We start from the raw sequence: 57,671 nt of genomic DNA, 5'->3' as shown, positions 1-57,671 counted from the left end.
GTGGGGCGCTGGGCGATCCGACAGACTCTCGTTCAACGCTGTCAGTTGACCAGTAACGACGGGGCGAACAGAGGCTTTGGAGCGAGCGAGTTGGTACACCTGCCAGAGGTGTTCATTCATCCGTGAATAGCCGGCGGCATCGTCGCGCGCGGCATCATCCGCGAGGGCGTCAGACCCCTCGGCAGACAACGCAGCAACCGCCCCCGCCACAGCAAGGACGCGCAGGAACTCGCGTCGAATCATGTCGTCTTCCCCCGGGCCGTAGGCGTCGTGCGACAGCGACCCCACGTTCGTTTCCAGGGGCGCGGATGATTCCTTGATCAAGGCGTCGAGCGTCACGAGGTCAAGGTCTAACAGCGCTGCCAACTTGGGCCGGTACTCCGGCTGGGGCGCAGTTTCTCCCCGGTCCCATCGGCTGACCGTTGTGCGGTCGACGCCCAGCGCGCTGCCCAATTTCTCTTGACTGTAGCCCCTAGCCTTTCGCCGATCTCTGAGGGTCACGTCGACTTCCTTCCCCCGCCGGGCCCCGCCGGCACCTCATCCCGCGCCCGTGCATCAGATGTGCGTCAAGAGTGCCGCATTGCTGCCGTGGCCACGGCCAATACGCCGCGGTTCCCTTGAAGGCGTCAGGACGGAACCAGGACTCCGCAGGGGACGGCCGATGAACCTCGACAGATGGATCACTCGTTCCACCTCGCGAGCCCGCGCCCAAGTGTCCTGTCCACACATCCTGTTACTGCGGAGCCGCCCCCAATCCGTCAGTGACGCCCGGCACTTCATCCGGGGGTACCTCGCAACCAACGTTCCCGATGCGAGCGATGACCACCTCGACCAGGTGTCATTGGTCGCGAGCGAACTCGTCACCAACGCTGTGAAGCACGGCAGCGCCCCGGGCGACCCCCTGCGCCTGGTCATCGACGCCGACGACCGATGCACGCGCATCGAGGTTCACGACTCCATCCGCCGGCACCCCCGCATAAAGGCCGCCACCGACAACGACACGTCCGGCCGCGGCCTATCGATCGTCAACACCGTGTGCGCCGGACTCTGGGGGGCGAACGACACGAGCACCGGAAAGTCCGTATGGGCCGAAGTGCACGCGCTCTGACGCGCCGACTGTGAACCGCTACTCGCACACCCCGACCAGAGTTACCCCTCAGACAAGGGAAGTGAGTCCATGGAACAGTTCGAGCGTGCCCGGCTTGACGCCTACTTCGCGCGCATCGCGGACGACCTCACACCAACGGAACGTCCGTCGTCCTTCCTGATCACGCACCTGCTCCCCGAGCGCCCTTCCTTCGTCCGAGCGGTGGGCACGAACAGCGCCCTGCGGGCCGTCCTCCCCAAGCCGAAGTCCATCGACCCCGCCGCACTCCGCGCGGTCGAGAAGGTAACGCCCTGCGACACCCTGACGCGCGAACTGTTCGAGGACCCAGACACCGCGGTCGAGTACATCGAGTCACGCGCCGCCGGACAGTCCGTCGTGCTACTCGACGTGGGCGGGTACTTCGCCCCTTCCATCGACGCCCTGCACGACCGCTTCACGGGTCGCATTCTCGGCGTCGTCGAGGACACCGAGAACGGACACCGCCGCTACGCCGACCGCGACAAGCTGCCCTGCCCCGTCGTCTCCGTCGCCCGCTCCCCGCTCAAAGACCCCGAGGACTTTCTCGTGGGCCAGAGCGTCGTGTTCTCGGCCGAAGCGCTCATGCGTAGCCGCGGCGACATCCCCCACGGCCGCCCTGCCCTCGTAATCGGGTTCGGCAAACTCGGCTCCTCCATCGCCCGCCTGCTCCACGCAAAGGGCGTACAGGTCACCGTGTACGACGTCGACCCCGTGCGGCAGACACAGGCCCTCTCGCAGGGCTTCACTGTCGCGCGCGACCGCGACACGGCCTTGCACGGCGCCGGCCTTGTGCTCTGCGCCACCGGCGCGGTGTCCCTGCGAGGCGAGGACTTCGCCACGCTGCGGAACGGCGCCTACGTGGCGACCGTGACCTCATCCGAGGACGAACTCGACCTCGCCGCACTCCCCCGCGTCTACCAGCGCGCGCCCCAGGGCGAGCACGTCACCCGCTACTCGACGACCGGCCACTACTTCTACCTGCTCAACGGAGGGAACGCCGTCAACTTCCTGCACGGCGCCCACGTTGGGCCGTTCATCTTCCTTGTGCAGTCCGAAATTCTCGCCGGAATGCGGATGCTCTCCCGTGGCGATCTCGGACCCGGTATGCACGAGGTTGGCGCCGATGATCGGGCAACCATCGCGGCAACGTGGCTCAGCTACTTCAACCGATAGAGGAACGGAGCACCCATGCCGATTCCGGCACAGCACGTACGCGAAACGGTCGACGCGTACCTCGCCGAGCACCCCGACGAGAAAGACGCACTGTCCGCTCTTGTCGCGACCCTCGGCGAGGCAGGCGACTCGATCACGTCCCGTAAGGAGTTCCGCGGGCACGTCACGGCCGGCGCCGCCCTGCTCCGCCCCGACGGACGCGTACTCACGATCGAACATCGCGCACTGCAAAAGTGGCTGCTGCCCGGGGGCCACGTCGAGGACAGCGACACCACGCTCGTGGACGCGGCCCTGCGCGAGCTGGCCGAAGAGACGGGGATCAGCCCCGACCGCGTCGAGCCTGACAGCGGCCTGCCGCTGCACGTCGATGTGCACTCGATCCCGGCGAATCCGGCCAAGGATGAGCCGGAGCACCTTCACTTCGACTTCCGATACCTGTTCCGCACCACGGCGGATCTGGTCAACCTGCAAGAGGAAGAGGTCACGGCCTACAGCTGGCAGTTCGCCGACATGCTGACGGCCGAGCCCCTGCGCACCCGCGTGATGAACGCCACACGCCAGAGCCTCTCAGGTCACAGCTAGGCCCCGGTACCCACCAGAGGTACCGGGGCCGCTGCGCTTCAGGACATCACCGCAGGTCAGTCGCTCTTTTCACCCGGGTGGGCCTCTTCTGCCAATTTGAAGGCAATGCCGTCCAGAATGTCGTGCTCGCTGACGACGACCTCGCGAGCGCCGGTCCGCTCCATGATCAGACGCAGCACGAGCGCGCCGGAGGCGATGACGTCGACGCGGCCGGGGTGGATCACCGGGCTCAGCGCACGCTGGTCGTGCGTGGACGTCAGGAGCCAGTCGGTGAGCTCGGCGACCTTCTCGTAGGAGATCCGGGAGTGATGGATCGCGGTCGAGTCGTACGCGCTCAGGCCGAGCGACAGGGCCGCCAGCGTCGTCACCGAACCGGCCAGGCCGACCAGCGTCCGGGCCTGCGTCAGCGGAACCCGCTGCTCGACCAGGTCCAGAGCCGCGACGATGTCCGCGCGGATCTTCTCGACCTGCGCCGCGGACGGCGGGTCGGTGACCGTACCGTCCTCCGCGACGAGGTGCCGCTCCGTCATCCGCACGCAGCCGATGTCGACCGAGTGGGCGGCCCGCACCTCGTCGTCACCGACCACGAACTCGGTCGACCCGCCGCCGATGTCCACGACCAGATAGGGCTGGTCCAGATCGGCCCGGCCCGTCAGCTCCTTCGTCGCCCCCGTGAAGGAGAAGGCCGCCTCCTGCTCACCGGTGATCACCTCCGGCTCGACGCCGAGGATGTCGAGGACGCCGCGGACGAAGTCGTCCCGGTTCGACGCGTCACGGGACGCGGACGTGGCCACGAAACGGACGCGCTCCGCGCCGTGCTTCTTGATCACTTCGGCGTACTCGCGGCAGGCAGCGAACGTGCGCTCCAGCGCCTCGGGCGCGAGCCGCCCCGTCTTGTCGACACCCTGACCGAGCCGGACGATCGTCATACGGCGGTCCAGGTCGACCAGTTCACCCGTCGTGGGGTCCGCGTCCGCGACCAGCAGGCGGATCGAGTTCGTACCGCAGTCGACGGCCGCGACCCGGGTCACTCAGCCACCTCCGCGGACACGCACGCGCCCTTCTTCCACCACTGCGGCAGCATCGCGATCGCCTCGTCGCCCAGCGGGTTCACACCCGGGCCCGCCGCCAGCGAGTGCGCCACGAGCACATGCAGGCACTTCACACGGTCGGGCATGCCGCCCGCGCTCGGGAAGTTCTCCAGGACCTCGATGGCGTCACGGCGCGCGATGTAGTCCTCGTGCGCCGCCCGGTACTGCCGCGCCAGCTCGGGGTCCGTGCCGAGCCGCTCGGTCATCTCCTTCATGACGCCGTTGGCCTCGAGCGTCCCGATGGCCGAGGCCGCACGCGGGCACGTCAGGTAGTACGTCGTCGGGAACGGCGTGCCGTCCTCCAGACGCGGAGCCGTCTCGACGACGTCCGGATTGCCGCAGGGGCAGCGGTGCGCGATGGCCCGCAGGCCGCGCGGCGGGCGGCCGAGCTGCTCCTTGAACGCGTGGATGTCGGCGTCCGTGGGCGCGATGGACTCGGTCTGGGGCGGGGGCGTTTCCATGCCTGTCTTTCACTTCGGTGTGGGGCGGGGTAAGAGATGGGTCAGTCTGCGCGGTCGGCCTTGTCGACGCCGTCCCACACGTTCGAGTACCAGGGGCGGTCGGCCTCGCCCTGCTCGGCGCGACCGTCCTCGGTGGACCGCGGATCGGGCACCACGTACCCGGTCTCCCCCGGCATCACCATGTGCAGGCGCTCGCGGATCCGCTGCTCGGCGTACGCGTCGTCCTGCCAGCGCGCCTTCTCGTCCCGGAGCCGGTCGACCCGGTCCTCGGCCTCCTGCTGCTGGCGCTGCAGGTCCGCGATCTCGCCGCGCTGGGACACGTACTGCCGTATCGGGTACGCGAGGGCGACCACGAGCGTGCAGACGACGAGGGCGAGCAGTGCCGCACGGCCGGTGAGGCGGGAGCGGCGGGCCTGCCGCTTGTTCTGCGAGCGGTAGACGCGCTCGGCGGTCTGCTCGCCGAGCACGCGCAGTCGGGTGGCCGTGGAGAAGCGGGCCGAGTCGTCGCGGCCCCTGCTTCGGAGCTTTCCCGGCATCGCCTGTCCGCCTCCCCGTCCGGCTGCCTACGTGCGTACGTCCTCGCACACGGTACGGGACCGAGTGCGAGGACGTACGGAACTACAGCGCCGGGGGCGGTCAGCCCTTGAAGCGCGGGGACGCCGAGCGCAGGGCGTCAGCCCTTGAAGCGGGGAAACGCGCTGCGGCCGGCGTAGACCGCCGCGTCGTCCAGGATCTCCTCGATGCGAAGGAGCTGGTTGTACTTGGCGACGCGCTCGGAGCGGGCCGGGGCGCCGGTCTTGATCTGGCCGCAGTTGGTGGCGACGGCGAGGTCGGCGATGGTGACGTCCTCGGTCTCGCCGGAGCGGTGGGACATCATGCACTTGAAGCCGTTGCGCTGGGCCAGCTCGACGGCGTCCAGGGTCTCGGTCAGCGAACCGATCTGGTTGACCTTGACGAGCAGCGCGTTGGCCGAGTTCTCCTCGATGCCACGGGCCAGGCGCTCCGGGTTGGTGACGAACAGGTCGTCGCCGACGAGCTGCACCTTGTCGCCGAGGCGCTCGGTGATGGTGTTCCAGCCGGCCCAGTCGTCCTCGTACAGCGGGTCCTCGATGGAGACGAGCGGGTACGCGGAGACGAGCTCCTCGTAGTACTCCGTCATCTCGGCGGCGGAGCGCTCCTTGCCCTCGAACTGGTACTTGCCGTCCTTGTAGAACTCGGAGGCGGCGACGTCCAGCGCGAGCGCGACCTGCTGGCCGGGGATGTAACCGGCCTCCTTGATCGCCTCGAGGATGAGGTCGAGCGCGGCGCGGTTCGACTCCAGGTTCGGGGCGAAGCCGCCCTCGTCGCCCAGGCCGGTGGACAGACCCTTGGTCTTCAGCACCTTCTTGAGGGTGTGGTAGACCTCGGTGCCCCAGCGCAGCGCCTCGGAGAACGACTCGGCGCCGATCGGCGCGATCATGAACTCCTGGATGTCGACGTTGGAGTCGGCGTGCGACCCACCGTTCAGGATGTTCATCATCGGGACGGGCAGCAGGTGCGCGTTCGGACCGCCGAGGTAGCGGAACAGCGGCAGGTCGCTGGCCTCGGACGCGGCGTGCGCGACGGCGAGGGAGACACCCAGGATCGCGTTGGCGCCGAGGGAGCCCTTGTTGTCGGTGGCGTCCAGGTCGAACATCGCCTGGTCGATCAGACGCTGCTCGGTGGCGTCGTAGCCGACGAGCTCCGGGCCGATCTGCTCGATGACGGCGAGGACGGCCTTCTCGACGCCCTTGCCCTGGTAACGGTTGGGGTCACCGTCACGGAGTTCGATGGCCTCGAAGGCACCGGTGGAGGCACCGGACGGAACAGCAGCACGACCCGTGCTGCCGTCGTCGAGGCCGACCTCGACCTCGACCGTGGGATTGCCTCGGGAGTCCAGGATTTCCCGGGCTACGACGACGTCGATGGACGGCACGAGCATCTCCTTCTGGGATGTGACACAACAGTGCGGGCGGCTGGCCCGCACCCCTGAGCGTAACCGGCTCCGGGGCATCGGCCAGCCGACCGACCGTCTCGTGGACAACGCCGATAGCGAAATGTTTCCAAACGGAACAAAGACGGCGACCTCCGCCCCGGAACCGGAACGGAGGTCGCCGAATTGAGCGGCCCGTGAAGGCGGGGCGGTGGTCGGACTCGGCTTCCGCCGATGCCGGGTCCGTACCCACCCCTTACATAAGGGCGCGGCTGCCTACTTCAGGTGCAGCTGCTGGTTCGGGTAGATCAGGTCCGCGTCGCTGACGATGTCCTTGTTGAGCTTGAACACCTTCTGCCAGGTGGTGCCGTGCGCCTCGGCGATCTTGCTGAGCGTGTCGCCGGACTTCACCTTGTACTCGCCGTCACCCTTCTCGACCTTCTTGCCGGTCGGGGTGGTGACGGTCTTCTTCGACTCCCGCTTCGGCTGCGCCTGCTGCTGCGGCTGCTGGCGCTCCTGCGAGCGGGTCGTCGTGGAGGAGTCGGAGCGCTCCTGCTGCTGCGGCTGCGACTGCTGCTGCGACTCGGCCGGAGCGGAGTTGCTGGTGTCGGCGCCGGACAGGCCCACACCGCAGCTCGGCCAGGCACCCTTGCCCTGCGAGGCGAGGACCTTCTCGGCGACGGATATCTGCTGCGCCTTGGACGCCTGGTCGGCGGAGGACGCGTAGGCGGTGCCGCCGTACGCGGCCCACGTCGAGGACGAGAACTGGAGGCCACCGTAGTAACCGTTGCCCGTGTTGATGGACCAGTTGCCACCGGACTCGCAGGACGCGACCTGGTCCCACTCGGAGGTGGAGGCGGCGGAGGCGCCCGTGGCACCCATCAGCGGAACGGCGACGGCGGCACCGGCGACACCGGCGAGCGTGGCGACACGGACGGCCTTGGACGGGCGGCGGTGCTTGCCCTTGCTGGAAAGCAGCATGGAGAGATCCCCTCACCGACGCCTACGAGGTGAGCTGTCGGGTTCGGGCCAGTGAGTGCCCGGCCGCGCATCCTTGTGCGCGGCTTAACCCCAAGCCGGTTTCCCGGCGCTTACCTTGGGTCCCCCGCTCCTGCCTACGGCGCTGACGCGTCGACTGTTCCCGTGCGGACGTCGGCAGGATTCGGCGTGACGTCCCTCGGGGCCCGCTGTGGCGAGCGGTGACGACGTTAAGCAGTAGATCCGCCCGATTTCAAAGACGATCAGGGTCTTTGAGACTCATGTCTCACTCTCGCAAAAGTGGACATACAGGCCCCAACCGTCTCTGAACTCCCGCTACTTTTCGACCGATTCGAGGCCAAGATCCAGACTCTGACCAGGAAGGATGAGGTCCGGGTCGGTGCCGACCGTCTTCTTGTTCAGGTCGTAGAGCGCATCCCACCCGCCGTTCACGCCCTGAGCGTCGGCGATGTCCCACAGGTTGTCGCCCGAGCGGACCGTGTACGTCCCCTCGGCGGACTCCTCCTCGCGGTCCTCACGGGAGGCGTGGCGGCCCTCGCCCCCGCGGGAGGCGGCGGTGTCGTCCGCGGCGCGGTCGCCGCGGTGGCGGCCGGCGGAGTCGCCGGAGGCGGAGGATGCCGGGTCCGCGGAGGAAGTGGAGTCGGACTGACCGGACTTGCCGTCGCCGTCGCTGTCGGCATCGGCTGATTTGTCCGCGGATGCACCCTTGGCGTCGTCGCCCGCGTCATCACGGGCGTCGTCGTCGGCCTTGTTACCGGAGGTATCGGTCGAGGCGTCGGCCGACGGCGTGTCCGACGCCTCGGCCTCGTCACCCTCGTCGGACGAGCCGGACGTACCGGACTCCTCGTGATTCTTCTCTCCCGAGCCGGACGAGTCCGAGGTGCCTGACGAGTCCGAGGAGTCCGAGGAGTCCGCCGATTCGGACGGCTGCGGGGAGACGCTCACGCCCGGGTCGACCTCGGCCGCTTCGCCGCTCTGGGTGAGACCCGCCACGATCGAGCAGCTCGGCCAGACGCCGGGCCCCTTGGCCGCGAGGGCCTTCTCGCCGACGGCTATCTGCTGCGAACGACTGGCCTCCGCGGCGGTCGGGGCGAACTCGAGGCCGCCGTACCGATCCCACACCTCCTGCGAGAACTGAAGTCCGCCGTAATACCCGTTGCCCGCGTCGAGGCTCCACTGGCCGCCGGACTCGCACTCGGCGAGCTTGTCCCAGGTGGTGGTGGAGGCGGCGCTCGCGCTGGTCGCCGCGAGGAGCGGGATCGCGATGGCGCTGCCGGTGACGCCGGCGGCGACGACGAGAGCAGGGGCCTGACGGGGGCGACGGTGTCGGCCGTTCCCGGAGAGCATGCGGTTGCCTTTCGCGAGACTGATGCAGCACGCGACGGGATCGGCGGAAGTGGTGCCGGATGTGCCTGTGTCGCGATGACTGGTGAACGTAGCGGGACTCGAACGCTTGTCACAAGTCGATGCAGCGCAGATCACGTCAACATCACAGTCTTGACGGGGCGTCAGGTCCGCTCTGGCGTGAACTCGACGGGCAGCGTGCGCAGTCCACGCATGATGAGCCCGCCCCGCCAGCGCAAATCAGCCGGATCCTGGGCAAGCCGCAAGTCCGGAAGGCGCGTCAGAAGCGTGCCGAGCGCGGTCTGTCCCTCCAGGCGCGCGAGGGGGGCACCGAGGCAGTAGTGGATGCCGTGGCCGTAGCCGAGATGCTGATTGTCGCGGCGGGAGAGGTCGAGGGCGTCGGGATCGGCGAAGCGCGCCGGATCGCGGTCCGCTGCGGCGAGTACGACGAGGACCGGGTCGCCGGTGGCGATGGACCGGCCGCCGATGGTGAGCGGCTCGGTCGCGAACCGCCAGGTCGCCAGCTCCACCGGGCCGTCGAAGCGCAGCAGTTCCTCGACGCCGGTCGCCAGGAGCCCGGCGTCGCCCTCGGCCAGCGCGCGCTGCAACCGCTCACGCTGATCGGGGTGCGTAATTAGGGCATACGTTCCATTACCGATCAAGTTGACGGTGGTCTCAAAACCGGCGAAAAGGAGGATAAAGGCCATGGCTGCGGCCTCGTTCTCGGTGAGGTGCTCACCGTCGTCGGAAGCGCGGATCAGGCCGGAGATCAGGTCGTCACCGGGGTCGCTGCGCTTGCGGCGGATCAGCTCGGCGAGATAGCCGCGCATCTTCTTGACCGAGCGGGCGACTCCGCCGCGCGGCCCTCCGCCGTGCCGGATCATCATGCCCGCCCAGTCCCGGAAGTCGTCCTGGTCCTCGCGCGGGACGCCCAGCAGGTCGCAGATGGCGTAGATGGGGAGCGGGAAGGCGAAGTCGTGGATCAGGTCCGCTTCGCCTTTCGCCGCGAACCGGTCGATGAGGTCGTCCGTCAGCTCCTGGACGCGGGGTGCGAATTCGGCCACGGTGCGCGGGGTGAACGCCTTCGAGACGAGGCGGCGCAGACGGGTGTGGTCCGGCGGGTCGATGTTGAGCAGATGCGTCATCAGGTCGGCTTTGCGCTCGCCCGGGATGCCCGTCTTGCCCTTGGCGTGCGAGGGCTCGTCGTGGTGGTCCGGATTCTTGCTCAGCCGCTGGTCGGCGAGGGCCTGGCGGGCATCCGCGTACCGGGTGACCAGCCAGGCCTCGACGCCGCTGGGGAGCGTGGTGCGGTGCACGGGGGCGTGCTCGCGCAGCCATGCGTAGGCGGGGTACGGGTCGCTCGCGAACTCCCAGGTGAAGAGTTCGGGCATCGCGGCGGGGACAGGGCTTTCGGTCACCCTCCGACCGTATCCGGAGCGGGTGACAGGGCGGCCCCGGTGTCCGCCCGTCCGCGGAGACCCGCTGGAAGCGGGTCTTAATCCGCAGTGTCCTGGTCCGCAGCGTCCTGATCCGCAGTGTCCTGGTTCTCCAGCCCCTCCGTCGCGCGGATCGTCGCCCGGTAAGCGCGGGCCGCCGCGCGGAGGGCGGCTTCGGGGTCTTCGCCGGCCGCTTCCGCGCGCAGGGCCAGGGTGAGGAGTTCGTAGCCGATGCCGGGGCCCGTGGGGGCGGGGACGTCGAGGCCCGCGGTGCGCACGCGTGAGCCGAGCTTCGCGGCGAGGGCCAGGCCGGGCTGGCCCACCGGCACGCCGTCGGTGACGGAGGTGCGGCGCTTGGCCTCGCCCTTCTTGCGCAGCCAGATCGCCCGCACCTCCTCCGGCGTGGACGCGCTCTCGTCGCCGAAGATGTGCGGGTGGCGGTGGATGAGCTTGGTGACGATGCCGCCCGCGACGTCGTCCACGGAGAAGGGTTCGCCGGTGTCCTCCTCGGCGATGCGGGCGTGGAAGACGACCTGGAGGAGGACGTCGCCCAGCTCCTCCCTCAGCTCCGCGCGGTCGTCCGTCTCGATCGCCTCCACCAGCTCGTACGCCTCCTCGATCGCGTACTTGGCGAGGTCCTCGTGGGTGCGCCGGGACGACCAGGGGCACTCGCGGCGGATGCGGTCCATGACCTGGACGAGGTCCAGGAGGCGGGCGCCCGGCAGGTCGTAGGAGCCGGGGAGCAGTTCGAGGGACGGCATCTGCTCGCGGCCCGAACCGGCCAGCGTCGCCAGACCGTCCGTGAGGCGCCGGTCGCCCTCGGCGGTGGCCAGGACGACGACGGTGCGGCCGCCGTCGGCGCAGCGGTCGACGAGGTCGCGGGCCGCGAGCGGCTGCGTCGCGACGGTGACCTCGACGCCGGCCTCCTTCAGGTACGGCAGCTGCGGGTGCGCGGCGTCGGCGCACAGCACGGCGTCGGCGCCGCGCAGCACGTCCCATGCCTGCCAGGACAGCAGCCCGGGGGCGACCCGGTGGCTGGTGGTGAGCAGGACGATGCGGCCCGCGTCGCCGGTGCCGCCGTCGCCGGGGTGGCCGGTGGGGTCGCTGGTGGTGCCGTGCACCTGTCGATCGTTCACCACTCGAACGTAACGCAGGCTACCGACAGTCCCCGCCCCCGACGGCTCCCTGCCGCTTTCAGCCGCGCCCGGCCGCTCCTAGGCGGTCTGCTGGGCCGCGGCCGGCTGCTGCTGGGTGACCTGCTTCAGCCACGGCGTCTTGGCCTCCACGAGGCGGCTCCTGGGGGTGATCTCCCAGGAGCCGTAGCGGGGGTTCAGGTCGACGTTCAGTTCCTTGGACGCCTTGCCGAGGGTCTTCCAGAACGCGGTCTGGCCCTCCGGCGTCTGCATGTCGGCGCCCAGCGCGGTCGCCAGCTTCTGCGCCTCGATCTCGGTGCGCAGGCTCTCGGTCAGCCGCTTCGGCGGGACGCTGTACTGCGCCAGCCAGGCGGTCTCCAACTGCTGTGCGCCGCCCGCCTGTTGTTCCAGGCCGGCCCGCATGTCCTGCATCTCTTTGCGGGTGACGGTGACGCCCTGATCGGTGGCGGCGCGGTGCAGCACCCGGTCGAGGACCATCGTGTGCAGGGTGTTGCGGGTGAGGCCGCCGGTCTTGGCGATGGCCTCCTCGTACTGGGCGCGGTCGGTCGTGGCGGCCTGTTGCGCGTCCCGTACCTCGTTCACGCGGGTCTCCAGCTGGGAGACCGTGATGCGCTGGCCGCCGACGACGGCCGCGGCACCGGGGTGCGCGTCGCTTCCGCAGGCGGTGAGGGCGGGGACCGCGACGAGCGCGGTGGCGGACAGGACGAGCGCGGTACGGCGACGGCTGCTGGTGCGGCGGTGCAAGGTGAGCCTCCCTGCGGCGAGTTTGTGCGTCGGTGCACAAAGTCCGTGATCGATGGTAGGAGGTGGCCGCTGCCTCGGCCACCTATTCGACAACGATTCGCCGCGAGTTGAGGTACTCGGCCTCAGGAGAGTGGTCAGCCGATGATGGCGACCGGGGCGTCCCACGCGTTGCGGTCCACGGTGATCGTGTACGCGCCGCGCTTCTCCTTGCTGTTGACCATGTACTGGTGGGCGCGGCTGTGGTTCGTGTAGAGCGACTTGGACCAGGGCCAGTCGGAGGTCGTCGTGTTGACCTTGTCCCACTTGGCGTACCAGAGGTTGCCCGGCAGGTCGGTGCGGTCCTTCTCGGTGGCGATGGCGGCGGCGCTGGAGCTGGAGAAGCCGTAGTAGCCGGCCCGGTAGATCTTGCCGCGCAGGACCCTGTCGAAGGCGCGTACGTAGCTGAGCACGGCCTTGTTGCAGGACGCGTTCTTGATGTCGTACGGCTCCATGTCGAGGTAGAGGGCGCTGCCCGCCTTCATGCCGAGCGCGGCGGCCTTGGCGACGGCGTCCTTGCCGTCCGCGGTGCCGAGCGAGGCCGCGTTCGACGTGGTCATCTTCTCGTTCCTGGTGCCGGTCTGGCAGGGCGGCTGGGCGCCTACGTAGAGCGGGATCAGCTTCCAGCCCTGGGAGTTGACCGTCTTGACCCAGGACTTGGTGAGGTTGGGCTGGGCGCAGCCGCGGTTCTTGCCGCCTATGTAGACGGCGGCGGCGCCGTAGAAGCCGGTGCGCCAGGCTTTCATGGCGGCGGCGGAGGGCGCGGTGCAGGTGTCGAAGGCGCGGCCGGTGAACGTCTTCTGTGCGGGCCACGTCGTGGCCGCCGACGCGCTGGTGGCGGCGAACGCGCCGCCCGCGACGACGACGGCGCCCGCGGCTCCCCAGGCCACGTAGCGGTTGCGCTTGGAGAGTCGGTGGCTGCCCTGTCTGCCCCGTCTCGCCGGTTCCGCCGGTCTCGCCGCGCCGGAATTGCCTGATTCGGTCATGGATCCCCACCCCTGTGTGCTGTTTGTCGATGATCTGCGGCTACGAAAGATAGCCGGTGGCCGGTCAGCCCCTGACCTGTCCCAGCCACTGGAGCGTGCGGCGGACCTCCGCCGGGAACGGGTGGCCGGGCCCGTGCACCCGCTCCGCGTCGTGCAGGAGGCGGATCAGGGTCTCGTGCGCGGCGCCCCGGTCGCCGACAGCCAGCAGCAACTGTCCGATGCGGCGGCGTACTTCGAGGGCGAGGCGCAGGTCCGTGGTCGCGTACTGGTTCTCGTAGTACGGCAGCAGTGAGCGGTATTCGGCGAGCGCCGCGGCCGGTTCGCCGAGGGCTTCCAGGCACTGGGCGGCCTCGTAGCGGAACTGCAGGGACTGCGGGTCGGCGTGGCCCGCCTCGGCGGCTCGCTCGTCGGCGAGGCGGCGCAGCTCGGGCAGGGCGCGGCGGTACTGGCCGTCGTCCATGAGGGTGGCCGCGTACTGCTTGCGCAGGGTGCGGACGACGGGTGAGTGCTCGCCGTGCTGGGCGGCCGCGGCGGGCAGGATCGCGCCGAGGATGTCGACGGCCTGGGTGATGCGGCCCTCGCCGAGCAGGCGCTTGACCTCGTCGACGGCGCGGGCGACGTCGGGGCGCTCGCCCTGTACGTCGGCGCCCGCGGGCTGCGGTGCGGGTGTGCGGGCCCGGTCCGGCCAGGGGGCGTGCGGGCGCAGGAAGGGGCGGGTCGGGTCGAGCGGGTGGCCGGTGGGGACGCCGCGCGGGGGCAGCAGCGGGAGCAGCTCCTCGTAGGTCTGCTGCGCGGAGGCGGGGCGGTGCTGCGGGTCCTTGGCGAGGAGGCGCAGGACGAGGTTCTCCAGCGCTCCGGGGACCTCGGGGCGCAGTTGGCGTACCGGTGTCGGTGCCTCGTACAGGTGGCGGTGGAGGATGCCGAGGGCGGTGGTGCCGGCGAACGGGACGTCGCCGCTGAGGAGTTCGAAGAGGAGTACGCCGAGTGCGTAGAGGTCGGTGTAGGGGCCGACGGCGCCGCCCATGGCCTGTTCGGGCGCCATGTAGGCGGGGGTGCCGATGGGTGAGCCGGTGTGGGTGAGGCGTGTGGTGTCGGTGTCCATGACGGACGCGACGCCGAGGTCGAGGACGGTGACGGTGCCGTCCTTCTTGACCATGACGTTTCGGGGCTTGAGGTCCCGGTGGACGATCGGGACCGCGTGCACGGCGGAGAGCACGGCGCACAGCTGGGCGGCGACCGAGACGGCCCACGGCCACGGGTAGGGGTCGTGCTCGGCGAGGTGGTCGGCGAGGTCGGAGCCGTCGATGTACTGCATGACGAGGTACAGGAAGGAGGGGGCGCCGTCGGCGCCGTCGCCCTCGCTGCCCGCGTCGTGGACGGTGACGAGGCCGGGGTGGTCGACCTGTGCGGTGACGCGGCACTCGCGCAGGAAGCGGCGGCGCAGTTCGTCGGCCTCGGCGCCCGCGACGCGGTCGGGGCGCAGCAGTTTGACGGCGACGCGGCGGTCCAGGCGTTGGTCGTACGCCGTCCAGACCTGGCCCATGCCGCCCTGGCCGATGAGGGTGGACAGTTCGTAGCGTCCGGCTATGACGCGGCCGCCGCTCGTCGCGAGTGGGGGCGGGGTGGTCACCGGCCGTCGTCCTCCCGCTTGCGCAGGTAGTCACTCAGCTCGTCCAGCTCGGCGCGGACCTGGTCGATGCGGTGCGGCGGCTGCGGCGCGTTCTGGTGCTGCACTTGGTGCTGGCCCTGGTTCGGCTGCTGCTGCGGCGGCGACATCGGCGGCGGGGTGGGGCTGGGTGTCGGGGTCGCGGCCTGGGTGGGCAGGTTGTGGGCGCTCGGCGGGAAGGGCTGCGTGTAGGGCGGCTGCTGCTGCGGCTGCGGCCGTGCCTGCGGGTACTGGGGTCCCGGGTGCCGCTGCGGGTATCCGTAGCCGACCGTGGTGGCCGTCGGCGGGTACGGGAACACCGGCTGGGCGCGGCGTATGTCGAACACCAGGAAGTGCGCGGCGCTGCCGGCGGCGATGATCAGGACCGCGGCGAGCGCCACGTCGGTGCGGGGGTCCTTCTCGGGCAGCGACCCGACGACGGCGAGGAGGCCGAGGCTGACGGGCAGCGCCGCCCAGGCGAGCAGCCAGTCGAGCGGCTTGCCGCGCAGCACCGCGATGCGGAACAGCGGTACGCACGAGAGCAGGCCGCAGCTGAGGACGGACAGCACGGGGAAGAGGACCCGCAGGGTGATGACCGTGCCCTCGTTGCGCGAGGGCGGCGTCGCGCCGGGCCCGTACATGTCTGCTCCTGCTGGTCTGTTCCTGCTACGAACTGCGCGCTACGAACCGCGTGCTGCACCGAGCGTATAGGCCGACAAGGACAACCGGCCCCGGGATGTGCCCACTCCGGTTCTCCTCGTTCATTCCGGTTCGATCACGCCGTCGGTGAGGCCGTCGTGCAGGCCCTGGACGAGCTGCTCGCCGAGCCGGCCCGCGAGGCGCAGCGCGTCCTCGAAGGCGGCGAGCGTCCTGAACCGGGCGCCGTACCGGGCCTGTTCGGCCAGGGGCAGGCGGGGCAGCTGGAGGCGGCGTACGTCGAGCCGGGTCGCGGTGGAGGCGTAGCTGCTGGCCTGCCGGTTGTTGGCGGTGCCGCGCAGGAACCCGGCGAGGAACCAGGGGTCGAGCGCGGCCGGGTCCGGCCTGAGGAGGGCGAGGCCGCGGCCCAGGGCGGCGCCCGCGGTGGCCTCGTCGATCACGCGGGCTGTGGCGCCGCCGCCGACGACCGGGACGACGACGTCCCCGGCCTGAAGGACGACGGGTTCGCCGTCGGGGGCGGTGCCGGAGGGGGCGGTTCCGGTGAGTACGTCGTGATCGGTGAGCGCGGGCACGCGCGCGTGGCCGCCGGTGCCGCTCGCCGCAGTGGTCACCGAGGTGGCGGCCGAGCGCAGGGTGAGGGCTCCCGCGCGCGCGAGTTCGCCGATCGTGGTCTGCGGCCAGCGCGCGGGGGACGCGGCGTGGGTCGCGGCCTTCGGGGTGAGTTCGGTGGTCAGGCGGAGGGTGTCGGTGAGGCGCTCGCGCACGGCGGTCAGTTCGCCGGTGCCGCCGGCGGCGGCCGGGGGCGGCAGGCGGCGGGCGGGCGCGAGGTCGACCTCGTCGTCGAGCAGTTCGATGACGGGTACGGAGCGGGCGAGCCCGGGGCGCTCCGCCAGTGCGCCGGCGCGGTCGAAGGTGCGCCAGGCGTCGAGCACGGCGTCGCGTACGGCGGTCCAGGACTGTTTCTCGCGTACGTCGCCCGCGGCGGCCAGTGAGGTCGTGTCGACGAGCAGCAGTTCGGGTGCGGCGGGGGCGGCCGCGGCGGGCCTGCGCAGGACCCACAGGTGCAGCGGGATGTTGTTCGGCGGGACGGCTCCCGCGGGCAGCGCGATCACGGCGCGCAGGGCGCCGCGGCGCAGGAGGTCGGCGCGGATGCGGCGGCCGGAGCGGCGGGACGTGACGGCGGGCGGCATCAGGAGCACGGCGGTCCCGCCGTCCCTGAGGCGGGCCAACGCGTGCTGCACCCATGCCAGTTCGGATTCGGTGCGGGCCGGGAAGCCGTACTCCCAGCGGGGGTCGTAGGCCAGTTCGTCGTGGCCCCAGCCGCGCTCGTTGAACGGCGGGTGGGCGAGGACGACGTCGGCCCGTACGTCGGCGAGGGTGTCGTGGCGCAGGGTGTCGGCGGCGGCGGTGCGCACGATGGGAGCGGCGGCCTCCCCGTCCTGGCCGTCGAGGGCGAGGCGCAGCGCGGTGAGGGCGGCGAGCTCGGCGGTGGTGTCCTGGCCGTAGAGGCGCTGTCCCGGGCGGGGGTCGAGGGCGCGTACGGCGTGCAGCAGGGCGCCGGTGCCGCAGGCGGGGTCGAGGGCGGTGGTGGCGGGCCCGGCGAGGGTGGCCATGAGTTCGGCGGGGCCGGGCGGGGTGAGCGTGTACTGGCGCGGGTTCGCGTCGAGGTGGCGGCCGAGGAGGAACGCGAAGGCGGAGCGGGCGCCCAGCTCGGCGGCGAGTTCGGCGGCGCCGCGCAGCAGGGGCACGGACGGCAGGAGGGCGTTCGGCGCGGGGGTCGGCAGGGCGCGCTCGGTGGCGTGTCCGAACCGGGGGGTGAGGACGCCTTCGAGGGCGGCGGGGAGCCGCTCGGCGAGGGCGTCGTCGTCCGCCTTGTCGAGCGCGAGCCATTCGGTGGGCCGGTCGTGCACGAGCAGCAGCACGCTCGCGGCGTGGAGCAGCGCGGTGACGGGGCCTGCGGGGTGGCCGGCGAGCTGCTGCCAGACGCGTTCGCGCAGGGGGACCTCGGCGAGCTTGCCCTGGGCGCGCAGCCAGTCCTCGATCTCGGCGAGCGCGAAGGAGGGGCTGGTGTCGGTGCCGCCGACGGGCTTGGGGAAGTCGGCGTGGCGGCGCCGCCAGTTGCTGACCGCGGCCCGGCCCACCCCGGCGAGCCGGGCGATCCCGGCGGCCGTCACCTCTGTCGCGTTGTCCTGCACCGCGTCGGCTCCCCTCGTGGCGTTGGTGTGTACGTCCGACCCTACCGACCTCCGCGTAAGAGCCCGGTTCACAGCAAGACAGACGCAGTTTCCCGTGAACACGGTTGACTCGGTTCACACAACATGGTGTGCTTGACGCAGCCAACCGCCGGATACACGGAAAGCCGGGGGGAGGTTGGCATCTCTCATCTCGGAGGAATCCATGTCCCAGACCCAGCAGCAGCCCCAGTTCCCGCCGTTCCAGCCGCAGCCGCCGCAGCAGGTCGCGCGGAACGGCCTGGGGACGGCGGCGCTGATCCTCGGCATCATCGGCGCGCTGTCCGGAATCGTCCCGTTCCTGTTCTGGCTGGCGGGCATCCTCGGCGTGATCGCCCTGATCCTGGGCCTGACCGGCCGCGGCAGGGCCAAGCGGGGCGAGGCGACGAACAAGGGCGTGGCGCTGACCGGCGTGATCCTCGCGCTGGTCTCCCTGGGCCTCGCGGTCTTCGGCGCGGTCACGACGTTCAAGGCGGTCGACGACGCGGTCGACGAGATCAACAAGTCGGTGTCGGACGCGCAGCCCAAGGACACGAAGCCGTCCGGCGACGCGAAGGACGCGGGCAAGTCGGACACGGGCGCGGACGACGAGAAGCCCGACCCGGACAAGGCCCTCGAGGCGGGCGACTCCGTCATCTACGACGACGATCTGACGGTGACGGTGTCGAACGCGGTGTCCTACAACCCGAGCGAGTACGCGGCGGGTCACACCGCGGGCAACCACGCGTACAAGGTCACCGTCACGGTCACCAACGACAGCAAGGAGAAGTTCGACTCGACCCTGCTCACCGCCGACGCCCGCGCCGGCAAGGACGGGGTCGACGCCGAGCAGGTCTTCGACGAGAAGGTCGGCACCGGGTTCGACGGCACGATCCTGCCGGGCAAGAAGGCCACGGTCGTCTACGCCTTCGACGCCCCGGCCGACGCCAAGAACCTGACCGTCGAGGTCACGCCGAGCTTCGAGTACAACGCCACGCAGTGGGACCTGAAGCTGTAACCGCCCCGGGGGGCCAGGTGCGGCACGCGCTTTCCACAGCGCGTGCCGCATCCACGCGTCCGGCTCGCGACGCACGCGGCACGCACCGGCTCCCGGAGCGCCGGGCAGGGCACCTCCGCTACGGGTTCACGCGGTCATCGCGCAGGGAAGGTCATCGCGCATGGAAGCGGGACGGTGCCGCGGTCGGGTTTCCGCCGGTGGGCAGCTTCTGGTCCGGGCAGGTGCCGAGCACCTTCTTCATGGCGGCACGCTCGGCGGCGGTCACCCACACCTCGTACTTCTTCTTCACGGCGACCTGCCCGGCGACGTACGTGCACCGGTAGCCCTTGTTGGGCGGCAGCCAGGTGGCCGTGTCGCCGTCTCCCTTGCTGCGGTTGGGGGACGCGTCCACGGCGAGCAGGTTCAGCGGGTCGTTGGCGAACGCGATGCGTTTGCTCGGCTCCCACTGGAAGGCGCCCTTCTGCCACGCGTCGGACAGGGCGACGAGGTGGTCGATGTCTACCTTGCTGCGCCCGCGCGTGAAGGAGATGTCCTTGCCGCCGTAGGGGTCGGGGGCGAGGGTGCCGGAGACGACCTTGCAGTCCCCGTCCGCATAACGCACGGACTTCAGGTCGCGCTTCAAGATGTCGTCGCGGGTTCCGCAATGATTCGAGTCCGTGTCGGCCCACGCGGTGCCGAATCGTTCCCGCGCGTAACCGGTCTTGGGCGCACGGCCCTTGACCGTCAGTGCGTCGACGGCGGCGAGCGCGCTGCCCCCCTTGCCCTGCGGCTCGGGCCCCGCGCCACCGGTCCCGTCGCCCACCTCGGCCTTGCATCCGGTGACGGCCACGGCGGCCATCAGCACGACTGCCGCCCCCTGCCCAGCGCCTCGCAGCACGGCACTACCTCCCCTTTTGTTCGTGCACGGCCCCGCTCACCGTACCCGAGCAAGATCACACAGCGGCGGGCCCGGCCCGGTAAACGGATACCCCCAACGGGCCGGGCGACGCCGCGTGTTCGACCGGAGGCGGGCTACGACCCCAGGATCGACGCCAGGAACTCGCCGACCCAGGCCAGCAGCTCCCGGCCGAGCAACGGCTTGCCGCCCACCTTCGCCGTCTTCGGACGCGGTACGAGGATCTGGTGCGAGGCCGGCTTGATCACCGTGCCGGGGTAGAGCCGCTTGAGGCGCAGCTCCTGCGACTCCCTCAACTCGACCGGCGCGAACCGGATGTTGTTGCCCTGGAGCACGATCTCGCCGACCTCGCAGGCGCGGGCGAGCATCCGCAGACCCGCGACCATGAGGAGGTTCTCGACCGGCTCGGGCAGCTTGCCGTAGCGGTCGGTCAGCTCCTCGCGGACCTGCTTGACGTCCTCCTCCGTGTTGGCCGAGGCGATGGCCCGGTAGGCCTGGAGGCGCAGGCGCTCGCCGGGCGCGTAGTCGTGCGGGACGTGCGCGTCGACCGGCAGCTCGATCTTGACCTCGAGCGGCGGCTCCTCCTGCACGCCGCCCTCCAACGAGGCGCGGTAGTCGGCGACGGCCTCGCCGACCATGCGGACGTAGAGGTCGAAGCCGACGCCGGCGATGTGGCCGGACTGTTCGCCGCCGAGCAGGTTGCCCGCGCCGCGGATCTCCAGGTCCTTCATCGCCACGTACATGCCCGCGCCCATCTCGGTGTGCTGGGCGATGGTCGCGAGCCGCTCGTGCGCGGTCTCCGTCAGGGGCTTCTCCGGCGGGTAGAGGAAGTAGGCGTAGCCGCGCTCGCGGCCTCGTCCGACGCGGCCGCGGAGCTGGTGGAGCTGGGAAAGGCCGAAGTTGTCGCCGCGCTCGACGATGAGCGTGTTGGCGTTCGAGATGTCGATGCCGGACTCGACGATCGTCGTCGAGACGAGGACGTCGTACCGCTTCTCCCAGAAGTCCACCACGACCTGTTCCAGGGCCTGTTCGGACATCTGGCCGTGGGCCGTCGCGATCCGGGCCTCGGGGACGATGGCGCGGAGCCTGGCAGCCGCCCGGTCGATGGACTCGACGCGGTTGTGGATGTAGAAGACCTGACCCTCACGGAGCAGTTCGCGGCGGACGGCCGCGCCGATCTGCTTCTCCTCGTAGGGGCCGACGAAGGTGAGGACCGGGTGGCGTTCCTCGGGCGGCGTGGTGATCGTCGACATCTCGCGGATGCCGGTCACGGCCATTTCGAGCGTACGGGGGATGGGGGTCGCCGACATCGTCAGCACGTCGACATTGGCGCGGAGCTTCTTCAGCTGCTCCTTGTGCTCGACGCCGAACCGCTGCTCCTCGTCGACGATGACCAGGCCCAGGTCCTTGAACTTGGTCTCGGAGGAGAAGAGGCGGTGCGTGCCGATGACGATGTCGACCGAGCCGTCGCGCAGCCCTTCGAGGGTCGCCTTGGACTCGGTCTCCGTCTGGAAGCGGCTCAACGCCCGGACGCTGACCGGGAATTGGGCGTAGCGCTCGGAGAACGTGCCGAAGTGCTGCTGGACGAGGAGCGTCGTGGGCACGAGGACGGCGACCTGCTTGCCGTCCTGGACGGCCTTGAAGGCGGCGCGGACCGCGATCTCGGTCTTGCCGTAGCCGACGTCGCCGCAGATCAGACGGTCCATCGGGACCGTCTTCTCCATGTCGTCCTTGACCTCGGCGATCGTGGTGAGCTGGTCGGGCGTCTCCACGTACGGGAACGCGTCCTCCAGCTCGCGCTGCCAGGGCGTGTCCGCGCCGAAGGCGTGACCGGGGGCCGCCATACGCGCGCTGTAGAGCTTGATGAGGTCGGCGGCGATCTCCTTGACGGCCTTCTTGGCGCGCGCCTTCGTCTTGGTCCAGTCGGCGCCGCCGAGCCGGTGCAGGGTCGGGGACTCGCCACCGACGTACTTGGTGATCTGCTCCAGCTGGTCGGTGGGGATGTAGAGGCGGTCGCCGGGCTGGCCGCGCTTGGCGGGCGCGTACTCGACGACGAGGTACTCGCGGGTCGCGCCCTGGACCGTGCGCTGCACCATCTCGATGTAGCGGCCGACACCGTGCTGCTCGTGCACGATGTAGTCGCCGGATTCGAGGGTGAGCGGGTCGATGGTCTTGCGGCGCCGAGCGGGCATCCGCTGGCCGTCCTTGCCGGCCGTGCGCTGGCCGGTCAGGTCGGTCTCGGTGAGGACGGCGAGCTTCAGCTCCGGGTCGACGAAGCCGACCTCGAGGCAGCCGCAGGAGACCTGCACCACGGACGGGGCGAGCTGGTCGAGCTCCTTGTCGAGGCGGGCCGCGATGCCCTCGCCGCCGAGCACCTCGACGGTACGGGCGGCGGGGCCGTGCCCCTCGGTGACGTAGACCGCGCGCCAGCCGTCGGCGAGCCAGCCCTTGGTGTCCGCGAGAGCCTTCGCGGTGTCGCCGCGGTAGGTGTCGGGGGCGTGCATGCCGAGCTGGAGCGTGTCCGCGTCCGAACCCGAGGCGTCGGCGGCGAACGGCGACACCGACCACCACATCATGCCCAGCTCGCGCGCCCGCTCCCGGACGTCCGCGATGCCCCACAGCGAGGCCGCGCCCACGTCGATGGGGGCCTCGCCGCCGGTCGCGGAGGCCGCCCAGGACGCCTGGAGGAACTCCTGCGAGGTGGCGACGAGGTCGGCGGCGCGGGTGCGCACCCGCTCGGGGTCGCAGACCACCGCCATCGAGTCCTTCGGCAACACGTCGAGCAGCAGCTCCATGTCGTCGACGAGGACGGGCGCGAGGGACTCCATGCCCTCGACCGCGATGCCCTCGGCGATCTTGCCGAGCAGTTCGCCCAGCTCCGGGTGGAGCTCGGCGAGTTCGGCCGCTCTGGCCCGTACGTCGTCGGTGAGCAGCAGCTCGCGGCAGGGCGGGGCCCACAGGCCGTGCTCGGCGATCTCCAGGGAGCGCTGGTCGGCGACCTTGAAGTAGCGGATCTCCTCGACGTCGTCGCCCCAGAACTCGACGCGCAGGGGGTGTTCCTCGGTCGGCGGGAACACGTCGAGGATGCCGCCGCGCACCGCGAACTCGCCGCGCTTCTCGACGAGTTCGACCCGGGCGTACGCCGCTGCGGCCAGCGCCTCGACGGTCTCGCCCAGATCGGCGCTCTGCCCGCTGCGCAGGGCGACGGGCTCCAGGTCGCCGAGCCCCTTGACCTGCGGCTGAAGGACCGAGCGGACGGGTGCGACGACCACGGACACCGGGCCGGTCTCGGGGTCGTCGGGGCGCGGGTGCGCGAGGCGGCGCAGCACGGCGAGGCGGCGGCCCACGGTGTCGGAGCGCGGGGAGAGCCGCTCGTGCGGCAGCGTCTCCCACGACGGGAACTCCGCGACCTCGTCCTCGGGCAGCAGCGAGCGCAGCGCGGCGGCCAGGTCCTCGGCCTCGCGGCCGGTCGCGGTGACCGCCAGGACGGTCCGCTTCGTCTCGCGGGCGAGGGCGGCGACCGTGAAGGGGCGGGACGCGGGCGGCCCCACCAGGTCGATGTGCATCCGGTTGCCGTCACCGGCGGCCTTCACCGCTTCGGTGAGGGCCGCGTCCTTGACGACGGCGTCGAGCAGTCCGTACAGGCTCATGTGGGCGATTCCCGTCGGGGGTGGGCAACGCGAACAGCCCGGTGCGTGTCACGCACCGGGGGTTGTCCAGCCTACGACGGCCCTCTGACATACGCCGACCGCTACGGGTCTGTGCAGCTCAGCGCCGGGCGGTCTGCCGTAGCGGGGATGACAAAGCCCCGCGCAGGGGGCCGATGGCGTGCCCGGACACGGCGAACGCGGCGAAGTCGACGTGCTGTGTGCGCGGAGTGGCCCAGCTGGGGTCGCCGCCGCCGAAGAACGTCGAGAAGAAGACCCCTTCGATACGCAGGTCGTCGGTGGTGCGGAACCTCAGGCCCCTGTGGTGGAGCACCCGGCGCCCGTCGAGGAGGACGGTCACCGAGCCGTCGGAGCGGCCGGGGCGGTTGAGCCGCACGGCCTGTTCCACGCACGCCCAGCGGCCGACCGGCCAGGACCAGTCCCCGCGGCCGAGCGACGTGCCGTGCTCGACCGAGGTCGGCAGGTACGCGTACACCTCGCCGCGGCCCTCGGAGCGCCACATGTACCGCGTCGACAGGCCGTTCTCCCCGTCCGGGACGTGTCCGCCGCTGGTGGCGTACCCGCCGTACAGGCCGGGCAGCTTGCCGCCCTTGACGAAGTCGAACCCGCGCGGGAAGCGCAGGTAGTAGCGGAGGTGGAGGCTGTCGACCGGCCCGTCGCGCAGCGGCAGATACAGCTGGGTGCCGCCCTGGGGCCGGTCGTAGGTGCGCGCCACCGTGGGGCTGGCCGAGCGGGCCGGGTAGCGCACCCGCAGGTAGGGGCCGGGTACGGGGCCGCCGTCGCTGCGCACGTCGGCGCGGTCGAGGCCGAACGAGCCGGGGCGGCGGGCGCGCACCGGTGCGTCGTCGAAGAGCCGGAGCACGGCGGCCGGGCCGTGGGGAAGCGGGCCGCCGGACGGGCCGGTGGGCGGCTCGCTCTCCGACGGGCCGCCGGTGGGTTGCTTACCGTCGTCGTCACCCGCGTCGGAGGAGCAGCCGACGAGCGCCGCCCCGGCCACGGCGGCGCCCGCCGCGAGGAAGTACCGCCTGCGTATGGCTGTCACGTGCCGTCATCCCCTCGCTGTCACATGCCGTCGTCCCCCCGCGCTGTTGTGTGCCGTCGTCTCCTCGCTGTCACGTGCCGTCGTCTCCTTGCTGTCACCTGGCCTGTGCGGTGTCCGGCCGCCGCTCAGGGTGTCCGGCCGCCACTCAGGTGGTGTTGCGGACATGCGCCGCGACCCGCGGCGGCGGAGTTCTGCGGTGCCGGATCTGGTGGACGGTCTGCAGCAGGACGGCGAGGCCGAGCGCGATCAGAGCGGCGAAGCCGAGCCAGGGAAACGGCGGGAGGCTGATCTCCGTGGAGCCGTGCCGCCGCACCGAACCGTCCCCGGTGAGCGCCATGGGCGCGCGCACCCGGGAGTCCGTCAGGTCGAGACCGGCCCCGGCCTCGGTGACGACTCCCTTGCGTTCGGCGATGACGTCCAGGCCGACGGCGTCGACCCGGGTCCCGCGGGCGACGTGCACACCGCGGCCGGACCGGCTGACGCTGAGCTTCCGCAGGTGCGCCCGGCCGCCCAGGTCGACGGCCGTCCCGCAGCCGGTGACCGAGCCGCCCCTGACGCGCAGCCCCGGGGACGCGGACATGAGGCCGCTCCTGGCCATGTCGCTGACCCGCACCCCGGTGAGGGTCACGTCGCGGGTGGTCTCGGACGCGGTGATCCCGATCCGCGCGCCGCGGACCTCCATGGCGCGCAGCGTGACCTGCCGGGCCGGGCCGTGGACCGAGATCGCGGTGCGCCCGCCGCGGACCGCGGTGCCGTCGACGACGACGTGTGATCCGGCGACGGCGATGCCCAGCTGGAAGTCGCTCACCCGGCCGCCGGAGACGGTCGCGCCCGCGACGCCCGCCTCCAGTGCGATGCCGATGCCGTCGGCGTCGCCGGTCAGCTCCGGTGCGCGCACCGTCACCCGGGAGCCCGGCCCGACGATGTCCAGCGCGCGGGGCTCTCCGTGCACCCCGTGCACCCCGTGCACGACGGGCCGCCGCAGGGTGCACCCGGCGCAGGACGTCAGCCGGATGCCGCCGCCCAGATCGCCGTAGGAGACGGGGCGGGTCAGGGTGAGGCCGCGCTGGGCCGTCGCGTTGATGCCCATGTCGTAGTTGGCGCGGGTGGTGATCCCGGTGAGCTCGCGGTTGTCGAGTCCGCTCACGACGACACCGTGCCGGCCGTTCTTCACGGCGGACAGGCCCCGGACCGTGCTGTTCCGGTCGGCGTCCAGGACCGCGCCGTCGTCGATGGAGCCCGTCACGGTGACCCGGTCGAGGCGGACACCGCGGGACTTGGCGAGGCGTACTCCGGTGCGGTTGTCGACGAACGTCGAGCGGACCGCGCGGCCGGTGCTGCCCTTTCCCCAGGTGACCCCGGACTCGTTCGACGGGGCGCCCCTCGGGCGGCCGAACCCGGTGACGGTGGAGTTCACGATGTTCATCCGGCCGCCCTCGCCCATCGTCAGGTACGGCCGTCCGGCGACGTGCCCGGCCACCGGCCCCGCGCCGTCCGGCGGCGTCGAGGCGAGGGTGGCGCCGTCGATGTCCAGCAGGGCGCGGGAACCCCTGATCCAGGTGCCGGAGGCGGCATTCGCCCCGGCGCTCAGCAGGACGCTGCCGTCCGCGCGGCCGATCTGCAGGGCGGCCCCCGGTGCGAGCAGGACGGCCGAGCGCACCCGCATGGTCGGATGCGGCCCGGGCTTGTACTCGACCCAGCGCGGGCCCGTGTGGGCGGAGAGCCAGCCCAGCGTGATGGTGCCGGGCCCCGGACTGAGCCGGCCCACGGCCACTCCGCGCTCGACCATCGTGACGGAGCCGGGCCGCAGCACCAGCAGCCGGTGGGGGCGGCCGTGCCGGGCCCATGCCGCGATGTCCGGGCCGGGGCCGACACGCGTGACGGGCCGCATGACGGGTCCCGCGGCCCGGTCCGCGACCGGGCCCGTGAGTGGCAGCCGGGCCGACGTGAGCGGCCTGCTGACCGATCCGGCGACCGGCCCGGCGACCGACCCAGTGACCGACCCGGCGACCGCATCACCGCCCGCCGCCGCCCCGCCTCCCGGCACCGCCCCGCCCAGCAGGGCCAGCGCGACCGCGGCAAGGACACCGAGGGGCGCGCGGGCGCGGGCGTGGGCGCGGGTGAGGGCCGGCATCAGGCGGCCTCCGCCCGGTCGGCGGCCGGCGCGGTACGGACCACGACGCCGTTCTGCACGGAGACCTGCCGGGTGAGCCAGCGCTGCTTGCGGATGGTGAGCAGCGCACAGATCTTGATCACGGACATCACGAAGGACACCAGCACGAAGCCGGGCACCAGGAAGAACGACGTGGGCCTGCGCACGAGGTGCGGCAGGATCTTCATCGACCGGCTGACCCACCACCAGCCGAAGAGGCAGGCGACGAAGAACCAGTCCTCGCGGAGGATCGCGTAGGTCATGAAGAACGGTGACAGCAGGAGAGTGAAGCTGCTGACCCCCTTGTCGATCATGGTGTAGGCGAGGAAGGGGTGCCGCCAGACCCAGCGGTGGGACAGGGCTCTCAGGTCGGAGCGCCAGGTGTTGCGGGCCCACCGCAGTCGTTGTCTGAAAAAGATGCGCGGAGTGCGGGGGAACGTCGACCAGACACGGGCGGTGCGCTGCATGTAGGTGCGGTGACCGTGTTCCAGCACGAGCGTGGTCAGGCGTTTGTCGTCGCCGGACATGCACGGCACGCCCCAGAACGTCTCGGACATGAAGGCGTCGGACACCTCCAGGAGGAGGGCACGGCGGTAGACGGCGGTGCGTCCGGACAGGCAGGAGACCGCGCGGCCCATGACGGTCTGCCCGGCGTTCTCGTCGAAGTAGCGGTAGTCGAGGAACATGTCGGTGACGCGCTGGAGGAAGCCGCGCGGGTTGTAGACGTTCTGCCGGGTGCCGACGCCGCCGATCCGGGGGTCGGCGAAGGGCTTGCAGACCTCGGCCGCCACGTCCTCGGCCCAGATGGTGTCGGAGTCGACCAGCGCGACCAGCTCGGTCCCGCACGCCTCCCAGCCTCTGCGCAGGGCGTCGCGTTTGCCGGGGACGTCGGTGACGACGACCGTGACCGGGTAGCGGTCGGCGACCGCGCGGCAGGCGTCGTCGGTGACGTCGATGACGAGGACCACCTCGTCCACCCCGTTCGCCAGCCAGGACTCGATGGCGTGGGCGAAGATCTCGGGGTCCTCCTGGTAGACGGGGACGACGACGCCGATCGGCAGCCGGAAGTCGTTCTTCACCGGCCGGTACAGGGCCGCCGGCGCCCGCCGCAGCAGCCAGCAGGCCCAGCGGACCAGGCCGAGGATGCCCAGGGGCAGGTAGACGAGGTAGTACCTGAAGTCGTCGAAGGTGCTGTCGAAGAATCTGCTCATGAGCCGGTCCTCAGCCTCAGGGAGTGCCTTCGGGTCAGCCGGGCCGTCCGGCCGGCCCCCGTCTCACGGGGCCGGCCGGACGGCCCGGCGCTGTCGGACGGCTCCTAGGCCGCCTCGACGGACAGCTCGTCGGGCTCCGGCGCCGACTCCCCGGCGAGCAGGTCGTTGACCTTGACGACCGCTTCAAGCAGCGGCATGTCCACCCCGATGGCCTCGGCGAGCCCGAGGAAGCCCCGGGTGTCCTTGGGCAGGCAGACACCGCCGTACGGACTGCCGCCGCGAATGCCGTAGTCGGGGTTGTACGAGGCCTCGGCGGAACGGGCCACGGTCTGCGCGATCGGGTCCAGATCGAGGCCGAGGGACCGGCTGACCAGCCACATCTCGTTCCAGAAGCTGATCTTCGTGGCGTTGTAGATGTTGTGGGCGCACTTCACGAACTCGGCCTCGGCCGGGTCGGTGAACAGCCGGATCTCGCCGCCGAACGGGGCCAGCAGTCCGGCGAGCCGTTCCCGGGTGCGGGCGCTGCGCGAGGCGATCACCGTCATCCAGGGGTGGCGGAAGTCCTCGACGGCCGAGGCGGCCCGCAGGAACTCCGGGTTGCCGGCGATCGTGAAGTCCTCGCCCGCCGTCCGGCCCGACTCCTTCTCCAGGAGCGGTTTCACCACCCCCTCCGTGGTGCCGGGCGGCACGGTGGAGCGGACCACGACGACGTGCGCGGCCGTGGTGTCGGCCAGGGCCCGGCCGACGGCGGCGGTGCCGTCCTTGAAGGCGGACAGGTCATAGCCGTTGCCCACGTTCGGGGTCGGCAGGGTAAGGAAGATGAACGCGTCGGGCTCGCCCCGCAGGTCGAGCATCTCGTGTGCGTCGAGTCCCTGGGAACGCAGATGGTCCAGGCGCGGCCGTGCCACGTCGACGAAGGTCACCTCGTGCCCAGCACGGAGAAAACCTTTGCCGGTGGCACTGCCCACGACACCGGAGCCAACAATGAAGATCCTTGCCATGGTGAACGTCTCCTGGTCGGACGCGTGTGTTCAGCCACACGCGCATACGGAAACGGGACAGGGAATTCACCCGTGGCCGGTTCCACATGGCGCGCGGGCGCAGGAAAGAGTGAGGGCGGGGACACGGAGGCGACGACTCGGCGTCGTCACGTTCTCCGGTCGGCCACCGCCCGCGCTCTCGATTTCACGGATTCCCGCTGCTCAGGACCGACGGCGTCGGCGGCGCGGGAATCCTCCCCGGAAATCGAGCGCACTCCCCTTCAACCCCCCGAATTACACAAACGTGGAGCGCTTCGCAGCGCTCGCCCCTCCAGGTCAGACATTAGGGGCTTTACCGCCCCGAAGGCCAGAAGAACTGCATTGTGGCTATTAATGGCCCATGTCTCAAAGTTTGCGTTTTGCCCACCAGCTGGGGTTTTGTTCAACGAATGGAACGGACCACGACGAAGAGAACGGCTCCCGGCGCACGGTGCGTGCGCCGGGAGCCGTTGCCTGAGGGTGAGAACACGTCACTCTGTCGCGATCGCGTTCAGTACGTTCATCCGGCCCGCCCTGAACGCCGGCACCAGCGCCGCGAACAGGCCCACGAAGGCCGAGCCGATGAAGACTCCGATGATCGTCGGCCAGGGGATCTCCAGGACGCCGAGCCCCTCCAGGGCCAGGAGCTTCTGGGCGGTGGCGCCCCAGCCCATACCGAGGCCGAGGCCGAGCAGCGCACCGAAGAGGGCGATGACGACCGACTCCAGGCGGATCATGCGGCGCAGCTGGCGGCGGGAGAGGCCGATGGCCCGCATGAGGCCGATCTCCCGGGTCCGCTCGACCACCGACAGGGCCAGGGTGTTCACGACGCCGAGCACCGCGACGATGATCGCCAGGGCGAGGAGCCCGTAGATCATGTTGAGGAGCTGGCCGATCTGGTCCTGGAGGGCCTGCTTGTAGTCGGTCTGGTCCTTGACCTTGACGGTCGGGTCGGCGGCGACGGACTTCTTGAGCGCCGCGTACGCCTGGTCGGCCTTGCCGTCGGCGGCCTTGGCGAACATCATCCCGTTCAGCGGCACCCGGTCCGCCGGCAGGTACTGGGTGGCGGTCGCGAGGTTCGTGTACATCGCGCCCTTGTCGAAGACCGTGTCGTCGGAGGTGATCGCCGCGACCTTCAGCTTCGCGGTCCGCCCGTGCTCGAAGGCGACGGTCAGCGCGTCACCGACCTTGACGTGGTTCTTCTTGGCGAAGTCGGAGCCGACGGACATGGAGTTCTTGCCGTACGCGGCCTTCAGCTCGCCGGAGGTGGTCTCGCGCCGCAGGTCCTGGGCGTAGGACGGGCTCGCCGCGACCAGCTCTTCCTCCTCCTTCTTGCCCGACGGGGTGGTGAGCGTCGTCTTGACGTACTTGACCTCGGTGACGTGGGCGATGGAGCCGGACGCCGTGACCTTCTTCAGGGCCGCGGCGGCCTGCGGCTTGATGCCGCCGTTGCTGGGTTCGACGATGAAGTCGGCGCCGACGGACTTGTCGAGCTGGTCGGTGGCCGAGGCGACCATCGAGGAGCCGACGACCGAGAGGCAGGCGACGAGGGCGAGGCCGATCATCAGGGCCGCGCCGGTGGCGCCGGTGCGGCGCGGGTTGCGCAGCGCGTTGCGCTCGGCCATCCGTCCAACGGGGCCGAAGAAGCGGAGCAGTACGGCGCTGATCACCCGGACCACGAGGCCGGCGAGGAGCGGGCCGATGACGACGAAGCCGATGAGCGAGGCGACGATGCCGACGCCGAGCCACAGGGAGCCCCGGCTCGCCTTGTCGGCCTGCGTGGCGAGGTAGAGCGCGAAGCCGCCGCCGCCCGTGAGGACGAGCCCGAGGACGGCGCGTACGGCACCCGCCTTGACGTCTGCGGGGGTGCCCGCGTCGCGCAGGGCGGCCATCGGGGAGACCTTGCCGGCCCGGCGTGCGGGCAGGTAGGCGGCGAGGACGGTGACGACGATGCCGAGGAGCAGGCCGATCGCGGGCGTCGTCCACTTGACGGTGAGGTCGTCGGTGGACAGGTCCATGCCCGCGGCCGACATGAGTTTCATCAGACCGATGGCGAGTCCGACACCGGCGCCCACGCCGACGACGGAGCCGACGACGCCGAGCAGCAGCGCCTCGACGAGGACCGACCGGTTGACCTGCTTGCGCGAGGAGCCGATCGCCCGCATCAGGCCGATCTCCCGGGTCCGCTGCGCGACGAGCATCGAGAACGTGTTGATGATCAGGAAGATGCCGACGAGGAACGCGATCCCGGCGAAGCCGAGCAGCGCGTACTTGATGACGTCCATGAAGGAGGAGACGTCGGAGGCGTTGGCGTCCGCGGCTTCCTGCTGCGTCTGGATCTTGTACGTGCCGTCGAGGGTCGCGGCGACGTTCCGCTTGAGCTGCGCGTCGGAGACGCCGGCCGCGGCGGTGGCGCTGATCTGCGTGAACCGGTCGTTCGCGCCGATGAGCCGGCGCTGGGAGGTGGCGGTGTCGAAGTACACGACGGCCGCGCCCGGGTTGGTGACCGTGAAGGAGGCGATGCCGACGATCTTCGTCTTGAAGTCTCCGGTGGCGGCGATGGTGCGCAGTTCGTCGCCCAGTTTCAGGTGGTGCTTGTCCGCGGTGTCGGCGTCGACCATGACCTCGGTGGGGCCGCGCGGGGCGCGCCCGGAGGTGATCTCCATGGAGCGCTTGTCGTTCTGCGTCCAGTTGCCCGCGATGGTGGGTGCGCCGGTCTCGGATCCCATGTTCTTGTCGTGGGAGTCGACGACGGTCACGTCCATCGAACTGATCGCGCCCTCGGCCGACTTGACGCCGTCCACCTTGCGCACGGCGGCGAGCGTGGAGGCGGGCAGCGACTCGGGGCGGCCCGTCGCGGTGCCCTCGGTCCCGGAGTCCTTCGGGCTGACGGAGACGTCCGCGGCGGTGGCCGTGAAGATCTTGTCGAACGTCTTGTCCATCGTGTCCGTGAACACGAGGGTCCCGCAGACGAAGGCCACGGAGAGGAGTACGGCGACGGCGGAGAGGGCCATGCGGCCCTTGTGAGCGACGAAGTTGCGCAGCGAGGTCTTCAGCACGGTGTTGGCACTCATGACGTACGTCCCCGGGCGTCGAAGTCCTTCATCCGGTCCAGGACCGCTTCGGCCGTCGGGCGGTGCATCTCGTCCACGATGCGGCCGTCGGCCAGGTACAGGACGCGGTCGGCGTAGGAGGCGGCGACCGGGTCGTGGGTGACCATCACGATCGTCTGGCCGAGTTCGTCGACGGAGCGGCGCAGGAAGCCGAGTACCTCGGAGCCGGCCCGGGAGTCCAGGTTTCCGGTGGGCTCGTCGCCGAAGATGATCTCGGGCCGTGCGGCAAGGGCGCGGGCCACGGCGACGCGCTGCTGCTGGCCGCCGGAGAGCTGGGTGGGCCGGTGCTTGAGCCGGTCGGCGAGTCCGACGGTCGTCACGACGCGCTCCAGCCACTGCCGGTCCGGCTTGCGGCCCGCGATGTCCATGGGGAGCGTGATGTTCTCCAGGGCGTTCAGGGTGGGCAGCAGGTTGAACGCCTGGAAGATGAACCCGATCCGGTCGCGGCGCAGTTGGGTGAGCTTCTTGTCCTTGAGACCGGTGATCTCCGTGTCGTCGAGGTAGATCTGCCCCGAGGTCACGGTGTCGAGCCCGGCCAGGCAGTGCATCAGCGTCGACTTGCCGGAGCCCGACGGGCCCATGATCGCGGTGAACTGCCCCCGGGCGATGTCCACATCGACGTGGTCGAGCGCGACGACCCGGGTCTCCCCCGCCCCGTAGGCCTTCACGACCTGCCGTGCCCGCGCGGCAACGGCGCTTCGTTCTCCAGTGCCCCCGTGCCTGGGAATGCTCACAGCCGTTGTCACGGTTTTTCTCCTATGTCGGTTACGCGAATCCGCAGTGGTCCGCGGTGTGTCCAAGTCTGGTGACGCGGGGCCCCGGGCGCGCTGGTGGAAGTCACCGTCTTTCCCGGGGGAAAACCCCACCCCCTGAAGGTAGGAAGAACCCCCGCCTCCCTCGTCCTCCAGGGGGACGAACCGTCCCCGGTCCGTTGTACGGAGGTCCCCCTAGGGGAGGTCCACCCTTCGGTGGAGGCCTACTCAGGGTCGCCTCCACCCTTCTAAGCTCCTCACCGGAGATAGATGCAGGGGGAATGAATGCAGCGGAAGAAGTACGCGGCGACGGCCGGCACGGATCGCGGGGCCGGTGACCGGCGGCGCGGCGCCGTCGTCGCCGCGCTGATGCTGTCCATGGCGCTCGCCGCGCTCGACTCGACCATCGTCTCCACCGCGGTCCCGCAGATCGTCGGCGAGCTGGGCGGGTTCTCCGTCTTCTCCTGGCTGTTCTCCGGCTACCTGCTCGCCGTCACGGTCACCCTGCCCCTCTACGGGAAGCTGTCGGACACCCTGGGCCGCAAGCCGGTGCTGATCGCGGGCAGCGTGCTGTTCCTCGTCGGCTCGCTGCTGTGCGCGTCCGCGTGGAACATGGGCGCCCTGATCGCCTTCCGCGTCATCCAGGGGCTCGGCGGCGGCGCGATCCAGGGAACCGTGCAGACCCTGGCGGCCGATCTGTACCCGCTGAAGGAACGCCCGAAGATCCAGGCCAAGTTGTCGACCGTCTGGGCCACGTCGTCCGTCCTCGGCCCGGCGCTCGGCGGCCTCCTCGCCTCGTACGCCGGCTGGCGCTGGATCTTCCTGATCAACCTGCCGGTCGGCGCCGTCGCGCTCCTCCTCGTCGTACGCCACCTGCACGAACCGCCCCGCGAGCGCGGCCCGCGCCCCCGCGTCGACTGGGCGGGCGCCCTCGCCGTGTTCGCGGCCGGCGGCGTCCTGCTGACATGGCTGGTGCAGGGCGGCGTGGCCTGGGTGTGGGACTCCTCCACCTCAATAGCCCTGCTCTGTACGGGAATTGCGCTCATCGGCGTCGTCGTGGCCGTCGAGCGCCGGGCGGCCGAGCCGATCCTGCCGGGCTGGGTGTGGCGGCGGCGCACCATCGCCGCGGTCAATCTCGCCCTCGGCGCGATGGGCCTGCTCATGGTGGCGCCGACCACGTTCCTGCCCACGTACGCACAGTCCGTCCTCGGCCTGTCCCCCACGGCGGCGGGCTTCGTGCTGTCCGTCATGACGCTGAGCTGGCCGGTGTCGGCGGCCCTGAGCCAGCACGTGTACCGCCGGATCGGCTTCCGCTCCACGGCCGCACTCGGGATGACGGCGGCCCTGGGGCTGCTGATCGCGTTCCCGCTGCTGCCCTTCCCCGGCGCCGTCTGGCAGCCGACGCTGCTGAGCCTGCTGCTCGGCGCGGCCCTCGGCCTGTTCCAGCTGCCGCTGATCATCGGCGTGCAGTCCTCGGTCGGCTGGGCCGAGCGCGGCACGGCCACCGCCTCGATCCTCTTCTACCGGCAGATCGGGCAGACGGTCGGCGCGGCCGTCTTCGGCGCCGTCGCCAACGGCGTGATCTCGGCCCGCCTCGGCAGCGGCACCGACCTCGACTCGGTGGCCCGCGACCCCGGCGCGGACGGGGTGCGCCGGGCGGTCGACGCGGCCGTCGACTCCGTCTACATCGGGGCGGCCTGCGCGGCCGCTCTCGCCCTCCTCGTCCTGCTGCTGCTCGCGCCCCGCCGTTTCCCGGTCCTGGACCCGGTAGCGGAGGAAGCCGGTGAGCAACAGTCATCGCCGGCACAACTTCCGCAGCGGCAACGCTCACCCCGGGCACAAGAAGAACCGCGGCGTACCGACTGATCGGTTTGCGCAAACCCTCGCCCAACTCCCCTACCTACGAGTAACGTTCCGGCTCCCCACGCACTCCCTGCGGTCCGCGCGTCCCCGGCGGGCCCGAAGCGCGCAAGGAGAACGGGATGCCGCACCCTGCCCACGCCTACCGCTCACCGGCCCACCGCTCCCGGCCCTACCGCCTCCCCCGCCACCCCGATCTGCCGCCGCCCGGCGGCCCGAGCCACGAGCTGATCCTGCTGCGCACCGCCTACCGATGGCAGCGCCGCGTCGCCACCCTCACCGCGCTCGGCTACTTCACGCTCTTCCTGCTGCTCTCCGCGTTCGCCCCGGCCGTGGTGAACCGCTCCGCCAGCGGTGGCCTCTCCACAGGACTCCTCATCGGCCTGTGCCAACTCCCCGTCACCTGTGTGGCGTTGATGCTGTACGAGTACACGGCCCGGCGCCGCGTCGACCCGCTCGCGCACCGGCTGCGACGCCGCGGCCGGCGCCCGGAAGGCGGCGGGCGATGACCGACCCGTCGTCGGAGTCGATGTCGCTGGTGGCGTTCACCGCGGTCGCCACGGTCACGCTCCTGCTCTGCGTCATGACCGGCCCCGACCGCGACGACCTGGAGGAGTTCTACACGGGCTTCGGGCGCCTGACGCCGATGAGCAACGGGCTGGCCGTCGCGGGCGACTACATCTCCGCGGCGACCGTGCTCGGCACCGGCGGCATCATCGCCCTCATGGGGTACGACGGCGTGGTCCTCGCCCTGAGCACGGCGCTCAGCCTGATGCTCCTGATGTTCCTGCTCGCCGAACCGCTGCGCAACGCGGGCCGGTTCACGATGGGCGACGCGCTGGCCCGCCGGATGCCGGGCAGGTCGGTACGGATCGCCGCCTGCGTCACCACCCTCACCGCGCTCATGCCGCTCATGCTCGTCCAACTGGCGGGCACCGGCGACCTGTTGGCGTTCCTTCTCGGGTTCACCAACGAGGGTTTCAAGACCGGCTGCGTCGTCGCCCTCGGCGCCCTGATGATCAGCTACGCGGCGATCGGCGGCATGAAGGGCACCGCCGTCATCCAGATCGTGAAGATGGTGATGCTGCTCGGCTCCGGCGCCGTGGTCGCCGCCCTGATCCTGCACCGCTTCGACTGGGACTCCGGCGCACTGCTGGCGACGGCGGCGCGGGAGAGCGGCGAGGGCCGGGCCTTCCTCAGCCCGGGCCTGGAGTTCGCGGGCGGTCCGAGCCCGCGCCTGGACATGATCAGTTCGCAGCTGACGGTGGTCCTCGGCGCGGCCTGCCTGCCGCACGTCACGATGCGCATGTACACGGCCCGGCACGCCCGTGAGGTGCGCCGCTCGATGTCCTGGGCGGTGTCGTCGGTCGGGGTCTTCGTCCTCATCATCTCCGTCGTCGGGATCGGCGCGACGGCCCTGGTCGGCCGCTCGACGATCGCGGCGGCGGACGCGCAGGGCAACACGGCGTACCTGCTGGGCGCGCGGGCGGCGTTCGGCCCGACGACGACCACGACGGAGTCGCTGCTCTTCACGACGGTCACGACAGCCCTGTTCCTCACGCTGCTCGCGTCGGTGGCCGGCATGATCCTGGCCTGCGCGAACTCCCTGGCCCACGACGTGTTCGCCTACGGCAGGCGGGAGTCGACCCAGCGCGGGGAGCTCAGGATGGTGCGGGTCGCGGCGCTCGGCGTCGGCGCGCCCGCCATCCTCCTGGCCACCCTGGTCCAGCACCGCAACCTTCAGCCGCTGGTCACGCTCTCCTTCTGCCTGGGCGCGTCGGCGCTGGCCCCGGCCCTGGTCTACAGCCTCTTCTGGCGCCGGTTCACGCGCGCGGGCCTGATGTGGACGCTGCTGGGCGGCACGGCGGCCTGCCTGATCCTGATGACGGGCACCAATCTGGTGTCGGGCTCCCCGACCTCGGCGTTCCCGGACCGCGACTTCAACTGGTTCCCGTTCACGACGACGGGCCTGGTCTCCATCCCCCTCGGCTTCCTCTTCGGCTGGCTCGGCACGGTACTGACGTCACCGCGCAAGGCGGCGGAGCAGCGGCGGCAGTACGAGGCGGTGGAGGAGTGGATCCTGGCCGGCGCCGTACGGCAGGAGACCGGGCGGAAGGGGCGCGCCATGTAGGGCAACGACCGGCCGCTCCGCGCCTCGACCTCCATGCTCCTGACGGCGCCCGGCCCTCGGGTGCCCTTGGGTGCTCTCGGGTGCCCTCGGGTGCCCTCGAGTGCTCTCGGGTGCTCTCGGGTGCCCTTGGGTGCGGTCACTTGCCGAGTCGCTCCGCCGTCGCCGCCCGCCGCGCGAACACCCCGTCCCGCAGCTCCGTCATCTCCAGCAGAGCGTCCCGGCGCTCCCGCTTGCCGAGGCGGTCGATGTAGAGGCGGCCGTGCAGATGGTCCGTCTCGTGCTGGAGGCAGCGGGCGAAGTAGCCGCGGCCCTCGACGACCAGGTCACGGCCGTCCTTGTCCAGGCCGCGCACGACCGCGTGATCGGCGCGCGCCAGCGACTTGAACGGGCCCGGGACCGAGAGGCAGCCCTCCATGTCCTCCACGAGTCTGCGCCCGGCGACCGGCTCCTCGTCCAGGACCGGGTTCGCGATGTGGCCGACATGGCGCACGCCCCAGTCGTCCTCGATGTCCCACACGAACAGTTGCAGGTCCACGTCGATCTGGTTCGCCGCGAGGCCCGCGCCGTGCGCGACATGGTTCGTGGCGAACATGTCGTCGATCAGCCGCGCCAGCTCCGGCGTGCCGAACTCCGCGTCCGTGACCGGCTTGCAGCGGCGGTGCAGCACCTCCTCGCCGACCACCGTGATGCGCCGCATCGCACCCCGCTCGACCTCCGGCAGCAGCCCCTCACCCATCGCCCGCCAACTCCTCGTCTCTCACCGGCACTTGACCAATTACTTTGCAAAGTAGCACCCTTTGCAAAGTGACCGAAGAGGAAGCCACCGAAGAAGCGACCGGGCGCCCGCTGCCCGACCACCCCGTGCGCGTCGCCCTGCTCGACCTGCTAGCCGAGCTCGGCACCGTCACCTCCTCACAGGCGGCGGCCCGCCTCGGGTACAGCTCGGGACTCTGCTCGTTCCATCTGCGCCAGCTCGCCCGGCACGGCCTGATCGAGGAGGCCTCGCACAGCGGCGGCCGGGTGCGACCGTGGCGGCTGCGCTGGGACGACCCGAGGCAGTCGGTCCGGGTCGCCGAGCACTCGGTGACAGCCGAACTGCACCTGACCCCCGACGAGGCGACCGACCTGGCGACCCGGATCGAGTCCCTGCTCGCCTCCTACAAACACCGCCGCCACCACCCGGCGGGCGCGGCCCCGACGACGGTGACAGCCCGGCTGACCTCTCAATGGGCCGGTGCAACTACCCCCTGAAGGGGCGCGGGGAACTGCGCGACCAGCCACGACGCACCCGCACATGCCGACGCCCCCACCGACCACACCCCATAGGCGCAGCCAGGACCCCACAGCGGAACTACTCCGCCGCAGCGCGCCCCGTCAGCGCCGCCAGAGAACTCCGCACATGATCCATATGGGCCCGCAGCTCATCCCGCGCATCCTCATGCTCGCGCAGCACCCGCTCCGTCTCCCGGACGACCCCTTCCTCCCGCGCCCGCGCCTGCGCGACCAGCTCCGCGGCGGCGGCCTCCGCGTCCTCCTGCCCGTGCCGGGCGGCCTCCCCGGCCTCGGCGAACGCCCGCTTCGCCGCGGACAGCCGCTCCTCGGCCGCGGTGACGGCGGCGGTCTCCCACGCGTCCACGGCGGCCTCCTGCTCGGCGGCCTCCCGCCGCGCCGCCTCGGTCCGCTCGGCGTGCTCCTCGGCCTGCTCGGCGAGGGCCCCCTCGCCGCGCTCCCGCGTCTCGCGCAGCACGGCCAGGGCCTCGCCCCGCATCTCCTTCACGTCGCGCCGCGCGGCGACCCGGATCTCGTCGGCGTGGGCCCGCGTCTCCCGCTCCCGGCGCGCGGCCCGCTCCTCGGCCTCGCCGCGCACCTCGTCGGCGTGGGCCTGCGCGCTGTCTCGCGTCTCGCGTCCCGCCGCAGCGGCGGCCTCGGTGACGGCGTTGGCCTCGGCGTGCGCCGCGTGCCGGACGGCGGCGGCCTCCTCCTCGGCCAGCTCCAGCAGGTACTGCGCGCGCTTGCCGAGCGTCTCGTACGTCTGCGGGGCGAGTCCGGCGACGACCTCGCGCAGCCGCTCCGCCTCCGCCTCCATCTGCTTGGCGAGGACCGTCAGGCGCGCGGCCCGCTCCCAGGCCTCGTCGCGGGCCCGGGCCACGCCCGCGGCGTGCGCCTCCACCTGCTCGGGTCGGTAACCACGGCCTCGTACGACGACGAAACCGTACGGCGACGCCGATGCGCCTGCACCGCTCATCTCGATCCCCTTTCCAACCCGTGCGACGTCCCGTGCGACGTCCCGTGCGACGTTCTGCGTGATCTGTGCGATCTCCGTGATCTGCGCGACTGGCGCACATCTTGATGGATCGAGCGGAAGCATCCATAACGTGACACACACGCCACACGTGACACACCACCCGACCTACTCGGTCAAGGATGCGTCAATTGGTGTCGAAAGTCGGAATCGCCGTGTCGGCACGGAGCGCGGCGAAGAGCTGCTCGGCCTCGCCGGGGTCCCACTCGACGACGTCGCCGACCCCGGCCACGTACGGTTCGCTCGCCACGGGCACCGTCGCCGTCCCGGCCAGGCGGTCCATCTTCCAGCCCATCGTGGCGAGCGCGCCGACGCCGGTGCCGGGGTCGACGGTGAGCGCGTCGAGCGAGGTCCGCAGGAACGGGATCAGCTTCCACGGCGGGATCAGCACGCCGGGGCCGAGCGCCTTGTCGGAGATCGCGTCGAGCAACTGCCGCTGGCGCTTGACCCGGCCCAGGTCACCCTGCGGGTCGGAGTAGCGGGCGCGGGCGTACTGGAGCGCCTGGACCCCGTCCATGTGCTGACAGCCGGCGTCGAAGTCGGCGCCGGACTTCTCGTCGTGCAGACCGCCGTCCGGTACGCAGAGGGTGACGCCGCCGATCGAGTCGACGACGTCCACCAGACCCAGGAAACTGATCTCCGCGTAGTGGTCGAGGCGCAGCCCCGTCGCCTGCTCGACGGTCCGGGTGAGCAGCTTCGCGCCGCCCATCGAGTACGCCGCGTTGATCTTGTTGTGGCCGTGGCCGGGGACCGGGACGTAGGAGTCGCGCGGGATCGAGATCAGGTACGGGCCGTTGTCCCCGTAGTGCAGGATCATGATCGTGTCGGTGTTCAGGCCGCCGTCGTTGCCGACGTGCAGCTCCTTGCGCTGTTCGGGCGTCAGGTCGGCGCGCGAGTCCGAGCCGACGATCAGCCAGTCCGTGCCCTTGCCGTCCGTGGGGCGGTCGCTCTCGGCGCCGAACGCGTCCGTGGTCCGCAGCCGCTGATCCGCCCAGAAATAGAGCCCGGTGCCGTATCCGACGAGGAGCACGAGCACCAGGAGCAGAGTCAGCAGGACACGCCTTGGCCACCGTCGCCTGCGCGCCGTCCCGGTCCGCCTCCGTGTGCCTGCCATGAGCGCATGATCGGGGCGCCCGACCGATTCCGCAGGTCGAGCGCCCCGATACATCCATTCGCTACGCGGCTACGCGGCTACGCGGCTACGCGGCTACAGCAGGCCGTCCCACATCTGCTCGAGCAGCACCGCCCACCAGGTCTCGGGCGAACCGAGCGCCGCCGGGTCGATCATGTTCAGCTGTGCCTGGAAGTCGACGGTCCAGCGGCCCGCCTGCTCCGGGTTGAGGCCGAAGCGCAGCCGCCACATGCGGCCGAGCAGTCCGAGCGAGCGCGCGAACTCCGGCAGCCCGCTGTTCACGAACTGCGGCGCCGCGGGAGCCCCGGCTGTATTTTCGACACCCGCCTCCACGGGCACGGCCACGATGTTCGCCGTCCCGTACTGGACACAGATCGCCTTGCCGAAGTCGCTGCCCATCACGAGGTACGAGCCCGCGTCCTGCGCCGGCTGCACCCCGCGCTCCTGCGCCAGCTCGGCCAGGGTCGGCACCGGGCGGCCCGGCTGGGCCTGCGCCCAGAAGAACGGACCGAAGTCCGCGGGCAGTCCGGCCACGACGAGCGTGTGCGCCACGATGTCCGGGACGCCCTGGCGCGACACGGCCCGCTGGTCGAACCGGAACACGCCCGGGCCGAACGCGGCGGCCAGCTCCTGCGCGATGCCCTCCGGGGGGATCGGGGGTGTGGGCTGCGCGGGCGGCAGCGGTGCCCGTACCGGGGCCGGGCGGGCCGGACCGTCGGCGACCTGGTGCAACTCGCCCTGATGCGCGATGAGTTGCTGCATGCCCTGCTGACGGGACGCGTGATCGGTGCCGTACGGGGCGATCGACGTGATCCGTGCCTGCGGCCACTGCTCCTTGATCATGCGGGCGCAGTACGCGCCCGGCAGCGCGCAGGACTCCAGCTCCGTGTGGAGCTCAAGCACCTGGTCCGCCGGGATGTTCATGCCGCGCAGCTCGTGGAAGATCTGCCACTCCGGGTGCGGCGTACCCGGCGCGGAACGCCGGATGAGCTGCTGCTCGGAGCCGTCGGGCGCGCGGTAGCGCAGCACGGCCTGGTAGCCGGGACCCACGGTGGGCTGGCCGCCCTGCTGCGGATATCCGTACGCGGCCGGGGGCGGGCCGCCCGGAATCTGCTGCCCCGGCTGGGGCGGCGGCATCGCGCCGGGCGGCGGGGGCGGCGGCGGAGCGGCGGGACCCGGCATCGGGCCCGGCCCCGCGAGCATCGTCGCGGCATGGTGCATACCGCCGCCGGGCGGCGGGGGCGTGCTGCCGGGCGGCTTCGGCGCGGCGGGCGGCTTCGGGGCTCCGGGCGCGCCGGGAGCACCCGGGGCGCCGGGCGGTCCCGGCGGCGGCGGGGTCTGCCCACCGGGCCCCGGACCGGAGACGGCCGGGCCGGCCAGCATCGTCGCGGCGTGGTGCACGGCGTCACCGGACGGCGGAGGCGTGCTGCCCGGAGGCCGCGGCGCGGCGGGCGGCTTCGGCTGCGGCTGCCCGTCCGGGCCGAGCGAGGACACCAGCTGCGTCGGAACGTAGCCGCCCGCGGGAGCACCGGGCGCGCTCGGCGGCGGCGGGGTCTGCGCCCCGTGCCCCGGCCCCTGCGCCTTGCTGGTGGCGACATCGGCGATGTCCCCGGGCCCGGGAGGCGGCGGCGGAGTACTGGGGCCACCCGGCCCACCGTGCTCCGGGCCCCCCGGAGCGGGCGGAGGCGTGTTGGAGCCCCCAGCCCCCTGCGGGTACCCGTAGTCCGGCGCACCCGGCGCGGGTGGCGGAGGCGTGTTGGAACCACCCGGCCCCTGCGGGTACCCGTACTGCGGCGCCCCAGGCGGAGGCGTCCCCGGCACGGCCGACCCCGGCACCGGAGGCGGCAACGGCGCACCCGGCGCGGGTGGCGGAGGCGTGTTGGAGCCAGCTGGCGCCTGGGGGTACCCGTAGTCGGGGGTGCCCGGCGCGGGCGGCGGCGTCGAACCCACAGGCGGCGGAGGCGTGTGCGAGCCACCCGGGCCCTGCGGATACCCGTACTGCGGCGCCCCAGGCGGAGGCGTACCCGGCACAGCCGACCCCGGCACCGGAGGCGGCAACGGCGCACCCGGCGCGGGCGGCGGCGACGAACCGGCAGGCGGAGGCGGGGGGTTGGAACCGGCCGGGCCCTGCGGATAGCCGTAGTCCGGCGCGCCCGAAGCAGGCGGCGGCGTCGAACCCACAGGCGGCGGAGGCGTGTGCGAGCCACCCGGGCCCTGCGGATACCCGTACTGCGGCGCCCCAGGCGGAGGCGTACCCGGCACAGCCGACCCCGGCACCGGAGGCGGCAACGGCGCGCCCGGCGCGGGCGGCGGCGACGAACCGGCAGGCGGGGGCGGGGGGTTGGAACCGGCCGGGCCCTGCGGGTAGCCATAGTCCGGCGTGCCCGGCGTGTTGGAGGCGCCCGGACCCTGCGGGGGCGTCGGCTCGTCCAGTGCCGGGGTCACCTCCGTGCGCGGGAGCCGGCTGCCGCCGGAGATCAGGGCCGTCTTGGCCTCCGGGGTGACGCCGGGCGGCGGGGTGTCCTCGGAGAGCGGCGGCGAGAACACCGTCTCGGGCAGCGGCACCGAGCGGTCCTCCTCGTCCCCCGCCCCGTTCGTGTCCGTACCGGCCCACGGAGTCGCCCCCACCGGCGCGGCGGGAACGGAGTCCTGCGGCTCGGCGGCGGCCCGCGCCGGGGCGTCCGGGGAGGACGGGGAAGGCGAGGCGCGGTGGTCCGGGATGCCCAGCTTGTCCGCCGCCTCCTGCAACCACTCCGGCGGACTCAGCAGGAACGACGTCTGGTTCAGATCCACCCGCTCGGGCGCCCGCGGCGCGGCAGGCTCGGCCGGCGCGTCCGGCAGCCCGTACTCCTCCTCGTACCGCCGGATCACCTCACCCACGGGCAGCGACGGCCACAGCGTGGCCTCGCCGCTGTCGCGGGCGATCACGAGCCGCTGGCGGCCGCCGTCGGAGACCGGCCCCGACTCGCGGTCCTCGGCCCACACCACGAAGCCGAGCTCGAACTCCCGGACCCGCACCTCACGGTGCTGGTACCCGGGCACATCCCCGTTGATCCATTCCTCGGCGCGCTCCTGCGCCTGCGCGAACGTCACCATCGGACCTTCACCCCTCGTCCGCGTACGTCGGGACGGCACTGGCGAAACCGCCGTCCACCATCAGGTTCGCCACCGTCTCCAGCTCCGGCGGATTGCCGGCCAGCCGGGACAGGAACACGTCGAAGTCGTCACCGCACGGCAGCAGCAGCCGCTCCACGCGCTCGGCGGCCGACCAGCCGGCCGCGTCGCCGCCGTCCCGCGCGTCGTCGTACGCGCAGAACCACACGGAGCCGATCGCCGCGCCCCGCACCTTCACGGCGAGGATGCCGCCCTGCACGAAACCGACCGCCAGATAGTCCTTGGTCAGGTGATCGCGCAGACATTTGTTGACGTAGACCACGTCATTGACCGCGGCCTCGTCGCGCACCGTGAAGAACGGCTGGTCGATCAGGAGCCCCAACTCGGCGTCGAGCGCGGCCCCGACGGGCGCGCAGCCGCCGCCCGCCTTGAGGAACGAGCGGTAGGCGCCGGGCAGCCGGTACCCCAGGTCCTCCTCCACGCCGAGCACCTGCTGCTCGGTGACCGCAACCGACGACTTCGGCAGACCGAAGTGCGCGGGCCGGGTGTCCTGGAGCGGGCGGGTGCCGCGCTTGTTCTGGTCGACGGCGGCCGTCGCGAGACCGCCGTGGTGGCGCAGCAACGCCTTCACCTCGACGGGCACCAGCTCCAGGCGGCGCGAGCCGCGGACGTGGTGCCAGGTCCAACCGTGCGGGGTCGCCACCGCCGGGATCGTGTCCCACAGCTCGTGCCCGGACGCGGCGAGGGCGGCGTTCGCCGACACGTAGTCCGTGAGGCGCAGCTCGTCGACGCCGAAGCCCGCGGGGGGCTCCGCGATCTCGGCCGCGGCCCGCGCGTACGCCGAGAAGTCCGGATAGCCGTCCGGATCCACCCGCACTCCTCTGGGGTGCCGGGCGGCGCGGACCGGGTCAGGGAAGTTCACTACCTGCCCGGCATAAGCCGCGTTCGGCGGCGCGGCCTGCTGCCCGAGCCGACCTGTCGTCATGGCGGTTGCCCCCTGCGGCGCTGTTGACGGGTTCCGGTTCCGTACCGAAGTCGTGCTCTGTTCTGACACGTATCGATCGCGGACAACGACAGCCTATGCGGTTGTACGACACGGGTCACCGGGCCTCCGGTTCCATGACCAGCAGTCACCCCACTGTCACCACCCCGTGACGATCGGGCGTGTCGGTGGGTGCCGACTACCGCACCGGCGGCCCGGTTTGGCACTCTGTGCAGGCAACCTGGGGGATTGCAGGAGGGGAAGCACCACATGCACAGCGGTACCGCAGAGCCATCCGCAGCCACGGACGCGCCGTCCGGCGACGACCCGCGCGTCGGCTGGAGCGCCACCGAGTCCGTCGACGTCCCCGTACTGCGCGGGCGCCGCGACGGCATTCTGCCCGCCGTCGCCGCCGCGCTGTCGGTACGCGGCAGCACGCTCACATCCACGGCGGCCCGGGGCGAACAGGCGCCCGCACTGCACCCGTTGGTGCAGGATTTTCTGGATACGTTGACGAGTACGCAGCGTGACCGGTTCACCGGGCGCTGCGCCGAGGCCATCCTCATCTCCCGCCACCTGACGGCCACCGACGCCGAGCGGACCGAGAAGTCCAAGCGGGCCCGGCGCAGACCGATGACGATGGGCGAGGCCCGCAAGGCCCTCAAGCACGCCAAGCTGACCACCCGGCGCATCCGGGAGGACGGCGATCCGCTGCACGGCGGCTTCGCCCGGCCCTGCCGGGCCTGCGCCGCGCTGACGGCCCACTTCGGCGTGCGCGTGGTAGACCCGTCAGCAGACACAGCCGAGAGCGAGAGCGCCCACTGATGCCGACGCCGAACTCCGTTTCCGTGGAACGCGCCGCCGGCACGGCCGGCCCCACCAGTTCCCCCAGTCCGTCCGGTACGTCCGTTGCGTCCGTTGCGTCCGTTGCGTCCAGCACGCGCTTCTCCGTGCCCGTCGACGCCGCGCTGCGCGCCGCCGGCTGGCAGCCCGGGCGCTGGGACATCAAGCAGGCCGAGTTCTGGGCGGACGCGCTGCGCACCCATGTCTCCCCGGCCGGCCACCGGCACGCCGTCTTTCCCGCGGCGGTGGAGGCCTGGGCGGAGTTCGGCGGCCTGCATCTCACGCCTACCGGGCCCGGCCGTCAGATAGCGCCGGTCCAGCCCCATCTGGATCCCCTGCACGGGCTCCACATGGCCCGCACCCTGGGCGACCTCGGCCGCGCCCTCGACACGGAGGTGTGTCCGCTCGGCGCGGAGTCCGGTACGGAGGCTCTGCTGGCGATCGACACGGAGGGGCGGGTCTACGCGCTCGACCACAGCGGTGACTGGTTCATGGGCCCCGACATCGATCAGGCCCTGGAGACGATGATCAACGGCGTTCGGCCACCCCGCCTCCAGCCTTCGCCGTAGCTCCGGCCGTCGCGGTTCCGTCCGGCTCGCGCCGTAGCTCCGGCCGTCGCGTTCCCGGCTGCGGGCCGGTGTGGGCTGATCGCGCAGTTCCCCGCGCCCCTGAACGCCTGCGGCTTCGCCGCGTGCCCTCGCCGTAGCTTCGACCGTCGCGCTGTCGGGTGCGGACCGGTGGGGCTTCTCGCGCAGTTCCCCGCGCCCCTGAACGCCCGCGGCTTCGCCGCGCCTTCCCCTGGGGGTCGCGCACGCAGTGCGCATCTCCAGGGGCGCGGGGAACGGCGCGACCAGCCCCCACCGAGCCGCACTCGAAAACGCGCCCCCTACACCGCGGGCAACACCGCAGACACCCGGAAACCTCCCGCATCCGTCGCCCCGGACACGAACACCCCGCCGAGATCGGCCACCCGCTCCTTCATACCGACCAGCCCGTTACCCCCCGAGGGCAACCCCACGGACGCGGCCGCAGGCACCGGCGGCGGCTCGTTCTCGACCTGCATCGCGACCTCGGCGTCCCGGTGGGCGAGGCGCACGTACGTCTTCGCTCCGGCCGCGTGCTTGTGCACGTTCGTGAGCGCTTCCTGCACCACGCGGTAAGCGGTCTGCTCCACCGCGGCGGCGTACTCCCGGGCCTCGCCCTCCACGGTCATCTCCACCACCATCCCGGCCTCCCGGGACTGGCCCACCAGCTCGTCGAGCTCGGCGAGCCAGGGGCCGCTGTCCGCGGGCCCGGCCTCCGCCTCGGCGCGGGACGCCGCCGCGGCGGCCGCCATGCCCACCGCCGCCAGCGGCAACGTTTCAGCGCTGCGGCCGCGCTCCGGCGCCCCGGCCCGCAGGACGCCCAGCATCTCCCGCAGCTCGGTGAGCGCCTGCCGGCCCATGTCCCCGACCAGCGCCGCGTTGTGCACGGCCTTCTCCGGGTCCTTGCGGGCCACCGCCTGGAGCGCCGCCGCGTGCACGACCATCAGCGACACCCGGTGCGCCACCACGTCGTGCATCTCCCGGGCGATGCGGGTGCGCTCCTCGCCGCGCGCCCACTCGGCCCGCTCCTCGGCGCGCTCCGCGAGCAGTGACAGCTCCCGCTCCAGGGACTCGTTGCGCTCCTGGAGGCTCTCCATCAGGCGGCGCCGCGCGCCCACGTACAGGCCGAGCAGCAGCGGCGGCGCCGTCACCCCCAGCGACGTGGTGATCGCGACGAAGGGGACGAACCAGCCGCCCACCTGGAACCGGTCGCTGTGCACCATGTCCTGCTGCGCCCGGACCACCGACACGATCAGCGTCCCGACGAACGACATGCAGGCAAGCGACCCGATGATCCGGCGCGGCATCTCGGAAGCGGCCAGCGAGTACAGGGCGACGACGGTGAGCATGATGCCCATCTGGGCCGGCGTCACCGCCACGGAGACCAGCACCACGGCGATCGGCCAGCGGCGCCGCAGCAGCAGCGTCGCGCCGGTCAGCACCCCGAAGACGATCCCCATCCAGACGGGCAGGCCCGCCTTGTGCGCGAACGGCACTCCTTCGAACGCGCACTCCACCGCGGACGCGGCCGCGAGCCCCACATCCAGCACGGCGCCGCGCCGCCGCTCCCACCACCACGGCCCCCCGGCCGCGGCTCGGTGAACTTCCCCCGTCGTGGTCATGCCCCCAGCCTACGGGCGGTCGGCGCCCGTTTTCCGGTGAGTTCTGCCAAGAGGCCCACACCACTCCCCGTAATCGAACAGAAGCGAAACCGACCGTTATCCCACACCCGGCTGACCTGTGCCGTCGCATTCAAGGCACTTGGTACGGCATAGTGTTGGGTGCCCAAACGGTGGCCTGACCATATGTCCGTCCTGGTCGACCTCCATCCCCCGTGGTGTAATTGGCAGCACTGTGGCTTTTGGTGCCATCTGTCCGGGTTCGAGTCCTGGCGGGGGAGCTTGTTCGGTGCGGGGCCCGGCCTGATGGTCGGGCCCCGCACCCGTTTCCCCTGACGAACGCCCCGGTATCCTGCGGATGTCCACCCCGTTCGAAGCCGAAGGGCACACCCGTGAGCGCCAATCACCCGGCCGCCGTCGTAGTTCTCGCAGCGGGTGAGGGCACCCGTATGAAATCGGCCACTCCCAAGGTCCTGCACGAACTCTGCGGCCGCTCACTGGTCGGTCATGTGCTGGCCGCCGCGCGGGAATTGAACCCGGAGCAGCTCGTCGTGGTCGTCGGGCACGAGCGCGAGAAGGTCACCGCGCACCTGGGCGCCTCCGACGCCGAGGCCCGTACCGCCGTACAGGCCGAGCAGAACGGCACGGGGCACGCCGTGCGCATCGGCCTGGAGGAACTGGCCCCCGAGGGCGCCCTCGACGGGACCGTGGTGGTCGTCTGCGGCGACACCCCGCTGCTGACCGGCGGCACGCTGACCGCGCTGGCCGACACGCACACCGCCGACGGGAACGCGGTGACCGTGCTGACCGCCGACGTGCCGGACGCCACCGGCTACGGCCGCATCGTGCGCGACACCGTCTCCGGCGCCGTGACGGCGATCGTCGAGCACAAGGACGCCACCGAGGCCCAGCGCGCGCTCACCGAGATCAACTCGGGTGTCTTCGCGTTCGACGGCCGCCTCCTCGCCGACGCCCTGAAGAAGGTGCGTACGGACAACAGCCAGGGCGAGGAGTACCTGACGGACGTGCTCGGCATCCTGCGCGCCGCCGGGCACCGCGTCGGCGCGTCCGTGGCCCGCGACCACCGCGAGATCGCCGGCATCAACAACCGCGTCCAGCTCGCCGAGGCCCGCCGCATCCTCAACGACCGCCTGCTCGAGCGCGCGATGCTCGACGGCGTCACGATCGTCGACCCGGCCAGCACCTTCATCGACGTCGCCGTCACCTTCGACCGCGACGCGACGATCCTGCCGGGCACCCAGCTGCACGGCGCGACGCACCTCGGCGAGGGCGCCGTCGTCGGCCCCAACAGCCGCCTCACCGACACCACGGTGGGCGCCGGCGCCCGGGTGGACAACACGGTCGCCGACGGCGCCGAGGTCGGCCCGCAGGCGAGCGTCGGCCCGTTCGCCTACCTCCGCCCCGGCACGCGCCTCGGCCTCAAGTCGAAGGTCGGCACGTTCGTCGAGCTGAAGAAGTCCTCGCTCGGCGAGGGCACGAAGGTGCCGCACCTGTCTTACGTGGGCGACGCGACCATCGGCGACTTCACCAACATCGGCGCCGCGAGCGTCTTCGTGAACTACGACGGCCAGGACAAGCACCACTCCTCGATCGGGTCGCACTGCCGGACCGGCGCGGACAACATGTTTGTGGCTCCTGTCACGGTCGGGGACGGCGCGTACACCGCCGCCGGCTCGGTCATCACGAAGGACGTACCGCCCGGTTCACTGGCCGTGGCCCGGGGCCAGCAAAGGAATATCGAGGGTTGGGTGGCTCGCAAGCGTCCGGGGAGCGCGGCCGCGAAGGCGGCGGAGGCGACCACTCGGGAGCCGGGCAGCGAAGGCTGACCGGAAACAGGTGCGTCCGACACGGCGTACCGTGATAGATGCTCACGATTCGCCTGGCTCGCTGCTATAGGGACGCGCGGGCAGCTGCGGCGGACGAACTCGTCTGAGGAGACTAGTGCTGTGACCGGGCTTAAGACGCAGGGCGAGAAGAAGATGATGTTCTTCTCTGGCCGCGCCCACCCCGAGCTTGCCGAGGAGATCGCGCACCAGCTCGGTGTCGGGATCGTTCCGACCAAGGCCTTCGATTTCGCCAACGGCGAGATCTACGTCCGCTACCAGGAGTCCGCTCGCGGTGCCGACTGCTTCCTGATCCAGAGCCACACGGCTCCGATCAACAAGTGGATCATGGAGCAGCTCATCATGATCGACGCGCTGAAGCGCGCGTCGGCCCGCTCCATCACCGTCATCGTGCCGTTCTACGGTTACGCGCGACAGGACAAGAAGCACCGTGGACGTGAACCCATCTCGGCGCGTCTCATCGCGGATCTGATGAAGACCGCGGGCGCCGACCGGATTCTCACGGTCGACCTGCACACGGACCAGATCCAGGGCTTCTTCGACGGCCCGGTGGACCACCTGTTCGCGCTGCCGATCCTGGCGGACTACGTGGGAGCGAAGGTGGACCGTTCCAAGCTGACCGTCGTCTCCCCCGACGCCGGCCGCGTGCGCGTCGCCGACCGCTGGTGCGACCGTCTCGGCGCTCCGCTGGCGATCGTGCACAAGCGCCGTGACAAGGACGTCGCCAACCAGGTCACCGTGCACGAGGTCGTCGGTGACGTGAAGGGCCGCGTCTGTGTCCTGGTCGACGACATGATCGACACCGGTGGCACGATCTGCGCCGCCGCGGACGCCCTGTTCGCGCACGGCGCCGAGGACGTCATCGTGACGGCGACGCACGGTGTGCTGTCCGGCCCCGCCGCGGACCGCCTGAAGAACTCCAAGGTGAGCGAGTTCGTCTTCACGAACACGCTGCCGACGCCGAACGAGCTGGAGCTCGACAAGATCACGGTCCTGTCGATCGCCCCGACGATCGCCTCCGCGGTCCGCGAGGTCTTCGAGGACGGCTCGGTGACCAGCCTCTTCGAGGGCGAGGCGTGAGCCGCTAGCTGAAGATCGATTTGGGTACGGCCTCCCCCGCCGAGTAAACTGCGAAAGTTGCTCGGCGAGGGAGGCCGTACTTTTTTGTACGGCGATCCGTTATCGACGCGCTCTTCGTAGCAGGCCGTTCGTGGCCGGGTGACCGCCTTTTTTCGAAGGTTCCCCAGTTCTACGAGGAGTTGAAGAGCATGTCCGAGGTCAAGCTCGCCACCGAGACCCGCACCGAGTTCGGCAAGGGCGCCGCCCGCCGCGTCCGCCGCGAGGGCAAGGTCCCCGGCGTCGTCTACGGTCACGGCGGCGACCCGATCCACATCACGCTGCCGGGCCACGAGCTGCTGCTCGCCCTGCGTACGCCGAACGTCCTGCTCTCCCTGGAGCTCGAGGGCAAGACCCAGCTGGCCATCCCGAAGGCCGTGCAGCGCGACCCGCTGAAGGGCTTCCTCGAGCACGTCGACCTGCTCCTCGTGAAGCTCGGCGAGAAGGTCACCGTCGAGCTCCCGATCGTCGTCGAGGGCGAGCTGGCCCCCGGTGCCAACATCCTCGAGCACGTCCTGAACACGCTGGCCGTCGAGACCGAGGCCACGCACATCCCCGAGTCGGTCACGCTCTCCGTCGCGGGCCTGGACGCCGGTGACGCCGTGCACGCCAAGGACATCAAGCTGCCCTCCGGCACGACGCTGGCCGTCGACGAGGACGCCGTCGTGGTGCAGGTCCTGGCCGCGCAGGCCGAGGAGGCCCCGGCCGAGTCCGACGAGGCCGCGGAGGCCTGAGCCTTCGTCGTATGACCTGCTGTACGGGGTGGTGGGCACGGCCCACCACCCCGTACAGCTATCTCTAGCGGAGGAAGAGGCATGTCCGACGAGAACGCCCCCTGGCTGATCGCCGGGCTCGGCAACCCCGGGCCCGAGTACGCGATGAACCGGCACAACGTCGGTTTCATGGTGGCGGATCTGCTGGCACGGCGGATGGGCGCCAAGTTCAAGCGCGCGACGAAGGGCCAGGCCCAGGTCGTGGAGGGCCGGATCGGTCCGCCCGGGCCGGCGAACCGGCGCGTGATCCTGGCGAAGCCCATGTCGTACATGAACGTCTCGGGCGGCCCGGTGACGGCGCTGCGCGACTTCTACAAGGTGCCCACCGAGCGCATCGTCGCCGTCCACGACGAGCTGGACATCGACTACGGGGTGCTGCGCCTGAAGCTGGGCGGCGGCGACAACGGGCACAACGGGCTGAAGTCGATGACCAAGGCGATGGGCCCCGACTACCACCGGGTGCGGTTCGGCATCGGCCGGCCGCCGGGGCGGATGCAGGTCGCGGACTTCGTCCTGAAGGACTTCTCGTCGGCGGAGCGCAAGGAACTGGACTACTTCGTGGACCGGGCGGCCGACGCGGCCGAAGCGCTCGTCCTCGAAGGCCTGGAGCGCGCGCAGTCGACGTACAACTCCTGACCTGTACGGACTTGTACTCGGCCGGAATTGACCCTGCGCGGGGTCATGGCCAAGGATCCCCGCCATGTTCTCTGCGGCCTCAGCTGTCTCAGCGGTCTCGGTCACCCGTCAGGTCGCCGCGGCGGCGCTCGCCGCGCTGCTGCTGACCGCCGGCGTCTGGGCGTCGTGGGGCGCGGCGCAGCACGTGACGTTCCCGACGGGCCGCGAACGCGGCACGATGACGGTGACGCGGTGCACTCACGACACCTGCACGGGGCCCTTCGCCCCCGGGTCGCCGACCGCCGTGCGGCACGCGAGCGTGACCATCGACCGCTCGATCGGGGAGACGAAGGGCGCGAGCTTCCCCGTCGTCCTCAAACCGAGTTCCACGTCGGCGGTGCGCGCGGGCACCGCCGGCTTTCTGCATGCCTGGGTGCCGCTGGGCGGCGCGCTGCTGCTCGCGTCGGTCGTGATCGCGGGCGGAATGCGAAACCGGCGCCTCACGTGGATCACGGGAGGCGCCGGTTTCGCGTTGCTGACGGCCACTTTCGTCGCCGTCAGCTTCTAGCGGGCTGAGCGGGGATCAGCCGGTGTTGCGCAGGCCCGCCGCCACACCGTTCACCGTGAGCAGCAGGGCCCGGCCCAGGATCGGGTCCGGCTCCTGGCCCGCGGCGGCCGCGTCGCGCTGCCGCTTGAGCAGAGCGACCTGGAGGTAGGAGATCGGGTCGAGGTAGGCGTCGCGGATGTCGAAGGTCTGCTTCAACACCGGGTGCGCGTCGAGCAGTTCGCTCTCGCCCGTGATCCGCAGGACCTCGCGGACGGTCAGCTCGTGCTCGGCCTCGATGGCCTCGAAGACATGCTTGAGGTTGTCCGGGACGAGCGTGTCGACGTAGTGCCGGGCGATCCGCAGGTCCGTCTTGGCCAGCGTCATCTCCACGTTCGAGATGAAGTTCTGGAAGAAGTGCCAGCGCTCATGCATCTCGTCGAGCATCGAGTCCAGGCCCGCCTCGCGCAGCGCCTTCAGACCGGAGCCCACACCGAACCAGCCGGGCACGATCTGCCGCGACTGCGTCCAGCCGAACACCCACGGGATGGCGCGCAGGCCGTCGAGGGAGACGCCCGAGCCGGGGCGGCGGGAGGGCCGCGAGCCCAGGTGCAGTTCGGCGAGCTGGTCCACCGGCGTCGACGCGAGGAAGTACGAGGGCAGGTCCGGGTCCTCGACGAGCTTGCGGTACGCGGTGTGGGCCGCGTCGCTCACCACGTCCATCGCGGCGTCCCAGCGGGCCAGCGCCTCGTCCGACTGGCGCGGCGCGGTGTGCAGGGCGGAGGCCTGGAGGGTGGCCGCGACGGTCAGCTCCAGGTTCTCCCGGGCCAGCGACGGCACCAGGTACTTGTCACTGATCACCTCGCCCTGCTCGGTCACCTTGATCTCGCCCTCGAGGGTGCCCCAGGGCTGGGCGAGGATCGCGTCGTGCGAGGGGCCGCCGCCACGGCCGACGGTGCCGCCGCGGCCGTGGAAGAGGCGCAGGCGCACGCCGTAGCGGTGGGCGACGTCGCGCAGCCGGCGCTGGGCGCGGTGGATCTCCCACTGGCTCGTCGTGATGCCGCCGAACTTCGAGGAGTCGGAGTAGCCGAGCATGACCTCCTGCACGTCCCCGTTGAGCGCGACGAGGCGCCGGTAGGACGGGTCGGAGAGCATGTCCTCCAGGATCGTGTCGGCGGCCTTGAGCTCGTCCGTCGTCTCCAGGAGCGGCACGATGCCGATCTTCGCCCAGCCGGCGTGCAGATCGATGAGCCCGGCCTCGCGGGCGAGGACGGCCGCGGCGAAGACGTCGTCGGCGCCCTGGCACATCGAGATGATGTACGACTCGATGACCTCGGGCCCGAACACGTCCAGGGCCTTGGCCACCGTGTGGAAGACACCGAGGGTCTTCTCGCCGTCCGCGTCGAGCGGCGCCGGGGTCGGCGCGAGGGGCCGCCGCGAGCGGAGCTCCTTGGCGAGCAGCTTGCCGCGGTAGTCGCGGGGCATGTCCGCGTAGCGCCAGGACTCCTCGCCGAGCCGGTCGAAGAGCTGACCGAGGGCGTGGTGGTGGGCGTCCGCGTGCTCGCGTACGTCCATCGTGGCCAGCTGCAGACCGAACGCGGCGAGCGTACGGATCGTACGGTTCATGCGGCCGTCGGCGAAGAGGCCGCCGCGGTGCTCGCGCAGCGAGGTCTGGATGAGGGTGAGGTCGCGCAGGAGTTCGGCGGTGCCGAGGTAGTCGCGGCCCTCGACGTGCGGCGTGTTCCTGGCGAGCCGCTCCTTGGTGTTCTCCAGCTTCTGGCGGATCGCGGTCGCCTTGAGCCGGTAGGGCTCCTCGGCGTTGAGCCGCTTGTAGCGGGGGCTGATCTCCGGCAGCCGCTCCAGGTCGCACTGGAGCGAGGTGAGCAGCTCCTCGGTGGCGCCGGTGTAGCGGATCGAGTTCGACAGGAAGCCGCGCAGCTCGTCGATGAGGGCGAGCGCGTCGTTGATGCCGTGCTCGTGCTGGAGGATCAGGACGTCCCAGGTCACCTGCGGGGTGACGTTCGGGTTGCCGTCGCGGTCGCCGCCGATCCAGGTGCCGAAGGTCAGCGGGCGGGTCTCCTCCGGGAGGGTGACGCCGACGCGCTCCAGCTCGGCGGTGAGGTCCTCCAGGACGTCGCCGACGGCGCCCGCGTGCAGCTCGTCCAGGTAGTAGATCGCGTTGCGCGACTCGTCGGTGACCTCGGGGCGCACGACCCGCAGCTCGTCCGTCTGCCACACCAGGTCGATGGACTCGGCGAGCCGGGTGTCGTAGCGGCGGCGGTCGGTCTCCAGGACCGGCGTCTCCAGGAGCTCGGCGATCCGGCGCAGCTTGTTCAGCACGGAGCGGCGGGCGGCCTCGGTCGGGTGGGCCGTGAAGACGGGGCGCACGTTCAGGTGCTGCACGGTCTCGCGCAGGTGGTCCGGGTCGGCGTCCTTGAGGCGGTCCGCGGTGCGGGTCAGCAGACCGCCCTCGGCGGCGCGCTTGGCGCGCAGCTCGCGGCCACGGTGCACCTGTTCCGTCACGTTGGCCAGGTGGAAGTACGTGGAGAAGGCGCGGACCAGCTTGGCCGCCGTCTCCAGTTCGGTGCCGCGCAGCAGTTCGGCGGCGGCCTCGCCGTCCTCGCGCGTCAGGCGGCGGACCTTCTCGACGAGGTCGAGGAGCTCGGGCCCCTCCTGCCGGACGAGGGTCTCGCCCAGCAGATCGCCGAGTCGGCGGATGTCGGCGCGCAGCTCGGCACTGGTTCTCGTCGCATCGGTCTGATCGTCGGCACTGCTCACAGGTGCGGCTCCTTGCAGTGGTGAAGCTCGTCTGGAGGGAGGAGTCCCCGGAACCGGGTAGAAGTCCCGGGTGGAGATTCAGAGCGGACCGCGCTGTCCGACCGTTTCCAAGGATATGTGCCGGCGCTCCCGGCACCGCCCGGGGCCTCGTGGCGCCCGGATACGCGCTGCCGTGCTTACGACCCCGTAAGTTACGGAACCGTAGGAACAACGAAGACACTCTGTCCGCGGATCTCCGTTGATCTCCTCACCGGACTCGGCCCTTCTCAACCCTCCGAATCACTTCCATCCCCCGATCCTCACGACCTCCCGATCCTCTCGACCTCCCGGACCTCGACGTACAGGGGACTTTCATGGCCACCCGTTCCGATGTGATCGAAGACGCCCCGGAGGGGGCGCCCGGATCCACCACGACCCCGACGCCCGCGCCGTCGGCGACGCTGGGCGGTGAGCAGAAGCGCTCCGTCGAGCAGATCACGCTGCTCCTGTTCATCGCCGTGCCGTTCCTCGCGATGGTCGCGGCGGTGCCGCTGGCCTGGGGCTGGGGGGTCAGCTGGCTCGATCTCGGGCTGCTCGTCTTCTTCTACTACCTCGGCTGCCACGGCATCACGATCGGTTTCCACCGCTACTTCACGCACGGCTCCTTCAAGGCGAAGCGCCCGCTGCGCATCGCGCTCGCCGTCGCCGGTTCGATGGCGGTCGAGGGGCCGCTGGTGCGCTGGGTCGCGGACCACCGCAAGCACCACAAGTTCTCCGACGCGGAGGGTGACCCGCACTCGCCGTGGCGGTACGGGGAGACCGTGCCGGCCCTGATGAAGGGCCTGTGGTGGGCGCACATGGGCTGGATGTTCGACGAGGAGCAGACCTCGCAGGAGAAGTACGCGCCCGACCTCATCAAGGACCCGGCGCTGCGGGCGGTCTCCCGCCAGTTCATCCTCTTCACAGCGCTGTCGCTGTTCCTGCCCGCGCTGGTCGGCGGCCTGGTGACGATGTCGTGGTGGGGCGCGTTCACCGCGTTCTTCTGGGGCTCCCTCGTACGGGTGGCTCTGCTGCACCACGTGACGTGGTCGATCAACTCGATCTGCCACGCGGTCGGCAAGCGCCCCTTCAAGTCCCGCGACCGCTCGGGCAACGTGTGGTGGCTGGCCGTCCTGTCCTGCGGCGAGTCCTGGCACAACCTGCACCACGCCGACCCGACGTCGGCGCGGCACGGGGTGCTGCGCGGCCAGGTCGACTCCTCGGCCCGCCTCATCCGCTGGTTCGAACAACTGGGCTGGGCGTCCGACGTCCGCTGGCCGTCGAAGGAGCGGATCGCCGCGCGCCGCACGGTCGAGGCCGAGGTCGCCGACGCCGGGTAGGGGCGGCACGGCATGATGGGAAGCGTGGCGACCGACTCAAGCACCTCCAGCAGCGCGAGCAGTGACCGGCCCGACAAGCCACGGCGTGTGCGCCGTACGCGGATGACGGGGGCCGAGCGCCGCCAGCAGCTGCTGGAGATCGGACGCACTCTCTTCGCCGCCAAGGGTTTCGAGGGCACGTCGGTGGAGGAGATCGCGGCGAAGGCCGGGGTCTCCAAGCCGGTGGTCTACGAGCATTTCGGCGGCAAGGAGGGGCTGTACGCGGTCGTCGTGGACCGGGAGATGCGCCAGCTCCTGGACATGGTGACCAGTTCCCTGACGGCCGGGCATCCGCGCGAGCTGTGCGAGCAGGCGGCGTTCGCGCTGCTCGACTACATCGAGGAGTACACGGACGGCTTCCGCATCCTCGTCCGCGACTCCCCCATCCCGCAGTCCACGGGCTCCTTCGCGTCGTTGATCTCCGATATCGCGACGCAGGTCGAGGACATTCTGGGCCGCGAGTTCAAGGCCCGCGGCTTCGACTCCAAGCTCGCGCCGCTGTACGCGCAGGCACTGGTCGGCATGGTCGCGCTGACGGGTCAGTGGTGGCTGGACGAGCGCAAGCCGAAGAAGGCGGAGGTGGCCGCGCATCTGGTGAACCTGGCGTGGCACGGCCTCGACGGGCTGGAGCCCAGGCCCCGCCTGATAGGTCACCGGAAGAGTTAGGGCGGTCCGGGGCCTCGGTCAGGCGGGCTTGACCGCGACCACGAAGATCCGGCGGAAGGGCAGCACGGTGCCGTGCGGGGTCGCCGGGTAGGCCTCGCGCAGCAGGTCGCGGTAGGCGGTGACGTACGCGTCGCGGGCCTGCGGGTCGTCCGCGAGGGCGGTGAGTACGGGCCGCAGGCCGGTTCCCTTCACCCAGTCCAGGACCGGGTCGTCGCCGGTCAGCAGATGCGCGTACGTCGTCTCCCAGGCGTCCACCGCGCAGCCGAGGTCCGCGAGCCGTTCCAGGTAGGCGGCGGGGGTGAGTACGGCGTCGGCGTGCCGCAGCACACCGGCGAGCCGGTCCCGCCACCGTTCGGACTCGGCGAGTTCGCGCATCAGGACGTGGCTGGGCGCCTCGAAGTTACCGGGTACCTGGAAGGCGAGGGTGCCGCCGGGCGTGAGCGCGTCCAGCAGTGCGGGGAAGGCGTCGGCGTGGTCCGGGACCCATTGGAGCGTCGCGTTGGACCCGATCAGGTCGTACGTCTCCGGGGGCGTCCAGCGCGTCAGGTCGGCGTGCGCGAAGTCGAGGCGGCCGCCGCCGCCTGTCGGCCCCGCGTACGGCTCGGCCCGCTCCAGCATCTCGGGTGAGTTGTCGTACCCGGTGATGTGCGCGGCCGGCCAGCGCTCGGCGAGCAGCGCCGTGAGGTTGCCGGGGCCGCAGCCGAGGTCGGCGATGCGGGCGGGTTCACGGGGCAGGGCGGGGACGCGGGCGAGCAGGTCCGCGTAGGGGCGGCCGCGGTGGCCGGCGTGCCGGAGGTACTGCTGAGGGTCCCAGGTGGGTGAGCTCGTCGTCATGGGACCAGGATTCCGAACGGTATATCTCGATGTCAAGAAACTCGATCTCAA

47 protein-coding genes, 1 tRNA gene and 1 riboswitch (1 of these 49 only partly in view) are annotated in these 57,671 nt (G+C 71.2%); of the genes, 18 read left to right on the top strand and 30 right to left on the bottom strand.

Features of this window, described 5'->3' with window-relative positions:
- Positions 1-501, bottom strand: partial view of a helix-turn-helix transcriptional regulator gene (locus ABD366_RS14135; protein WP_324772636.1) — the 5' end (the start) only. 768 nt of this gene lie to the left of the window's left edge; 501 of the gene's 1,269 nt are visible here — the first part of the coding sequence; it begins with the start codon at positions 499-501; the stop codon falls past the left edge of the window.
- Between the two features lie 58 nt (positions 502-559).
- On the opposite strand from ABD366_RS14135, the gene ABD366_RS14130 reads away from it, so the two are divergent.
- From ABD366_RS14130 to ABD366_RS14120, 3 genes are all read left to right on the top strand, one after another.
- Entirely contained in the window at positions 560-1,108 is a 549-nt protein-coding gene (locus tag ABD366_RS14130; RefSeq protein ID WP_344441817.1) for an ATP-binding protein, read from the top strand.
- A gap of 69 nt (positions 1,109-1,177) precedes the next feature.
- Positions 1,178-2,299, top strand: coding sequence for an adenosylhomocysteinase (locus ABD366_RS14125; protein ID WP_324772640.1), 1,122 nt, complete (start codon positions 1,178-1,180; stop codon positions 2,297-2,299).
- Between the two features lie 15 nt (positions 2,300-2,314).
- Entirely contained in the window at positions 2,315-2,881 is a 567-nt protein-coding gene (locus tag ABD366_RS14120; RefSeq protein WP_324772642.1) for an NUDIX hydrolase, read from the top strand.
- Positions 2,882-2,937: 56 nt separating this feature from the next.
- On the opposite strand, the gene ABD366_RS14115 is transcribed toward ABD366_RS14120, so the two are convergent.
- The 13 genes from ABD366_RS14115 to ABD366_RS14055 all read right to left on the bottom strand — a co-directional run bounded on the left by ABD366_RS14115 (position 2,938) and on the right by ABD366_RS14055 (position 17,580).
- Positions 2,938-3,912 carry a Ppx/GppA phosphatase family protein gene (locus tag ABD366_RS14115; RefSeq protein ID WP_324772644.1) on the bottom strand — a complete coding sequence of 325 codons (975 nt, stop codon included), beginning with the start codon at positions 3,910-3,912 and terminating at the stop codon, positions 2,938-2,940.
- Positions 3,909-4,433 carry a DUF501 domain-containing protein gene (locus ABD366_RS14110; RefSeq protein WP_324772646.1) on the bottom strand — a complete coding sequence of 175 codons (525 nt, stop codon included), beginning with the start codon at positions 4,431-4,433 and terminating at the stop codon, positions 3,909-3,911. Before ABD366_RS14110 ends, ABD366_RS14115 begins: the two co-directional genes overlap by 4 nt.
- A gap of 41 nt (positions 4,434-4,474) precedes the next feature.
- Positions 4,475-4,969, bottom strand: coding sequence for an FtsB family cell division protein (locus ABD366_RS14105; protein ID WP_324772648.1), 495 nt, complete (start codon positions 4,967-4,969; stop codon positions 4,475-4,477).
- 137 nt (positions 4,970-5,106) lie between these two features.
- A complete protein-coding gene (gene eno, locus ABD366_RS14100) occupies positions 5,107-6,387 on the bottom strand; it encodes a phosphopyruvate hydratase (RefSeq protein ID WP_324772650.1) in 1,281 nt (426 codons plus the stop codon).
- Between the two features lie 273 nt (positions 6,388-6,660).
- Complete coding sequence (locus ABD366_RS14095; protein ID WP_324772652.1) at positions 6,661-7,365, bottom strand: transglycosylase family protein; 705 nt, start codon at positions 7,363-7,365, stop codon at positions 6,661-6,663.
- 4 nt (positions 7,366-7,369) lie between these two features.
- Positions 7,370-7,517, bottom strand: a riboswitch (cyclic di-AMP (ydaO/yuaA leader).
- A gap of 181 nt (positions 7,518-7,698) precedes the next feature.
- A complete protein-coding gene (locus ABD366_RS14090; RefSeq protein ID WP_324772654.1) occupies positions 7,699-8,730 on the bottom strand; it encodes a transglycosylase family protein in 1,032 nt (343 codons plus the stop codon).
- Positions 8,731-8,891: 161 nt separating this feature from the next.
- The gene (locus ABD366_RS14085) at positions 8,892-10,118 is read right to left on the bottom strand and encodes a cytochrome P450 family protein (RefSeq protein ID WP_324772693.1); all 1,227 of its coding nucleotides are present in this window, start codon (positions 10,116-10,118) and stop codon (positions 8,892-8,894) included.
- Positions 10,119-10,222: 104 nt separating this feature from the next.
- The gene (locus ABD366_RS14080) at positions 10,223-11,284 is read right to left on the bottom strand and encodes a nucleoside triphosphate pyrophosphohydrolase (RefSeq protein ID WP_324772695.1); all 1,062 of its coding nucleotides are present in this window, start codon (positions 11,282-11,284) and stop codon (positions 10,223-10,225) included.
- A 93-nt stretch (positions 11,285-11,377) separates the two neighbouring features.
- Positions 11,378-12,061 carry a SurA N-terminal domain-containing protein gene (locus ABD366_RS14075; RefSeq protein WP_324772656.1) on the bottom strand — a complete coding sequence of 228 codons (684 nt, stop codon included), beginning with the start codon at positions 12,059-12,061 and terminating at the stop codon, positions 11,378-11,380.
- Between the two features lie 134 nt (positions 12,062-12,195).
- On the bottom strand, positions 12,196-13,083 hold the full coding sequence (locus ABD366_RS14070; RefSeq protein ID WP_324772658.1) for a glycoside hydrolase domain-containing protein: 888 nt from the start codon (positions 13,081-13,083) through the stop codon (positions 12,196-12,198).
- Positions 13,084-13,147: 64 nt separating this feature from the next.
- Positions 13,148-14,653: a serine/threonine-protein kinase gene (locus tag ABD366_RS14065; protein WP_324772697.1), complete on the bottom strand. Its 1,506-nt coding sequence runs from the start codon at positions 14,651-14,653 to the stop codon at positions 13,148-13,150.
- A 56-nt stretch (positions 14,654-14,709) separates the two neighbouring features.
- Positions 14,710-15,369: a hypothetical protein gene (locus ABD366_RS14060; RefSeq protein WP_324772660.1), complete on the bottom strand. Its 660-nt coding sequence runs from the start codon at positions 15,367-15,369 to the stop codon at positions 14,710-14,712.
- Positions 15,370-15,489: 120 nt separating this feature from the next.
- The gene (locus tag ABD366_RS14055) at positions 15,490-17,580 is read right to left on the bottom strand and encodes an N-6 DNA methylase (RefSeq protein ID WP_324772662.1); all 2,091 of its coding nucleotides are present in this window, start codon (positions 17,578-17,580) and stop codon (positions 15,490-15,492) included.
- A 202-nt stretch (positions 17,581-17,782) separates the two neighbouring features.
- On the opposite strand from ABD366_RS14055, the gene ABD366_RS14050 reads away from it, so the two are divergent.
- On the top strand, positions 17,783-18,613 hold the full coding sequence (locus ABD366_RS14050) for a DUF4190 domain-containing protein (RefSeq protein ID WP_324772664.1): 831 nt from the start codon (positions 17,783-17,785) through the stop codon (positions 18,611-18,613).
- A 151-nt stretch (positions 18,614-18,764) separates the two neighbouring features.
- Here the strand turns inward: ABD366_RS14050 and ABD366_RS14045 are convergent, their stop codons facing one another.
- The 8 genes from ABD366_RS14045 to ABD366_RS14010 all read right to left on the bottom strand — a co-directional run bounded on the left by ABD366_RS14045 (position 18,765) and on the right by ABD366_RS14010 (position 32,459).
- Positions 18,765-19,451, bottom strand: a complete 687-nt coding sequence (locus ABD366_RS14045) for an HNH endonuclease family protein (protein ID WP_324772699.1) — start codon at positions 19,449-19,451, stop codon at positions 18,765-18,767.
- 173 nt (positions 19,452-19,624) lie between these two features.
- Entirely contained in the window at positions 19,625-23,158 is a 3,534-nt protein-coding gene (gene mfd, locus ABD366_RS14040; RefSeq protein WP_324772665.1) for a transcription-repair coupling factor, read from the bottom strand.
- 118 nt (positions 23,159-23,276) lie between these two features.
- A complete protein-coding gene (locus ABD366_RS14035; protein ID WP_324772667.1) occupies positions 23,277-24,218 on the bottom strand; it encodes a polysaccharide lyase in 942 nt (313 codons plus the stop codon).
- Between the two features lie 145 nt (positions 24,219-24,363).
- On the bottom strand, positions 24,364-26,352 hold the full coding sequence (locus ABD366_RS14030) for a right-handed parallel beta-helix repeat-containing protein (RefSeq protein ID WP_324772669.1): 1,989 nt from the start codon (positions 26,350-26,352) through the stop codon (positions 24,364-24,366).
- Entirely contained in the window at positions 26,352-27,581 is a 1,230-nt protein-coding gene (locus tag ABD366_RS14025) for a glycosyltransferase (protein ID WP_324772671.1), read from the bottom strand. Before ABD366_RS14025 ends, ABD366_RS14030 begins: the two co-directional genes overlap by 1 nt.
- A gap of 104 nt (positions 27,582-27,685) precedes the next feature.
- Positions 27,686-28,582, bottom strand: coding sequence for a 2-dehydropantoate 2-reductase N-terminal domain-containing protein (locus ABD366_RS14020; protein ID WP_324772673.1), 897 nt, complete (start codon positions 28,580-28,582; stop codon positions 27,686-27,688).
- A 509-nt stretch (positions 28,583-29,091) separates the two neighbouring features.
- Positions 29,092-31,674, bottom strand: coding sequence for an ABC transporter permease (locus ABD366_RS14015; protein ID WP_324772675.1), 2,583 nt, complete (start codon positions 31,672-31,674; stop codon positions 29,092-29,094).
- The gene (locus ABD366_RS14010; RefSeq protein ID WP_324772677.1) at positions 31,671-32,459 is read right to left on the bottom strand and encodes an ABC transporter ATP-binding protein; all 789 of its coding nucleotides are present in this window, start codon (positions 32,457-32,459) and stop codon (positions 31,671-31,673) included. Before ABD366_RS14010 ends, ABD366_RS14015 begins: the two co-directional genes overlap by 4 nt.
- A gap of 291 nt (positions 32,460-32,750) precedes the next feature.
- Here ABD366_RS14010 and ABD366_RS14005 point away from each other — a divergent pair, with 291 nt between their 5' ends.
- From ABD366_RS14005 to ABD366_RS13995, 3 genes are all read left to right on the top strand, one after another.
- Entirely contained in the window at positions 32,751-34,331 is a 1,581-nt protein-coding gene (locus tag ABD366_RS14005; RefSeq protein WP_324772679.1) for an MDR family MFS transporter, read from the top strand.
- Positions 34,332-34,447: 116 nt separating this feature from the next.
- Positions 34,448-34,834, top strand: coding sequence for a DUF485 domain-containing protein (locus ABD366_RS14000; protein WP_324772681.1), 387 nt, complete (start codon positions 34,448-34,450; stop codon positions 34,832-34,834).
- Positions 34,831-36,456, top strand: coding sequence for a sodium/solute symporter (locus ABD366_RS13995; protein ID WP_324772683.1), 1,626 nt, complete (start codon positions 34,831-34,833; stop codon positions 36,454-36,456). Before ABD366_RS14000 ends, ABD366_RS13995 begins: the two co-directional genes overlap by 4 nt.
- A 136-nt stretch (positions 36,457-36,592) precedes the next feature.
- Here ABD366_RS13995 and def read toward each other — a convergent pair whose 3' ends face one another.
- Positions 36,593-37,192 carry a peptide deformylase gene (gene def, locus ABD366_RS13990; RefSeq protein WP_324772685.1) on the bottom strand — a complete coding sequence of 200 codons (600 nt, stop codon included), beginning with the start codon at positions 37,190-37,192 and terminating at the stop codon, positions 36,593-36,595.
- 68 nt (positions 37,193-37,260) lie between these two features.
- On the opposite strand from def, the gene ABD366_RS13985 reads away from it, so the two are divergent.
- A complete protein-coding gene (locus ABD366_RS13985) occupies positions 37,261-37,707 on the top strand; it encodes a helix-turn-helix domain-containing protein (RefSeq protein WP_324772687.1) in 447 nt (148 codons plus the stop codon).
- A 100-nt stretch (positions 37,708-37,807) separates the two neighbouring features.
- On the opposite strand, the gene ABD366_RS13980 is transcribed toward ABD366_RS13985, so the two are convergent.
- The 4 genes from ABD366_RS13980 to ABD366_RS13965 all read right to left on the bottom strand — a co-directional run bounded on the left by ABD366_RS13980 (position 37,808) and on the right by ABD366_RS13965 (position 43,989).
- On the bottom strand, positions 37,808-38,701 hold the full coding sequence (locus tag ABD366_RS13980) for a coiled-coil domain-containing protein (protein ID WP_324772689.1): 894 nt from the start codon (positions 38,699-38,701) through the stop codon (positions 37,808-37,810).
- Positions 38,702-38,885: 184 nt separating this feature from the next.
- Complete coding sequence (locus ABD366_RS13975) at positions 38,886-39,872, bottom strand: LCP family protein (RefSeq protein WP_324772691.1); 987 nt, start codon at positions 39,870-39,872, stop codon at positions 38,886-38,888.
- Positions 39,873-39,965: 93 nt separating this feature from the next.
- On the bottom strand, positions 39,966-42,986 hold the full coding sequence (locus ABD366_RS13970; protein WP_344441784.1) for an SUKH-4 family immunity protein: 3,021 nt from the start codon (positions 42,984-42,986) through the stop codon (positions 39,966-39,968).
- Positions 42,987-42,993: 7 nt separating this feature from the next.
- A complete protein-coding gene (locus ABD366_RS13965) occupies positions 42,994-43,989 on the bottom strand; it encodes an SMI1/KNR4 family protein (protein WP_324771360.1) in 996 nt (331 codons plus the stop codon).
- Positions 43,990-44,256: 267 nt separating this feature from the next.
- Here ABD366_RS13965 and ABD366_RS13960 point away from each other — a divergent pair, with 267 nt between their 5' ends.
- A complete protein-coding gene (locus tag ABD366_RS13960) occupies positions 44,257-44,811 on the top strand; it encodes a YwqJ-related putative deaminase (protein ID WP_324771361.1) in 555 nt (184 codons plus the stop codon).
- 125 nt (positions 44,812-44,936) lie between these two features.
- Positions 44,937-45,398, top strand: a complete 462-nt coding sequence (locus ABD366_RS13955; RefSeq protein WP_324771362.1) for an SUKH-3 domain-containing protein — start codon at positions 44,937-44,939, stop codon at positions 45,396-45,398.
- A 317-nt stretch (positions 45,399-45,715) separates the two neighbouring features.
- Here ABD366_RS13955 and ABD366_RS13950 read toward each other — a convergent pair whose 3' ends face one another.
- Complete coding sequence (locus ABD366_RS13950) at positions 45,716-47,035, bottom strand: sensor histidine kinase (RefSeq protein WP_324771363.1); 1,320 nt, start codon at positions 47,033-47,035, stop codon at positions 45,716-45,718.
- A 206-nt stretch (positions 47,036-47,241) separates the two neighbouring features.
- On the opposite strand from ABD366_RS13950, the gene ABD366_RS13945 reads away from it, so the two are divergent.
- The 6 genes from ABD366_RS13945 (at position 47,242) to ABD366_RS13920 (ending at position 51,969) form a co-directional block, all read left to right on the top strand.
- Positions 47,242-47,313 (top strand) — tRNA-Gln (locus ABD366_RS13945).
- A gap of 111 nt (positions 47,314-47,424) precedes the next feature.
- The gene (gene glmU / locus ABD366_RS13940) at positions 47,425-48,879 is read left to right on the top strand and encodes a bifunctional UDP-N-acetylglucosamine diphosphorylase/glucosamine-1-phosphate N-acetyltransferase GlmU (RefSeq protein ID WP_324771364.1); all 1,455 of its coding nucleotides are present in this window, start codon (positions 47,425-47,427) and stop codon (positions 48,877-48,879) included.
- A 120-nt stretch (positions 48,880-48,999) separates the two neighbouring features.
- A complete protein-coding gene (locus ABD366_RS13935) occupies positions 49,000-49,977 on the top strand; it encodes a ribose-phosphate diphosphokinase (protein WP_324771365.1) in 978 nt (325 codons plus the stop codon).
- Between the two features lie 188 nt (positions 49,978-50,165).
- Positions 50,166-50,747, top strand: a complete 582-nt coding sequence (locus tag ABD366_RS13930; protein WP_324771366.1) for a 50S ribosomal protein L25/general stress protein Ctc — start codon at positions 50,166-50,168, stop codon at positions 50,745-50,747.
- A gap of 81 nt (positions 50,748-50,828) precedes the next feature.
- The gene (gene pth / locus ABD366_RS13925; RefSeq protein ID WP_324771367.1) at positions 50,829-51,422 is read left to right on the top strand and encodes an aminoacyl-tRNA hydrolase; all 594 of its coding nucleotides are present in this window, start codon (positions 50,829-50,831) and stop codon (positions 51,420-51,422) included.
- Positions 51,423-51,486: 64 nt separating this feature from the next.
- A complete protein-coding gene (locus tag ABD366_RS13920; RefSeq protein WP_324771368.1) occupies positions 51,487-51,969 on the top strand; it encodes a hypothetical protein in 483 nt (160 codons plus the stop codon).
- A gap of 15 nt (positions 51,970-51,984) precedes the next feature.
- Here the strand turns inward: ABD366_RS13920 and ppc are convergent, their stop codons facing one another.
- On the bottom strand, positions 51,985-54,723 hold the full coding sequence (gene ppc, locus ABD366_RS13915) for a phosphoenolpyruvate carboxylase (RefSeq protein ID WP_324771369.1): 2,739 nt from the start codon (positions 54,721-54,723) through the stop codon (positions 51,985-51,987).
- 353 nt (positions 54,724-55,076) lie between these two features.
- On the opposite strand from ppc, the gene ABD366_RS13910 reads away from it, so the two are divergent.
- Positions 55,077-56,081 (top strand): acyl-CoA desaturase, encoded by a 1,005-nt coding sequence (locus tag ABD366_RS13910; RefSeq protein WP_324771370.1) that lies wholly within the window; start codon positions 55,077-55,079, stop codon positions 56,079-56,081.
- A gap of 12 nt (positions 56,082-56,093) precedes the next feature.
- Positions 56,094-56,786, top strand: coding sequence for a TetR/AcrR family transcriptional regulator (locus ABD366_RS13905; RefSeq protein WP_324771371.1), 693 nt, complete (start codon positions 56,094-56,096; stop codon positions 56,784-56,786).
- 18 nt (positions 56,787-56,804) lie between these two features.
- Here ABD366_RS13905 and ABD366_RS13900 read toward each other — a convergent pair whose 3' ends face one another.
- Positions 56,805-57,620 carry a trans-aconitate 2-methyltransferase gene (locus tag ABD366_RS13900; RefSeq protein WP_324771372.1) on the bottom strand — a complete coding sequence of 272 codons (816 nt, stop codon included), beginning with the start codon at positions 57,618-57,620 and terminating at the stop codon, positions 56,805-56,807.
- Positions 57,621-57,671 lie beyond the last annotated feature (51 nt).

It is taken from the genome of Streptomyces kunmingensis (assembly GCF_039533535.1).
GTDB classification, from domain to species: domain Bacteria; phylum Actinomycetota; class Actinomycetes; order Streptomycetales; family Streptomycetaceae; genus Streptomyces; species Streptomyces kunmingensis.
Note: the sequence above shows the minus strand (reverse complement) of the source record. Positions and strands in the feature narration are given on the sequence as shown.

Bases quoted from the DNA above. Each gene is read 5' to 3' on its own strand.
- pth (WP_324771367.1), top strand. From the start codon at position 50,829: ATGTCCGACGAGAACGCCCCCTGGCTGATCGCCGGGCTCGGCAACCCC.
- ABD366_RS13900 (WP_324771372.1), bottom strand. From the start codon at position 57,620: ATGACGACGAGCTCACCCACCTGGGACCCTCAGCAGTACCTCCGGCAC.
- ABD366_RS14085 (WP_324772693.1), bottom strand. From the start codon at position 10,118: ATGCCCGAACTCTTCACCTGGGAGTTCGCGAGCGACCCGTACCCCGCC.
- ABD366_RS13920 (WP_324771368.1), top strand. From the start codon at position 51,487: ATGTTCTCTGCGGCCTCAGCTGTCTCAGCGGTCTCGGTCACCCGTCAG.
- def (WP_324772685.1), bottom strand. From the start codon at position 37,192: ATGGGTGAGGGGCTGCTGCCGGAGGTCGAGCGGGGTGCGATGCGGCGC.
- ABD366_RS14020 (WP_324772673.1), bottom strand. From the start codon at position 28,582: ATGGCAAGGATCTTCATTGTTGGCTCCGGTGTCGTGGGCAGTGCCACC.
- ABD366_RS13980 (WP_324772689.1), bottom strand. From the start codon at position 38,701: ATGAGCGGTGCAGGCGCATCGGCGTCGCCGTACGGTTTCGTCGTCGTA.
- ABD366_RS14095 (WP_324772652.1), bottom strand. From the start codon at position 7,365: ATGCTGCTTTCCAGCAAGGGCAAGCACCGCCGCCCGTCCAAGGCCGTC.
- ABD366_RS14120 (WP_324772642.1), top strand. From the start codon at position 2,315: ATGCCGATTCCGGCACAGCACGTACGCGAAACGGTCGACGCGTACCTC.
- ABD366_RS13965 (WP_324771360.1), bottom strand. From the start codon at position 43,989: ATGACGACAGGTCGGCTCGGGCAGCAGGCCGCGCCGCCGAACGCGGCT.
- ABD366_RS14125 (WP_324772640.1), top strand. From the start codon at position 1,178: ATGGAACAGTTCGAGCGTGCCCGGCTTGACGCCTACTTCGCGCGCATC.
- ABD366_RS14000 (WP_324772681.1), top strand. From the start codon at position 34,448: ATGCCGCACCCTGCCCACGCCTACCGCTCACCGGCCCACCGCTCCCGG.
- ABD366_RS14030 (WP_324772669.1), bottom strand. From the start codon at position 26,352: ATGCCGGCCCTCACCCGCGCCCACGCCCGCGCCCGCGCGCCCCTCGGT.
- ABD366_RS14025 (WP_324772671.1), bottom strand. From the start codon at position 27,581: ATGAGCAGATTCTTCGACAGCACCTTCGACGACTTCAGGTACTACCTC.
- ABD366_RS14105 (WP_324772648.1), bottom strand. From the start codon at position 4,969: ATGCCGGGAAAGCTCCGAAGCAGGGGCCGCGACGACTCGGCCCGCTTC.
- ABD366_RS14060 (WP_324772660.1), bottom strand. From the start codon at position 15,369: ATGTACGGGCCCGGCGCGACGCCGCCCTCGCGCAACGAGGGCACGGTC.
- ABD366_RS13970 (WP_344441784.1), bottom strand. From the start codon at position 42,986: ATGGTGACGTTCGCGCAGGCGCAGGAGCGCGCCGAGGAATGGATCAAC.
- ABD366_RS13905 (WP_324771371.1), top strand. From the start codon at position 56,094: ATGATGGGAAGCGTGGCGACCGACTCAAGCACCTCCAGCAGCGCGAGC.
- ABD366_RS14070 (WP_324772658.1), bottom strand. From the start codon at position 13,083: ATGACCGAATCAGGCAATTCCGGCGCGGCGAGACCGGCGGAACCGGCG.
- ABD366_RS13910 (WP_324771370.1), top strand. From the start codon at position 55,077: ATGGCCACCCGTTCCGATGTGATCGAAGACGCCCCGGAGGGGGCGCCC.
- mfd (WP_324772665.1), bottom strand. From the start codon at position 23,158: ATGAGCCTGTACGGACTGCTCGACGCCGTCGTCAAGGACGCGGCCCTC.
- ABD366_RS13950 (WP_324771363.1), bottom strand. From the start codon at position 47,035: ATGACCACGACGGGGGAAGTTCACCGAGCCGCGGCCGGGGGGCCGTGG.
- ABD366_RS13960 (WP_324771361.1), top strand. From the start codon at position 44,257: ATGCACAGCGGTACCGCAGAGCCATCCGCAGCCACGGACGCGCCGTCC.
- ABD366_RS14015 (WP_324772675.1), bottom strand. From the start codon at position 31,674: ATGAGTGCCAACACCGTGCTGAAGACCTCGCTGCGCAACTTCGTCGCT.
- ABD366_RS14130 (WP_344441817.1), top strand. From the start codon at position 560: ATGTGCGTCAAGAGTGCCGCATTGCTGCCGTGGCCACGGCCAATACGC.
- ABD366_RS14005 (WP_324772679.1), top strand. From the start codon at position 32,751: ATGCAGCGGAAGAAGTACGCGGCGACGGCCGGCACGGATCGCGGGGCC.
- ABD366_RS14050 (WP_324772664.1), top strand. From the start codon at position 17,783: ATGTCCCAGACCCAGCAGCAGCCCCAGTTCCCGCCGTTCCAGCCGCAG.
- ABD366_RS13975 (WP_324772691.1), bottom strand. From the start codon at position 39,872: ATGGCAGGCACACGGAGGCGGACCGGGACGGCGCGCAGGCGACGGTGG.
- ABD366_RS14045 (WP_324772699.1), bottom strand. From the start codon at position 19,451: ATGGCCGCCGTGGCCGTCACCGGATGCAAGGCCGAGGTGGGCGACGGG.
- ABD366_RS13995 (WP_324772683.1), top strand. From the start codon at position 34,831: ATGACCGACCCGTCGTCGGAGTCGATGTCGCTGGTGGCGTTCACCGCG.
- ABD366_RS14090 (WP_324772654.1), bottom strand. From the start codon at position 8,730: ATGCTCTCCGGGAACGGCCGACACCGTCGCCCCCGTCAGGCCCCTGCT.
- ABD366_RS14110 (WP_324772646.1), bottom strand. From the start codon at position 4,433: ATGGAAACGCCCCCGCCCCAGACCGAGTCCATCGCGCCCACGGACGCC.
- ABD366_RS13930 (WP_324771366.1), top strand. From the start codon at position 50,166: ATGTCCGAGGTCAAGCTCGCCACCGAGACCCGCACCGAGTTCGGCAAG.